The sequence below is a fragment of the Umezawaea sp. genome (assembly GCF_036375055.1).
Lineage (GTDB): Bacteria > Actinomycetota > Actinomycetes > Mycobacteriales > Pseudonocardiaceae > Umezawaea.
The window spans coordinates 1-56,863 of the sequence record NZ_DASUSQ010000072.1 but is presented as its reverse complement, the minus strand read 5'-3'; the positions used below and the strand labels follow the sequence as shown (position 1 = coordinate 56,863).

At 72.0% G+C, this 56,863-nt stretch carries 56 protein-coding genes (1 of these 56 cut by a window edge); 22 read left to right on the top strand and 34 right to left on the bottom strand.

Features of this window, described 5'->3' with window-relative positions; genetic code table 11:
- The 5 genes in view from VFZ92_RS19925 to VFZ92_RS19905 are tightly spaced (at most 7 nt apart) and all read right to left on the bottom strand, a layout consistent with a single transcriptional unit that may run on beyond the window.
- Positions 1 to 331, bottom strand: the 5' end (the start) of a protein-coding gene (locus VFZ92_RS19925) for an acyl-CoA reductase (RefSeq protein ID WP_330877482.1). Its footprint begins 902 nt before the window's first position; 331 of the gene's 1,233 nt are visible here — the first part of the coding sequence; it begins with the start codon at positions 329 to 331; its stop codon lies off the left edge, out of view.
- Positions 328 to 1,386, bottom strand: a complete 1,059-nt coding sequence (locus VFZ92_RS19920; protein ID WP_330877573.1) for an acyl-protein synthetase — start codon at positions 1,384 to 1,386, stop codon at positions 328 to 330. The genes VFZ92_RS19925 and VFZ92_RS19920 overlap by 4 nt, the downstream gene beginning before the upstream one ends.
- Before the next feature lie 5 nt (positions 1,387 to 1,391).
- On the bottom strand, positions 1,392 to 2,795 hold the full coding sequence (locus tag VFZ92_RS19915; protein WP_330877481.1) for an AMP-binding protein: 1,404 nt from the start codon (positions 2,793 to 2,795) through the stop codon (positions 1,392 to 1,394).
- Positions 2,792 to 3,535 carry an SDR family NAD(P)-dependent oxidoreductase gene (locus VFZ92_RS19910; RefSeq protein ID WP_330877572.1) on the bottom strand — a complete coding sequence of 248 codons (744 nt, stop codon included), beginning with the start codon at positions 3,533 to 3,535 and terminating at the stop codon, positions 2,792 to 2,794. The genes VFZ92_RS19915 and VFZ92_RS19910 overlap by 4 nt, the downstream gene beginning before the upstream one ends.
- 7 nt (positions 3,536 to 3,542) lie before the next feature.
- On the bottom strand, positions 3,543 to 3,782 hold the full coding sequence (locus VFZ92_RS19905) for an acyl carrier protein (protein WP_330877480.1): 240 nt from the start codon (positions 3,780 to 3,782) through the stop codon (positions 3,543 to 3,545).
- A 295-nt stretch (positions 3,783 to 4,077) separates the two neighbouring features.
- On the opposite strand from VFZ92_RS19905, the gene VFZ92_RS19900 reads away from it, so the two are divergent.
- The 3 genes from VFZ92_RS19900 to VFZ92_RS19890 all read left to right on the top strand — a co-directional run bounded on the left by VFZ92_RS19900 (position 4,078) and on the right by VFZ92_RS19890 (position 8,341).
- Complete coding sequence (locus tag VFZ92_RS19900; protein WP_330877479.1) at positions 4,078 to 5,175, top strand: DegT/DnrJ/EryC1/StrS family aminotransferase; 1,098 nt, start codon at positions 4,078 to 4,080, stop codon at positions 5,173 to 5,175.
- Positions 5,172 to 6,152, top strand: coding sequence for a Gfo/Idh/MocA family oxidoreductase (locus VFZ92_RS19895; protein WP_330877478.1), 981 nt, complete (start codon positions 5,172 to 5,174; stop codon positions 6,150 to 6,152). The genes VFZ92_RS19900 and VFZ92_RS19895 overlap by 4 nt, the downstream gene beginning before the upstream one ends.
- 122 nt (positions 6,153 to 6,274) lie before the next feature.
- Entirely contained in the window at positions 6,275 to 8,341 is a 2,067-nt protein-coding gene (locus tag VFZ92_RS19890) for a N,N-dimethylformamidase beta subunit family domain-containing protein (RefSeq protein WP_330877477.1), read from the top strand.
- A 61-nt stretch (positions 8,342 to 8,402) separates the two neighbouring features.
- Here VFZ92_RS19890 and VFZ92_RS19885 read toward each other — a convergent pair whose 3' ends face one another.
- The 4 genes from VFZ92_RS19885 to VFZ92_RS19870 all read right to left on the bottom strand — a co-directional run bounded on the left by VFZ92_RS19885 (position 8,403) and on the right by VFZ92_RS19870 (position 12,424).
- A complete protein-coding gene (locus VFZ92_RS19885) occupies positions 8,403 to 9,029 on the bottom strand; it encodes an acyltransferase (protein WP_330877476.1) in 627 nt (208 codons plus the stop codon).
- The gene (locus tag VFZ92_RS19880; protein ID WP_330877475.1) at positions 9,029 to 10,228 is read right to left on the bottom strand and encodes a glycosyltransferase family 4 protein; all 1,200 of its coding nucleotides are present in this window, start codon (positions 10,226 to 10,228) and stop codon (positions 9,029 to 9,031) included. Before VFZ92_RS19880 ends, VFZ92_RS19885 begins: the two co-directional genes overlap by 1 nt.
- A 70-nt stretch (positions 10,229 to 10,298) precedes the next feature.
- A complete protein-coding gene (locus tag VFZ92_RS19875) occupies positions 10,299 to 11,240 on the bottom strand; it encodes an NAD-dependent epimerase/dehydratase family protein (protein ID WP_330877474.1) in 942 nt (313 codons plus the stop codon).
- Positions 11,241 to 11,293: 53 nt separating this feature from the next.
- Positions 11,294 to 12,424, bottom strand: coding sequence for a DegT/DnrJ/EryC1/StrS family aminotransferase (locus VFZ92_RS19870; RefSeq protein ID WP_330877473.1), 1,131 nt, complete (start codon positions 12,422 to 12,424; stop codon positions 11,294 to 11,296).
- Positions 12,425 to 12,524: 100 nt separating this feature from the next.
- On the opposite strand from VFZ92_RS19870, the gene lhgO reads away from it, so the two are divergent.
- Positions 12,525 to 13,718: an L-2-hydroxyglutarate oxidase gene (gene lhgO / locus VFZ92_RS19865; protein ID WP_330877472.1), complete on the top strand. Its 1,194-nt coding sequence runs from the start codon at positions 12,525 to 12,527 to the stop codon at positions 13,716 to 13,718.
- A gap of 51 nt (positions 13,719 to 13,769) precedes the next feature.
- On the opposite strand, the gene serS is transcribed toward lhgO, so the two are convergent.
- The 4 genes from serS to VFZ92_RS19845 are packed head-to-tail and all read right to left on the bottom strand — an operon-like array spanning position 13,770 to position 17,420.
- Positions 13,770 to 15,032 (bottom strand): serine--tRNA ligase, encoded by a 1,263-nt coding sequence (serS, locus tag VFZ92_RS19860; protein WP_330877471.1) that lies wholly within the window; start codon positions 15,030 to 15,032, stop codon positions 13,770 to 13,772.
- Positions 15,033 to 15,081: 49 nt separating this feature from the next.
- On the bottom strand, positions 15,082 to 15,534 hold the full coding sequence (locus VFZ92_RS19855) for a DUF350 domain-containing protein (RefSeq protein ID WP_330877470.1): 453 nt from the start codon (positions 15,532 to 15,534) through the stop codon (positions 15,082 to 15,084).
- A gap of 22 nt (positions 15,535 to 15,556) precedes the next feature.
- The gene (locus VFZ92_RS19850; protein ID WP_330877469.1) at positions 15,557 to 16,720 is read right to left on the bottom strand and encodes a glutathionylspermidine synthase family protein; all 1,164 of its coding nucleotides are present in this window, start codon (positions 16,718 to 16,720) and stop codon (positions 15,557 to 15,559) included.
- Between the two features lies 1 nt (position 16,721).
- On the bottom strand, positions 16,722 to 17,420 hold the full coding sequence (locus VFZ92_RS19845) for a hypothetical protein (protein WP_330877468.1): 699 nt from the start codon (positions 17,418 to 17,420) through the stop codon (positions 16,722 to 16,724).
- A gap of 288 nt (positions 17,421 to 17,708) precedes the next feature.
- Between VFZ92_RS19845 and VFZ92_RS19840 the strand changes: the two genes are divergently transcribed.
- From VFZ92_RS19840 to VFZ92_RS19830, 3 genes are all read left to right on the top strand, one after another.
- Positions 17,709 to 18,635, top strand: a complete 927-nt coding sequence (locus tag VFZ92_RS19840; RefSeq protein WP_330877467.1) for a septum formation family protein — start codon at positions 17,709 to 17,711, stop codon at positions 18,633 to 18,635.
- Positions 18,632 to 18,982, top strand: a complete 351-nt coding sequence (locus VFZ92_RS19835) for a metallopeptidase family protein (protein WP_330877466.1) — start codon at positions 18,632 to 18,634, stop codon at positions 18,980 to 18,982. Before VFZ92_RS19840 ends, VFZ92_RS19835 begins: the two co-directional genes overlap by 4 nt.
- 157 nt (positions 18,983 to 19,139) lie before the next feature.
- The gene (locus VFZ92_RS19830) at positions 19,140 to 20,348 is read left to right on the top strand and encodes a cytochrome P450 (RefSeq protein WP_330877465.1); all 1,209 of its coding nucleotides are present in this window, start codon (positions 19,140 to 19,142) and stop codon (positions 20,346 to 20,348) included.
- A gap of 18 nt (positions 20,349 to 20,366) precedes the next feature.
- Here the strand turns inward: VFZ92_RS19830 and VFZ92_RS19825 are convergent, their stop codons facing one another.
- Positions 20,367 to 20,978, bottom strand: coding sequence for a histidine phosphatase family protein (locus tag VFZ92_RS19825; RefSeq protein WP_330877464.1), 612 nt, complete (start codon positions 20,976 to 20,978; stop codon positions 20,367 to 20,369).
- Positions 20,975 to 21,895 (bottom strand): prephenate dehydratase, encoded by a 921-nt coding sequence (gene pheA, locus VFZ92_RS19820; RefSeq protein ID WP_330877463.1) that lies wholly within the window; start codon positions 21,893 to 21,895, stop codon positions 20,975 to 20,977. The genes VFZ92_RS19825 and pheA overlap by 4 nt, the downstream gene beginning before the upstream one ends.
- A gap of 102 nt (positions 21,896 to 21,997) precedes the next feature.
- Here pheA and VFZ92_RS19815 point away from each other — a divergent pair, with 102 nt between their 5' ends.
- Positions 21,998 to 22,606 carry a macro domain-containing protein gene (locus VFZ92_RS19815; protein WP_330877462.1) on the top strand — a complete coding sequence of 203 codons (609 nt, stop codon included), beginning with the start codon at positions 21,998 to 22,000 and terminating at the stop codon, positions 22,604 to 22,606.
- Between the two features lie 51 nt (positions 22,607 to 22,657).
- Here the strand turns inward: VFZ92_RS19815 and VFZ92_RS19810 are convergent, their stop codons facing one another.
- Positions 22,658 to 23,140, bottom strand: coding sequence for a GNAT family N-acetyltransferase (locus tag VFZ92_RS19810; protein ID WP_330877461.1), 483 nt, complete (start codon positions 23,138 to 23,140; stop codon positions 22,658 to 22,660).
- A 60-nt stretch (positions 23,141 to 23,200) separates the two neighbouring features.
- On the opposite strand from VFZ92_RS19810, the gene VFZ92_RS19805 reads away from it, so the two are divergent.
- Positions 23,201 to 23,830 carry a response regulator transcription factor gene (locus VFZ92_RS19805; protein ID WP_330877460.1) on the top strand — a complete coding sequence of 210 codons (630 nt, stop codon included), beginning with the start codon at positions 23,201 to 23,203 and terminating at the stop codon, positions 23,828 to 23,830.
- Positions 23,831 to 23,911: 81 nt separating this feature from the next.
- On the opposite strand, the gene VFZ92_RS19800 is transcribed toward VFZ92_RS19805, so the two are convergent.
- From VFZ92_RS19800 to VFZ92_RS19785, 4 genes are read right to left on the bottom strand one after another with little or no spacing between them, the layout of a single operon-like run.
- On the bottom strand, positions 23,912 to 25,042 hold the full coding sequence (locus VFZ92_RS19800) for a GAF domain-containing sensor histidine kinase (RefSeq protein ID WP_330877459.1): 1,131 nt from the start codon (positions 25,040 to 25,042) through the stop codon (positions 23,912 to 23,914).
- Positions 25,039 to 28,239 (bottom strand): thiol reductant ABC exporter subunit CydD, encoded by a 3,201-nt coding sequence (cydD, locus tag VFZ92_RS19795; RefSeq protein WP_330877458.1) that lies wholly within the window; start codon positions 28,237 to 28,239, stop codon positions 25,039 to 25,041. The genes VFZ92_RS19800 and cydD overlap by 4 nt, the downstream gene beginning before the upstream one ends.
- Positions 28,236 to 29,243, bottom strand: coding sequence for a cytochrome d ubiquinol oxidase subunit II (gene cydB, locus VFZ92_RS19790; protein WP_330877457.1), 1,008 nt, complete (start codon positions 29,241 to 29,243; stop codon positions 28,236 to 28,238). The genes cydD and cydB overlap by 4 nt, the downstream gene beginning before the upstream one ends.
- Before the next feature lie 14 nt (positions 29,244 to 29,257).
- Complete coding sequence (locus VFZ92_RS19785; RefSeq protein WP_330877456.1) at positions 29,258 to 30,727, bottom strand: cytochrome ubiquinol oxidase subunit I; 1,470 nt, start codon at positions 30,725 to 30,727, stop codon at positions 29,258 to 29,260.
- Positions 30,728 to 31,071: 344 nt separating this feature from the next.
- Between VFZ92_RS19785 and VFZ92_RS19780 the strand changes: the two genes are divergently transcribed.
- Positions 31,072 to 31,674 (top strand): TMEM165/GDT1 family protein, encoded by a 603-nt coding sequence (locus VFZ92_RS19780; RefSeq protein ID WP_330877455.1) that lies wholly within the window; start codon positions 31,072 to 31,074, stop codon positions 31,672 to 31,674.
- Between the two features lie 2 nt (positions 31,675 to 31,676).
- On the opposite strand, the gene VFZ92_RS19775 is transcribed toward VFZ92_RS19780, so the two are convergent.
- The 3 genes from VFZ92_RS19775 to VFZ92_RS19765 are packed head-to-tail and all read right to left on the bottom strand — an operon-like array spanning position 31,677 to position 34,408.
- Positions 31,677 to 32,357, bottom strand: a complete 681-nt coding sequence (locus tag VFZ92_RS19775) for an IclR family transcriptional regulator (RefSeq protein ID WP_330877454.1) — start codon at positions 32,355 to 32,357, stop codon at positions 31,677 to 31,679.
- Between the two features lie 6 nt (positions 32,358 to 32,363).
- On the bottom strand, positions 32,364 to 33,545 hold the full coding sequence (locus VFZ92_RS19770; protein ID WP_330877453.1) for a fumarylacetoacetate hydrolase family protein: 1,182 nt from the start codon (positions 33,543 to 33,545) through the stop codon (positions 32,364 to 32,366).
- Positions 33,542 to 34,408 (bottom strand): hypothetical protein, encoded by an 867-nt coding sequence (locus VFZ92_RS19765; protein ID WP_330877452.1) that lies wholly within the window; start codon positions 34,406 to 34,408, stop codon positions 33,542 to 33,544. The genes VFZ92_RS19770 and VFZ92_RS19765 overlap by 4 nt, the downstream gene beginning before the upstream one ends.
- A 68-nt stretch (positions 34,409 to 34,476) precedes the next feature.
- Between VFZ92_RS19765 and VFZ92_RS19760 the strand changes: the two genes are divergently transcribed.
- The 7 genes from VFZ92_RS19760 to VFZ92_RS19730 all read left to right on the top strand — a co-directional run bounded on the left by VFZ92_RS19760 (position 34,477) and on the right by VFZ92_RS19730 (position 43,465).
- A complete protein-coding gene (locus tag VFZ92_RS19760) occupies positions 34,477 to 35,652 on the top strand; it encodes a homogentisate 1,2-dioxygenase (RefSeq protein WP_330877571.1) in 1,176 nt (391 codons plus the stop codon).
- Positions 35,653 to 35,689: 37 nt separating this feature from the next.
- Positions 35,690 to 36,982: an SWIM zinc finger family protein gene (locus VFZ92_RS19755; protein WP_330877451.1), complete on the top strand. Its 1,293-nt coding sequence runs from the start codon at positions 35,690 to 35,692 to the stop codon at positions 36,980 to 36,982.
- Positions 36,983 to 37,014: 32 nt separating this feature from the next.
- On the top strand, positions 37,015 to 37,167 hold the full coding sequence (locus VFZ92_RS19750) for a hypothetical protein (protein WP_330877450.1): 153 nt from the start codon (positions 37,015 to 37,017) through the stop codon (positions 37,165 to 37,167).
- A 2-nt stretch (positions 37,168 to 37,169) separates the two neighbouring features.
- Complete coding sequence (locus VFZ92_RS19745) at positions 37,170 to 38,594, top strand: DUF5691 domain-containing protein (RefSeq protein ID WP_330877449.1); 1,425 nt, start codon at positions 37,170 to 37,172, stop codon at positions 38,592 to 38,594.
- The gene (locus VFZ92_RS19740; RefSeq protein WP_330877448.1) at positions 38,591 to 39,703 is read left to right on the top strand and encodes an AAA family ATPase; all 1,113 of its coding nucleotides are present in this window, start codon (positions 38,591 to 38,593) and stop codon (positions 39,701 to 39,703) included. The genes VFZ92_RS19745 and VFZ92_RS19740 overlap by 4 nt, the downstream gene beginning before the upstream one ends.
- On the top strand, positions 39,703 to 41,910 hold the full coding sequence (locus VFZ92_RS19735) for a DUF5682 family protein (protein ID WP_330877447.1): 2,208 nt from the start codon (positions 39,703 to 39,705) through the stop codon (positions 41,908 to 41,910). Before VFZ92_RS19740 ends, VFZ92_RS19735 begins: the two co-directional genes overlap by 1 nt.
- A gap of 364 nt (positions 41,911 to 42,274) precedes the next feature.
- Positions 42,275 to 43,465 carry a VWA domain-containing protein gene (locus VFZ92_RS19730; RefSeq protein WP_330877446.1) on the top strand — a complete coding sequence of 397 codons (1,191 nt, stop codon included), beginning with the start codon at positions 42,275 to 42,277 and terminating at the stop codon, positions 43,463 to 43,465.
- Positions 43,466 to 44,032: 567 nt separating this feature from the next.
- On the opposite strand, the gene VFZ92_RS19725 is transcribed toward VFZ92_RS19730, so the two are convergent.
- Genes VFZ92_RS19725 through VFZ92_RS19715 form a run of 3 tightly spaced genes read right to left on the bottom strand, consistent with a single transcriptional unit; the run spans position 44,033 to position 45,413 of the window.
- Positions 44,033 to 44,395: a hypothetical protein gene (locus tag VFZ92_RS19725; RefSeq protein ID WP_330877445.1), complete on the bottom strand. Its 363-nt coding sequence runs from the start codon at positions 44,393 to 44,395 to the stop codon at positions 44,033 to 44,035.
- A gap of 27 nt (positions 44,396 to 44,422) precedes the next feature.
- On the bottom strand, positions 44,423 to 44,905 hold the full coding sequence (locus tag VFZ92_RS19720; protein WP_330877444.1) for a hypothetical protein: 483 nt from the start codon (positions 44,903 to 44,905) through the stop codon (positions 44,423 to 44,425).
- A 28-nt stretch (positions 44,906 to 44,933) separates the two neighbouring features.
- A complete protein-coding gene (locus VFZ92_RS19715) occupies positions 44,934 to 45,413 on the bottom strand; it encodes a hypothetical protein (RefSeq protein WP_330877443.1) in 480 nt (159 codons plus the stop codon).
- 105 nt (positions 45,414 to 45,518) lie between these two features.
- On the opposite strand from VFZ92_RS19715, the gene VFZ92_RS19710 reads away from it, so the two are divergent.
- From VFZ92_RS19710 to VFZ92_RS19695, 4 genes are all read left to right on the top strand, one after another.
- Positions 45,519 to 46,301, top strand: coding sequence for a DUF2470 domain-containing protein (locus tag VFZ92_RS19710; RefSeq protein WP_330877442.1), 783 nt, complete (start codon positions 45,519 to 45,521; stop codon positions 46,299 to 46,301).
- 45 nt (positions 46,302 to 46,346) lie between these two features.
- Positions 46,347 to 47,141: a CPBP family intramembrane glutamic endopeptidase gene (locus VFZ92_RS19705; RefSeq protein ID WP_330877441.1), complete on the top strand. Its 795-nt coding sequence runs from the start codon at positions 46,347 to 46,349 to the stop codon at positions 47,139 to 47,141.
- 138 nt (positions 47,142 to 47,279) lie between these two features.
- A complete protein-coding gene (locus tag VFZ92_RS19700; RefSeq protein WP_330877440.1) occupies positions 47,280 to 48,527 on the top strand; it encodes an arginine deiminase in 1,248 nt (415 codons plus the stop codon).
- A 176-nt stretch (positions 48,528 to 48,703) separates the two neighbouring features.
- The gene (locus VFZ92_RS19695; protein WP_330877439.1) at positions 48,704 to 49,261 is read left to right on the top strand and encodes a ferritin; all 558 of its coding nucleotides are present in this window, start codon (positions 48,704 to 48,706) and stop codon (positions 49,259 to 49,261) included.
- Between the two features lie 110 nt (positions 49,262 to 49,371).
- Here the strand turns inward: VFZ92_RS19695 and VFZ92_RS19690 are convergent, their stop codons facing one another.
- The 5 genes from VFZ92_RS19690 to VFZ92_RS19670 all read right to left on the bottom strand — a co-directional run bounded on the left by VFZ92_RS19690 (position 49,372) and on the right by VFZ92_RS19670 (position 52,991).
- On the bottom strand, positions 49,372 to 50,067 hold the full coding sequence (locus VFZ92_RS19690; protein ID WP_330877438.1) for a hypothetical protein: 696 nt from the start codon (positions 50,065 to 50,067) through the stop codon (positions 49,372 to 49,374).
- A 2-nt stretch (positions 50,068 to 50,069) separates the two neighbouring features.
- Complete coding sequence (locus VFZ92_RS19685) at positions 50,070 to 50,558, bottom strand: SigE family RNA polymerase sigma factor (RefSeq protein ID WP_330877570.1); 489 nt, start codon at positions 50,556 to 50,558, stop codon at positions 50,070 to 50,072.
- 238 nt (positions 50,559 to 50,796) lie between these two features.
- Complete coding sequence (locus VFZ92_RS19680) at positions 50,797 to 51,135, bottom strand: DUF952 domain-containing protein (RefSeq protein ID WP_330877437.1); 339 nt, start codon at positions 51,133 to 51,135, stop codon at positions 50,797 to 50,799.
- Positions 51,136 to 51,204: 69 nt separating this feature from the next.
- Complete coding sequence (locus tag VFZ92_RS19675; protein WP_330877436.1) at positions 51,205 to 52,155, bottom strand: DUF5926 family protein; 951 nt, start codon at positions 52,153 to 52,155, stop codon at positions 51,205 to 51,207.
- 56 nt (positions 52,156 to 52,211) lie between these two features.
- Positions 52,212 to 52,991, bottom strand: coding sequence for a glycerophosphodiester phosphodiesterase (locus tag VFZ92_RS19670; RefSeq protein ID WP_330877435.1), 780 nt, complete (start codon positions 52,989 to 52,991; stop codon positions 52,212 to 52,214).
- Between the two features lie 126 nt (positions 52,992 to 53,117).
- Here VFZ92_RS19670 and VFZ92_RS19665 point away from each other — a divergent pair, with 126 nt between their 5' ends.
- Positions 53,118 to 54,329 (top strand): cytochrome P450, encoded by a 1,212-nt coding sequence (locus VFZ92_RS19665; RefSeq protein ID WP_330877434.1) that lies wholly within the window; start codon positions 53,118 to 53,120, stop codon positions 54,327 to 54,329.
- Here the strand turns inward: VFZ92_RS19665 and VFZ92_RS19660 are convergent.
- From VFZ92_RS19660 to VFZ92_RS19650, 3 genes are all read right to left on the bottom strand, one after another.
- The gene (locus VFZ92_RS19660; protein WP_330877433.1) at positions 54,304 to 55,308 is read right to left on the bottom strand and encodes a glycerophosphodiester phosphodiesterase family protein; all 1,005 of its coding nucleotides are present in this window, start codon (positions 55,306 to 55,308) and stop codon (positions 54,304 to 54,306) included. The two genes, VFZ92_RS19665 and VFZ92_RS19660, sit on opposite strands and share 26 nt — an antisense overlap.
- Positions 55,309 to 55,385: 77 nt before the next feature.
- The gene (locus VFZ92_RS19655) at positions 55,386 to 56,288 is read right to left on the bottom strand and encodes a DUF4328 domain-containing protein (RefSeq protein ID WP_330877432.1); all 903 of its coding nucleotides are present in this window, start codon (positions 56,286 to 56,288) and stop codon (positions 55,386 to 55,388) included.
- A 2-nt stretch (positions 56,289 to 56,290) separates the two neighbouring features.
- The gene (locus VFZ92_RS19650) at positions 56,291 to 56,638 is read right to left on the bottom strand and encodes a rhodanese-like domain-containing protein (RefSeq protein WP_414719957.1); all 348 of its coding nucleotides are present in this window, start codon (positions 56,636 to 56,638) and stop codon (positions 56,291 to 56,293) included.
- Positions 56,639 to 56,863 lie beyond the last annotated feature (225 nt).

Here is a 56,863-nt window from a genome sequence, read left to right as displayed (position 1 = left end):
ACGAGTAGACGAAGATGGTGTCCACGTTGGCCGGTGGCACGTGGAACACGAGGCCGCGCGGGAACCTCAGCGCGTCGGCCCCGGTGTCCATCGTGGACAGTGCCTTGGCGATCTCGCCCCGGCGCAGGAAGAACCCGAGCGAGGCGAGCTCCGGGTAGCGCCGGGCGGTCGCGGGCGCGAGCAGCTTGCGCGCGAACTTCACCAGGAAGTCGACGACCCGCTCGTCACCGACCTTCAGCCTGCCGTTCGCCGGCTCGCCGGACAGCTCGGCCACGAGGCTGTCGACCTCGACGTCCGGCCCGGCCGGGAAACGCTGCTGGACCTTGCTCACGCCGCTCCTCCGCTGAACGTGTCCGAACAACCGCGGGCCTCGGCGCGCGGCAGCCTGCCGAGCACGGAGAAGCGCTTGCCCGGCCAGTCGCCGTCGTCGATCCCGTGCACCACGCCGAGGTCCTCGGTGAGCAGCACGTGGCCGGGGTACGAGCGCGGCACGGTGCTGACCACCTCGATCACGCCCGGCACGCCGACCGGCTGCTCGGCCCACGTCTCCGGGTCCCGGACCACCACGTCGGCGAAGTCGGGGCAGTACAGGGAGTTCCCCGACGGGCCCTCGACGAACACGGTGCCGAGCTGCTCGACCATGCCGTAGTAGTTGTGGATCCGGGTCAGCCCGGTGTCGTTCGCGAACGCGCGGCGGAACTCGGCGTTGTCGACCGAGCGGTCGATCAGCTTCTTCCAGCCGCCGGAGTGGACCAGGATCCCGTTGGACAGGTCGAGCCGGTGCTCGCGCGCGACCTCGTAGAGGTACTGCCACACCATGAAGGTGAAGCCGAAGATGAGGAACGGCTCGTCGCCGTGCGCCGCGAGGAAGCCCTTGACGGCCTCGACGTCCGGCTGGTCGTCCTCGTCCAGCGCGTAGACGTGCTTGCGGCCGAAGTTCGCCATGCCCAGCACGCCCGCGCCGCGCGCGGAGAACGAGCGGCGGTTCTTGATGATGCCGATGGTGTCCACCATGAGCATCGGCAGCCGCTTGTCGCCCAGCACGGCCTGGAGCGTGCGGCCGAGGTAGCGGGGCTGGTCGGCCGCGGCTTCCTTGTCCAGGTAGATCCGGGACACCTCGGCGCCGGTCGTGCCCGACGACGTCAGGACCTTGAAGACCTCGTCGTCCGGCACGCTCTTGAGCACGTGGTGCTTGAACATGCGCACGGGCAGCCACGGCACCTGCTCGACGGAGTCGAACCCGGCACCGCGGGCGTGGCCCAGCGAGCCGAGGATCCGGTCGTACGGCTCGCAGTGCGCCCGGTGGTGCTCGGTCAGCTCCGTCAGCGCGGGCAGCAGGGCCGCCTCGCGCTCGGCCTGGCCCAGCCCGAAAACACCCTCAACGATCGCTGTCACGCCCGTCCCTCCAGGGAGCGGTAGTCGACCTTGCCGCTGGCCAGCAGGGGCAGGGCGTCGACCTCCCGCACGTCGAATCCTGACACGTGCATGTGCAGCTTCTCCGCGAGTTCGCGGGCGACCGCCTTGCGCGTGTCGGCACCGCGGTCCTCCAGCCAGACGACCACCTTGTCGCCCGCGGGCACCGCGGCCACCGCACCCGTGTCCAACCCCGCCCCCCGCACGATCTGTTCCAGGTCGTCGAGGTTGACGCGGTTGCCGAACACCTTGCCGATGCGCTTGAGCCTGCCGGTGATGAAGAGGTAGCCGTCCTCGTCGAGCCTGCCGAGGTCCCCGGTCTCCAGCACGCCGCCGCGCGAGTCGCCGTCGGCCAGCTCGGCCTCCGACTCCGCGTAGCCCATCATCACGTTCGGCCCGCGGTAGAGCACCTCGCCCACGACGCCGGGTTCGGTCGTCTCCGCCCCGGCCCCGGTGCGGATCGTGAACGCGCCACCGGGGAGCGCGGGGCCCGCGGAGCCGAGCTTCTCGGCCAGCTTCTCGGCGGGCACGGTGGCCATCCTGGGCGCGGCCTCGGTCTGGCCGTACATGACGAACATCCGCCCACCCGCCGCGACCATCTTGTCGTTGAACTCGGTGACGAGGTCGTCGCGCAGCTTGCCGCCCGCCTGCGTGATCGTGCGCAGGCTGGGGTACTTGGCGGGGTCGAAGCGCAGGCGCTTGAGCATCTCGTAGTGGTACGGGACGCCGGCCAGCGACGTGATCTTGTGGTCGGCGACGGCCTGCCAGAACGGCCTGCCCATCACGCCGGTGGCCTCGACGACCACGGTCGCGCCGCGCAGCAGGTGGCTGTTCAGGACGGACAGGCCGTAGCTGTAGTGCAGCGGCAGGCTCGTCGGCGCGACCTCGTCGGCACCGATGCCGAGCACCTCGGCGATGGCCTCGGCGTTGCTCAGCACGGCCGTCCTGGACAGCCGGACGAACTTCGGGTTGCCGGTGGAGCCGCTCGTGGGCAGCAGCACGGCGAGGTCCGGGTGCGGCACGACGCCGTCCGCGGCCTCGCGCACCCAGGCCGGTCCGCCCACCTCGGCGGGCCGGTAGCCGTCGGGTGCGACCCCGTCGGCGCCGAGCACGGCGGCCGGGCGGAAGGCCGCGACCAGCGCCAGCAGCACGTCCCGGTCCTGGCCCGCGTCCAGCAGCGCGACGGGCCGGTCCGAGGTGAACGCGGCGAGGTAGCGCAGCACGCTCGGCACGTCGACGGCCGTGCGCGCGAACACCACGCCGACGGGCAGCGCCGCCAGCTCGGCGGCCAGCGCGTCGACCCGTGACCGCAGGTCAGCGCCCGCCAGCTCCGTGCCGTCCGCCGCGTCGACCAGCCGAGCGCCGTCGCCGAGCAGGCTCACAGCACGAGCCCCCCGTCGACGCCGAGCACCTGACCGGTCACGAACGACGCGTCGTCGCTGACCAGGAAGCGGATCACCCGCGCGACCTCGTCGGCCTCGCCGAGCCTGCTCAGCGCGGTGTCCCTGGTGATCCGTTCGAGCACGTCGTCGGACTGGCCCGCGGTGAGGTCGGTCTTGATCACGCCGGGAGCGACCGCGTTGACCCTGATGCCGTAGCGGCCCAGCTCCTTCGCCGACGACCGGGCGATGCTCGCGACAGCGGCCTTGGTGGCCGCGTAGACCAGCTGCCCGGCGTTGCCGCGCTCGCCCACGATCGACGCGAGCAGCACGATCGACCCGGTCTTCTTGCGCATCATGGCGCGCGCCGCGGCCTGCACGGTCGCGATGGTGCCGCTGACGTTCGTGCTGAGCATGCGGTCGACGTGGTCGTCGCCGATCATCCCGATCAGCGCGCCCTCCAGCACCCCCGCGCTGGCGACGAGCGCGTCGATCCGGCCGTGCTCCTTCGCGACGCCCCGGAACAGGTCCTTGACCGCTGCCGGGTCCGTGACGTCCAGCGCCAGGCCGCTGACCGCGGCCCCGTGCCGTTCGGCCAGCTCGCCCGCCCGCTGCTTCGCCGCGGTGTCGTCCCGACCGGTCAGCACGACGGTCGCGCCGGACGCGGCGAGCGCGTCCGCGGTGGCCAGCCCGATGCCCCTGGTGCCCCCGGTGACGACCGCCACCCGACCGGACAGGTCGATCCGCACGTCAGTCACCGGCACCCAGTACCCGCAGCATGTCGAGCGCGACCTTGAAGCTGCTCATGTCGATGACCTGGTCGGTGTCGAACTGGACGTCGAACTCGTCCTCGATCGCCGCGACGAGCGCCATGTGGCCGACCGAGTCCCACTCCTCGATCTCGCGGTACTTCAGGTTCTCGACGTCGACGTCCTCACCGAGCGCGAGCGCTTCGACGAAGGTGCTGCGCAGCCGTTGCTGCAAGTCCATCTGAGTTCTCCCGTGTCCTGGCCTGCGACGTCCAGCGCGGGTGCTGGCGCCCGCGAGTCGGCGGCCCAGAGTACGAGGGTAGCCGGTGGTCGGCAGCCTCCGAGCCACGGTGGGGAGGGGGCGGGCGGGATGAGACCGGTTACAGCTGCCCACCCCAGGGCATTTCCTGCGGGTGAACGCGGGTAGCCTGCCACGGTGCTCGCTGCGCTCATGTGCTAGCAGCTCCCTGACCTGCTGCTGAGCCAGACCGGACCGGTCTGTCTCGACGCGGCCCCGCCCGATGGGAAGACGGAGAATGATCCCAATCACCGTTGTCGACGTGCGCGACGCGGAGCCGTACGTGCTCGAAGTGCTCCGCTCGGGAGTCATCGCCCAGGGCCCGATGGTGAAGCGGTTCGAGGACACCTTCGCCGAGATCGCGGGCGTGAAGCACGCGGTCGCCGTGAACAACGGCACCACGGCGCTGGTGGCCGCGATCCAGGCCCTGGACCTGCGACCGGGTGATGAGGTCGTGACCTCGCCGTTCACCTTCATCGCGACCCTCAACGCGATCCTGGAGGCGGGTGCCACCGCGCGCTTCGCGGACATCCGCGAGGACGACTTCTGCGTGGACCCGGACGCGATGGCGGAGGCCGTCGGGCCCCGGACCAAGGTCCTCATGCCGGTCCACCTCTACGGGCAGACCGCCGACATGGGCAAGATCGCGCCGATCGCCGAGGAGCGCGGTCTCGCGCTGGTCGAGGACGCGGCGCAGGCGCACGGCGCGAAGTTCGACGGGCGTCCGGCGGGCAGCTTCGGGCTCGGCTGCTTCTCGTTCTACGCGACGAAGAACATCACCACCGGTGAGGGCGGCATCATCACGACCGATGACGACGCCGTCAACGAGAAGCTGCGGATCCTGCGCAACCAGGGCATGCGGCAGCGCTACGAGTACGTGATGGCGGGCCACAACTACCGCCTCACCGACCTCCAGGCGGCGGTCGCCATCCCGCAGCTCGCGAAGATCGACCAGATCACCGCGAAGCGCAAGGAGAACGCCGCGACCCTCTCCGAGGGCCTCGCGGGCGTGCCCGGCCTGGTCACGCCGACCGAGCTGCCCGGTCGTTCGCACGTGTGGCACCAGTACACCGTGCTGCTCACCGAGGACGCGGCGCTCACCCGCGACGAGTTCTCGGCCAAGCTGACCGAGCGCGGCATCGGCAACGGGATCTACTACCCGAAGCTCGTCACCGACTACGCCTGCTACCAGGACAACCCGAACGTCATCGCGTCCGAGACGCCGGTGGCCAAGCGCGTCACGGAGCAGTGCCTGTCGATCCCCGTGCACGCGGGTCTGACCGACGACGAGCTCGCCACCGTCGTCGGCACCGTCCGGGAGGTGTTGGGCGCGTGACCGCACGTCCTCGGATCCTGCTCGTCGGCACCGGCACGATGGGCTCGCTGCACGCCCGCGTGCTGTCCCAGTCCGACCGCTGCGACCTGGTCCGCGTGGCCGAGCCGCGCGAGGAGGTCGGGCGTTCGGTGGCCGACCGCTTCGACGCGACCTGGTCGCCGGAGATCGGCGACCTGTCCGACGTCGACGCGGTCGTGCTCGCCTCGGCCACCGAGTTCCACCACGGCCTGGCGCTCGAGGTGCTGGCGCAGGACAAGCCGCTGCTGGTCGAGAAGCCGGTGTGCGACGGCCTGGCCGCGAGCGAGGAGGTCGTGCGGATCTCCGCCGAGCGCGGCATCCCCCTGATGTGCGGCCTGCTGGAGCGCTACAACCCGGCCGTGCTGACCGCGTTGTCGCTGGTCGACAGCCCGGTGCACGTGGCGGCCACGCGGCACTCGCCGTACGCCCCCCGCATCCGCACCGGTGTCTCGTGGGACCTGCTGGTGCACGACGTCGACCTGGCGATCCGCACGTTCGGCGGGATCGACCCGGTCAGCGTGCAGGGCAGCTTCGGCTACTTCCACCCGACGTCGGTCGACGACGCCGAGGACATCGCCGAGACCGTGCTGCGGTTCGACGGCGGCGGCCTGGCGACGGTGTCCGCGAGCCGGATCGGCCAGCGCAAGGTCCGCTCGCTGGTGATCACCGAGCTGGACCGGCTGATCGAGGCCGACCTGCTGCGCCGCGACGTGACCATCTACCGGCACGTGTCGAACGACGCCGCGACGCCGGACGGCAGGGGCTACCGCCAGCAGTCGATCATCGAGATCCCCGAGCTGGTGTCGGCGCGCGAGCCGCTCGCCGCCCAGCTCGACCGGTTCCTCGACATCCTGGCCGGGACGGTCGACGCCGACGAGGAGCGCAACGCGATCCTGCCGTCCCACCGCGTGGTGGCACAGGTGTTCGAGAACCGGAAGGCCGTCCCCGCGGGGGTCTGACCTGCGAGTTCCACAGGGGGTGTGCTCCGGGGGCGGAGCACACCCCCTTCGTCCATCTCGGTGATCCATGTCACATGGAACCTCCTTGGCGCGATGAACCAAGCGCACAGGGGAGGTGCGAAGTGACCTATGACCAGAACCAACGCTTCATCCGGTTGGTGCCGGGGGGCAACGGCGTCGTCTACGCGATCCAGGCGGACGGAGTCCTGCTGTGGTACCGCCACGCGGGCTGGCAGACCGGCGCCGCGTCGTGGAGCAACGGCGCGGGACTCGCGATCGGGACCGGCTGGCAGCAGTTCAAGACCGTGCTCGCCGCCGACGACGGCCAGCTCTTCGCGATCGGCGAGGACGGCTCCATGCGCTGGTACAAGTACCAGCTGACCGACCCGAACACCGGTTCCGGGACCTGGCACCCGGCGAGCGGGTCGGTGATCCGCACCGGGCTCCAGGCGTACCCGCGGATCTTCGGCGGGTGGAACGGCGTCCTCTACGCCATCGACACCAGCGGGGACCTGCACTGGTTCCGCTACCTGGCGGGCAACGGCACCAACGGGGCGGGTGCCTGGCACGGCAACTGCGGCTCGGTGATCAGCACCGGGTGGAAGCTGTTCTACGCGGTGTTCGCCGACCCGAACGGCGTGATCTACGGCATCGCGCGGGGTGGGAACCTCCTGCACTGGTGGCGCTACCTGGCGGGTGACGGCACCAACGCCGCGGGCGCGTGGACCAACGGCGGCAAGCCGTGGGTGATCGGCAGCGGGTTCTCCGACGACGCCAACAAGTCCTGGTTCGCCAACACCACGGGCACGGTCTACCTGGTGTGGATGGACACGGCGACCACTCCGGGCTACGACGACAAGCTGAACTGGTTCCGGCTGCTCAACTCGGAGACCATCAGCGGCGACTGGACGGGAGCCTGGGTCAACGGGGGCGCCCCCCTCCAGGTCGGTGCCGGGTTCTCCGTCGAGCCGACGGCCGCGCTCCAGGGGTACGCGAACGACCTGAGCCCGCGCCCCGGCTACCCGCAGGGCTTCCCGGTCTCCAGCACGTTCACCACGGTCCAGGCGACCGTCGAGCGGCTGGCCGTGAGCGGGCAGCCGCCGGGCAGCGTCGTGTGGGGACCGGTCAGCCAACCCGGCCGCCTCCAACCGCTCCCCGGCGGCTACCGGGCGACCGGCTGCGGCTGGACCCCGGACTTCTCGCTCACCATCCCGGCGTCCTGGCCGTCCGGGGTGTACGTGTGCAGGCTGCGCGGGCTGCTGAACGGCGTGCCGCACCTCCGGTACGACATCCCGTTCGCGGTCAAGCCCACCGCGCCGTCGTCGCCGATCGCGGTCCTGCTGCCGACCAACACCTACAACGCCTACAACACCTGGGCGGGCCACAACACGTACACCACCGTGGGCCAGGTCGGGGTGCAGCGGACGTTCGCCTCGCTGCGGCCGAACGACAGCGTGTGGACCGACGACCGGGCGAGCCTCTGCCACACGTTCTACTCGGACCTGCTGCTGCTGCGCTGGCTGGTCGCCAACGGGTTCTCGTTCGACTGCTACCAGGACGGCGACCTGGACGCCGACGGCACCTGGCTCGGGCACTACGACGCGCTGGTGCTCGGCAGCCACGCGGAGTACTGGTCGCAGACGATGAAGGACCGGGTGAACGCCTACCTCGGCAGCGGCGGGCACGTGATCGCCACCGGCGGGAACACGATGTTCGAGAAGGTCTCCTGGTCCGCGGACGGCGACTCGGTGGTCTTCCGCTCGACGAACGGGCTGCGCGAGCCGATGTGGTTCGCCAACCTGGGGCAGCCGACCTCGGCCGTGCTCGGGCTCGACTGGGACGGATCGGAGTTCATGACCTTCGGCCCGTACCGGGTGGTGGACGCCGCGCACCCGTTCCTCGCGGGCTGCGGGCTGACCGTGGGCGGCACCTTCGGCGCGCAGTCGTACAACATCGCGGCCAGCGGGTGGGAGGTCGACCGCAGGCCGGTGCCACCCCGCCCCGGCACCCAGCTCATCGCGGTCGGGCAGAACAGCGGTGGGGACAACGGCGCCGAGATGGTCAAGCTGGACCGGCCGGGCGGTGGCTGGGTGTTCAACACCGGCTCCATCGCGTTCAACGGGTCGCTGGCGCTGGACGCCACGTGCTCGCTCGTCCTGAAGAACGCGCTCAACGCCGCGATCACGTAGCGCGGTGACCACGCGGGTGCCCTCCGGTGCGCGTCGCGCCGGAGGGCACCCGCGTGACGGGTCAGGGCTTGTCGAACTCGCCCGCGGGCGCTCCCCAGACGACGGTCTCGCCGCGCTCCTCGGCCAGCTCGCGGCGGCGCTTGTTCTCCGCGCGCACCCGCTCGGCCTCGCCGCGGATGTACTCGTCGTCGTAGCGCTGGAACACCCTGGCCGGGTTGCCCGCGACCAGGCTGCGCTCCGGCACGTCCTTCGCCACGACCGACAGCGGCTGCACGGTGGCGAAGTCGCCGATCGTCACGCCGGGCATGATCACGCTGTTGCCGCCGATGAAGCAGCCCTTGCCGATGCGGACCGGCTTGCGCTCGATCAGGTCGGTGCCCGAGTGGTTCTCCAGCATCATGTTCGCGAGCCAGCTGGAGTGCGTGAAGACCAGGCAGTTGAGCCCGATGCTGGTGTGCTCGCCGATCTCCATGCCGCCGCTGGCGTCGAGCACGGCGCCCTCGCCGATCCAGCAGTGGTCGCCGATCTTCAGCCGGTCGGGGCTGATCACCTTGGCCCGCTCGCGGATGCGGGTCGTCTCGGGCAGGCCGAACAGCTTCGCCCGCTCCTGGTCGTTCATGTACTGACCGACCAGCTCGGTCAGGATGTGCGGCCGGAGCCGGTTGCTGCGCTCGTCGTCGAAGAACATCAGTGCTTTCCTGCCGGGGTCGAAGCGGACATCAACTCGAACACGTCGAGGTGCTTGCGGGTCACCTTCTCCAGCGTGAACCCGTCGAGCACCACGGCGCGCTGCCTGGACGCGATCCGCCTCCGCTCCTCGGGATCGGCGAGCAACCGGTTCACCGCGCTGACGAGGTCGTCGGTGTGATCCGGCCGAACCAGCACCGCGTTGTCCCAGTTGCGCAGCTCGACACCGGGGAAGTTGGTCTCGCGCACGGCGCAGACGGTCGCCCTGCCCGCGGCCATCGCCTCCAGACTCGCTGTGCCACACCCTATGCCCTGGAGGTCGTGGGCGACGACGTCGGCGGCGGCCAGGTAGGAGGGCACGTCCGCCCTGGGCACGGCGCCCGTGCTGAGGAACGCGTGCGCGACCCCGAGCCGTTCCGCCCGGCGCAGGTACGCGTCGTAGTACTGGTGGCCGACGACCAGGACCTTGGTGTCGGGGTGTTCGGCGAGCACGCCCGGCATCGCGTCGACCAGGGCCGTCCGGTCGCGCAGCGGGATCACGTGCCCGAGCGAGACGACCAGCGGCCCGGTCCCGATGCCCAGCTCGGCCCGCACGTCCCTGGTCGGCGGCTGCGAGCACCAGTCGGGGTCGACCGCGACCGGGATGTGCTCGAAACGGTCCTCGTCGGCGCCGTACCGCGCCGCGCAGTAGGTGGCCGCGAGTTCGTCCATGATCACGAAGCGGGGGTTGGACAACCGGAGCACGGGTCGCACGAGGAACCGGTCGAGCGCGCGGAACAGCAGCGAGTAGAACCGGTTCCGGCTCTCCAGCCTCGTGTGGACCGACAGCAGCACCGGCACCCCGCGCCTGCGGGCGTACCAGCCGGTCAGCCAGCTCAGGTCGAGGAACTGGCCGTGCTGGTGGATGACGTCCGGCTCGAACTCGTCGAGGATGCGGAACACCCGGCGCAGGTTGCCCGGCCTCGCGGTGAAGGTGATGTCGAAGTCGATCGACAGGCCGAGCTGGGGCATCCCGAACGCGGGCAGCCGGTGCACCCGGTAGCCGCGCACGTCCTCTTCGGCGGGTGCGTCGTGGTACGCGGCGGTGAGCACCACCACCTCGTGCCCGAGCCGGACGAACCTCTCGGCGAGCGCTGAAGCCAGGTGCGCGCTGCCCCCGACCCTCGGCGGGAAGAAGTTGTTCACTACCGCGATGCGCACCCGACGACCCCCTCGGCCGTTCGCGGACGACGCGGCCCCGGATCGGGGCCGCGTCCGCAGGTCCGGTGGATCAGCTGGTGGCGCTGAGCTTGACGAGCTCGTTCATGCCGTCCTCGACCGAGATGGTGGGCTCCCAGCCGAGCACCTCCTTGGCACGGGTGATGTCCGCCGCGCGGCGGGACACGAGCACGTCGCGCGGGTTGAACGTCGGCTCGACGTCCACGCCGACGGCGTTGATCAGGATCTTGGCCAGGTCGGCGACCGTGGTGTCGATCCCGGTGCCGATGTTGACCGGCACGTTGGCCTTCTCCGACTCCAGCGCGGCGACGACCGAGCGGGCGATGTCCGTCACGTGGATGAAGTCCATCGACTGCTCGCCCTTGCCGTCGATGACCGGCGGCAGGCCCTGGCGGAGGCGGTTCACGAAGTGGTTGATCACCGAGGTGTAGTACGCGGTGGTCTTCTGGCCGGGGCCGTAGACGTTGAAGAAGCGCAGGCCGACCCAGGACAGGCCCTTCGTGCGCTCGTAGAAGCCCAGCAGGTCCTCACCGGAGCGCTTGGCGATGCAGTACGGCGTGAGCGGCGACAGCTCGTCGTCCTCGTGCATCGGCAGCTTCTTCGGGTCGCCGTAGACCGAGGCGGACGAGGCGTACACCAGCCTGCGCACGCCCTGGTCGGCGGCGGCGGCGAACACGTTGTGGTTGCCGACCATGTTGATGTCGACGCTCTCGTACGGGTCCGAGACGCTCTTGTTGATGGAGACCGCGGCGAGGTGGATGACGCTCTCGCAGCCCTTCATCGCGTTCTGCACCGCGCCGCCGTAGCGGACGTCCTGGTCGATCAGCTCGACGTTGCCGGTCGCGACCAGCTCGGCGACCTTGTCGCGGTCACCGCGGAACATGTTGTCGAAGATGCGGACCTTGTAGTCGCGTTCGAGCAGCATCGGCACGACGTGCATACCGATGAAGCCGGCTCCACCGGTGACGAAGACCGTGCGCTGGGACGAGGACATGCGGGGGGACTCCTGTGTTTCGAGGCTCTCGGGTACGTGCTGGGTGAGGTGGGTCAGCGGACTTCGCCGAGCACCTCGCGGAGCGTCTTGGCGACTCGCTCCACCTGGTCGTCGGTCAGGTTGGCGTGCATCGGGATCGCCAGGTGCCTGCGGAACAGGTCCGCCGACACCGGGCACGGCGTGGTCTGGCCGTAGACCGGCTGGACGTGCGAGGCGTAGGTGCCGAAGTTGCACTGCACCCCGCGCTCGCGCAGCCGGATGGCGACCTCTCCGCGGTCGACGTCCGGGTCGAGGGTCACCACGTAGGACTGCCACGGGTGGACCCGGTCGGGGAGCTCGACCGGCAGGGTCACGCCGTCGACGCCGTCGAGCAGCTCCTGGTAGCCCCTGGCCGCGCGGGCGCGGTTCGCGAGCAGCGTCGGGAGCCGGTCGAGCTGGGCGAGCATGATGCCCGCCATGACGTCCGACATGCGGTAGTTGTAGCCGGCGACGTCGAACGACGGCACGGGCAGCTCGCGCGCGCCCTCACGGCTCAGCGCGGGCTCGATGCCGTAGGTGTGCAGCTTGCGGGCCTTGGCGGCCCACTCCGCGTTGTTCGTGGTCAGGGCACCGCCCTCACCGGCGGTGATGCCCTTGCGGCCGTGGAAGCTGAAGGTGGCCACGTCGGCGAGCCCACCCGCGGGCCTGCCCTTGTAGCTCGCGCCGGACGAGCAGGCGCCGTCCTCGATGAGGAACAGGCCGTGCTTGTCGGCGATGGCGCGCAGCTCGTCGTAGTCGGCGGGCTGGCCGAACACGTCGACGGCGAGGATGCCGACGGTCCTGGGCGTGATGGCCGCTTCGACGGCGGCCGGGTCGACGCTCCAGATGTCCGGGCGGACGTCGGCGAAGACGGGCTTCGCGCCGGTCCACATCACCGAGTGACCGGTGGCCGGGAACGTGTAGTCGCCCACGATGACCTCGTCACCGTGCTTGACCCCGACGACGTCGAGGGCCAGGTGGAGCGCCGCGCCGCAGTTGTTCGTGGCGAGCACGTGCTCGGCCCCGGCAACCTCGGCGAACCGCTCCTCGAACTTGGCGCAGGTCGGTCCGGCGCCGGAGAGCCAGCCCGTCTCGAAGACCGCGGCGACGGCCGCGAGCTCTTCCGCGCCGACAGTGGGTTGACCCAGAGCAATGGTGTCGGACATGCCTCTCCCAGTATTCGACCGCAGGTGAGTCTATAGGTGCCTGACCTGCACCCCCGGTCGCCCCCGTAACCTCGGTGTCACACGAACGAGAGGGCGAGACGTGCAGCACATCGTGGTGATCGGTGGCGGGATCGTCGGACTGGCGACGGCCAACGAGCTCGCCAACCGCGGCAAGCAGGTCACCGTTCTGGAGAAGGAGCCGCACTGGGCGGCCCACCAGACCGGCCACAACAGCAACGTGGTGCACGCGGGGCTCTACTACAAGCCCGGCTCCCTCAAGGCGAGGATGTCGGTGGCGGGCAACGCGTCGATCATCGAGTTCGCCCGCGACAACGGTGTCCCGTACGAGGTGTGCGGCAAGCTCGTCGTGGCCACGAGCGAGGACGAGCTGCCGAGGCTGGCCGCGCTCGCCGAGCGGGCCGAGGCCAACGGCGTGCCCGCCAAGATGATCTCGGCGGAGGAGGCCCGCGAGCACGAGCCCGAGGTCGCCACCGTGGCCGCGCTGCGCGTCGAGAGCACCGGCATCATCGACTTCCCGGCGATCTGCGCCGCGCTGGTCCGGCGGCTCACCGAGCACGGCGCCGACCTGCGGCTCGACAGCCCGGCGCTGGCGATCCGCCGGGCGAGCACCGGCGGCGGCGTCGAGGTCGCGACCCCGCGGGGCGTCGTGCGGGCCGACGCGCTGGTGAACTGCGCGGGCCTGCACAGCGACCGGGTGGCGAAGCTCGCGGGCCTCTCGCCCTCCGCGACGATCGTGCCGTTCCGCGGCGAGTACTTCGAGCTGCGCCCCGAGCGCCGCCACCTGGTCCGCGGCCTGATCTACCCGGTGCCGGACCCCGCGCTGCCGTTCCTCGGCGTGCACCTCACCCGCATGCTCGACGGCAGCGTCCACGCCGGACCGAACGCCGTGCTCGCGCTGCGCCGCGAGGGGTACCGCTGGCGCGACGTCTCCCCGAGCGACCTGCTCGACGTGGCGAGGTTCCCCGGCACCTGGAAGCTGGCGCGCAAGTTCGCCAAGACCGGTCTGGAGGAGGTGCTCCGCTCCTTCTCGCGCAAGCGGTTCGCGGCGAGCCTGGCCAGGCTGGTGCCCGCCGTGGGCGAGGACGACCTGGTGAAGGCCGAGGCGGGCGTCCGCGCGCAGGCCATGCTCCGGGACGGTTCGCTGGTGGACGACTTCCTGGTCGAGACCTCCCCGCGCCAGGTGCACGTGCTCAACGCGCCGTCGCCCGCGGCGACGGGGTCGCTGGAGATCGCCAAGCACGTGAGCGGGCTCGTCGTCGAGCAGCTCGGGTGAGACGCGGAGGGGCCCCGGTCCGCACCGGGGCCCCTCCGTCGTCCGTCGTCGCTAGCGGGGGGTGGCGGGCACCAGGACCTCGCGGCCGCCGAGGTACGGGCGCAGCGCCTCGGGCACCCGCACCGAGCCGTCGGCCTGCTGGTGGTTCTCCAGGATCGCCGCGATCCAGCGGGTGGTGGCGAGGGTGCCGTTCAGCGTCGCGGCGATCTGCGACTTGCCGTTCTCGTCGCGGTACCGGACGTTGAGGCGCCGGGCCTGGAACGTGGTGCAGTTCGAGGTCGACGTCAGCTCGCGGTAGGCCTCCTGCGTGGGCAGCCAGGCCTCGCAGTCGAACTTGCGGGCCGCGCTCGTGCCGAGGTCGCCCGCCGCCGTGTCGATGACCCGGTAGGGGACCTCGATGCGGCCGAGCATCTGCTCCTCCCAGCCCAGCAGGCGCGCGTGCTCGGCCTCGGCGTCCTCGGGACGCACGTAGGAGAACATCTCGACCTTGTTGAACTGGTGCACGCGGATGATGCCGCGGGTGTCCTTGCCGTAGCTGCCCGCTTCGCGGCGGTAGCACGACGACCAGCCCGCGTAGCGGCGCTCGCCGTCGAGGATCTCGTCGGCGTGGTAGCCCGCGAGCGGCACCTCCGACGTGCCGACCAGGTACAGGTCGTCGTCGCGGAGCCGGTACACCTCGCTGGCGTGCTCACCGAGGAAGCCGGTGCCCGCCATGATCTCCGGCCGCACCAGGGTGGGCGTGATCATGAGCGTGAAGCCGTTCTCGGTGGCCAGCGTCGCGGCCATGTTCAGCAGCGCCAGTTCGAGCTGGGCGCCGACCCCGGTGAGGAAGTAGAAGCGCGAGCCGGAGACCTTGGCGCCGCGCTCGGTGTCGATCGCGCCGAGCCTCACGCCCAGGTCGAGGTGGTCGAGCGGGGTGAAGTCGAACGCACGGGGCTCGCCGACGTGCTTGAGCACGACGTAGTCGTCCTCGCCGCCCGCGGGGGCGTCGGGGTGCACGACGTTGGGGATGGCGCGGTGCAGCTCGGTCAGCTCGGCCTCGGCGGCGTGCTGCTCGGCTTCCGCGGCCTTGACCTCGGCGGCCATCTCCTTGCCCTTGGCCAGCAGCGCGTCGCGCTCCTCGCCGCGGGCCCTGCCGACCTGCTTGCCGAACAGCTTCTGCTCGGCCCGCAGCGCGTCGGCCCTGGAGATGGCGGCACGGCGGCGCTCGTCCGCGGACAGCAGCGCGTCGACCACGGACTCGTCCTCACCGCGCGCTCGTTGCGACGCACGGACGGCTTCGGGGTTCTCGCGCACTGCCTTCAGGTCGATCACGAGGGGTAAGGGTAGTCCGTCACCCCTCGCGATCGCGCCCGGATATCTCCTAGCTGATGGCGACGGCCACCACGAGACCCAGCGCGACGTGCGCGCTGGCCACGACGACGCTCGCCGGGGCGAACTTCTCGGACTCGATGAGCCTGCCGATGTCCAGGCGCGTGACCCACTCCAGCAGGCGCACGGCGAGGACCTGGACGATGATCCCGACGAAGCCGAAGATCAACGAGTAGAGCAGGCCCTCGGTGAGCTTGCCCTCGGAACTGTAGATCGCGACCACGATGATCAGCGCCATGCTGAACAGGCCCGCGGCGGTCACGATGACCGCGTTCGGCTTGCCCGTGCGGACCAGACCGCTGAGCTGGCCCGGCGTCGTGAAGTCGATGGCGTAGAAACCCACGACCATCAGGAGCAGACCGACGACGGCGTACAGCGCGATCGCGCCGATGCCCCGACCGATCGTCGAACCGAATCCGGGGTCCAACGCGAGTTGGATGATCACTGGCCCTCCATGTGCTGATGCTTCATTCGACAATCCGGTGGGGGACGAAGGCCGCGCCGTCGTCGGTCACGAGACCGACCGTTTCGCGGATGCCCAGACCCGCGGCCTGGTCCCCGACGACCCACGCGCCCAGTGCGGGCCGGTAGCCGTCGAACTCGGGCAGGGGGTCGAACAGCTGGTAGACGAAGCCCTCCTTGCCGTAGACCCCGCCGGTCTGGGTCTCGTAGCCGGGAGCGACGATCTGGATGTTCGACCCCTCGCGACCCAGCCGGGGCTTGCGCACGTACTCCGTGAGCAGCCCGGGGTCGTCGAGGTAGGCGGGCAGCAGGTTCGGGTGGCCGGGGTACATCTCCCACAGCACCGCGAGCAGCGCCTTGTTCGACAGCAGCATCTTCCACAGCGGTTCGACCCACAGCGTGCCGGGCAGGCTCTCCACCGCGAAGCGGCCGAACCGCTCGTCGACCACCCACTCCCACGGGTAGAGCTTCACCACGGTGTTCATCCGCTCCTCCTCGAGGTCGACGAACCTCTTGAGCAGCGTGTCCCAGCCGATGTCCTCGATGGAGAGGCCGACGGTGTTCATGCCCGCCTCGGCCGCGGTCTCCTGGAGGTAGGCCAGCGTGATGTGGTCCTCACCGGACGTGTCCGCCGACGACCAGGTGAAGTGCAGCTCGTTGGACGGCAGTCGCGCCCCGATCTCACCCCAGCGTTCGACGAGCTTCTCGTGGATCGAGTTCCACTGGTCGTCGTCCGGGAACACCTCGGTCTTCCAGTACCACTGGAGCACCGCCGCCTCCAGCAGGGACGTGGGGGTGTCCGCGTTGTACTCCAGCATCTTGGCCGGGCCGGACCCGTCGTAGCGCAGGTCGAACCGCCCGTAGACGTGCGGGTCGCGCCGCTTCCACGACTCCGCGATGGCGGGCCAGATCCACTCCTGGATGCCGAAGTCGCGGTAGCGCTCGGTGAGCACGACGTTGTCCACGGCCTCCAGGCACATGCTGTGCAGCAGTTCCACGTCGGCTTCGAGCGAGAGGATGTCGCTCATCTCGAAGACGTAGTGCGCCGACTCGTCCCAGTAGGGGCGCTCGACGCCGTTCACGCCCCTGGCGGGCGCGCCGAACACGAGGCCCTGTTCCGAGACCGTCCGCTGCCAGTTCGGCCGCGGCGGGGACGTCCCTCGGCGCAACTCAGCTACCCCCGCTCTTGCTGCTGCCGCTGGACACGCCGAACCCGCCGCGCTGCACCGTCGTCCCCGACCGGGTCGAGATGTTCGCCTTCGGGGGCTTGACCGTGGTCCCGCCGGAGATCTTCTGCCCCACCGTGCCCGTGCCGCCGTAGTTGTACCGGTACTGGCTGTAGCCACCGCCGACGATCGGCATGTAGATGAAGCCACCGGACGTGTACCCGCCGTGCGAGCGCGCGTAGTTCTCGTCGCAGTTGTTGTCGTCGGCGACCACGACGTCGTCGCTGGTCACACAGGTGGCGGTCACGTTGTCCGGGCTCAGCGCCGCGTACCCGACCGCGACCAGCGCGACCACGCCGACCGTCACGCCGCCGCCGATGAGCAGCCGCTTGCGGAGCTTCTTCTTGCGCGCGTGCTCCGCCTCGCGGGCCTCGTCCGCCGCGACCAGCTCCTGCTGCGCGCGTTCACGGGCGCGCTGCTCGGCCAGCGACGGCGGACGGGGTTTGGTCGACCCGTCCTGCTGCCTGATCCGGCCGCGCGCGTTGCCCGGTTGCTGCGGCGGTTGCTGGCTCGCGGGCACGTACGGCGGCGGTGCGGAACCGCCCGCGGGCGCGCCGGAAGCCGGCCCGCCGCTCGGCGGTGTCGGTGCGTCGTGTCCGGACTCGGGTGTCCCAGAGGTCCCGGACCTGTCGTTCTCAGTCATCAGCCACTCCCGGCGGGGACGGTACAGAGACCAGCCGCTGAACGGGTGACGAGTGTCCTAATAGCAACACTCGTCACCCGCCTCTACGACTGCTCGGACGGCACAGGCATCATGGAGTAGATGTCGGTGAACGCTCAGCGGTTTCGTCGTGGTGGCCACATTCGCGGTACGCGGGTGGTCATGATCGGCGCGTCCGTGGGGGGTTTCCTCCTCCTCGGGCTGAGCGCTTTCACATCCTGGCCGGTCAGCGGTAGTGGAGTCGTGGGGACGGAGTCCACGAAGCCGACCGTGAACCCAGCTTACGAGTCGGAAGCCGCGGACTGCCTGAACTGGGCGAAACCCGACCTGTCGGACGTCAAGAAGGTCGACTGCGGCAACCAGCACCTGTTCGAGGTCACCGGCAAGGTCGACATCTCCGCCGAGTACGCCAAGGACGCGAAGTACCCGGCGGCGGCCGACTGGCAGAAGATCAGCCTCGACCACTGCACGAAGCCGTCGCTGGACTACCTGTCCGGGAGGTTCGACCCGTTCGGGAAGTACACCGTCGGGCCGCTCAACCCCGGTGAGCAGGAGTGGAACGCCGGTTTCCGCACGCTGCGCTGCGGTCTCCAGGTCGTGGGACCGGCCGGTGGGCTGCTGCCGTCGTTCGGCACGGCGAAGAAGCAGGACCAGTCGGACGTGTACGACCCCGGCGTCTGCCTCGGCCTGAACGGCAAGTCCGTCGGCGACCCCGTCGACTGCGCCCAGCCCCACACGTTCGAGATCATCGGCGTGGTGGACCTCGCCGCGGCGATCGGCCAGGACTTCCCGGCGCCGGAGAAGCAGGACGAGGTGCTGCCCGCCACCTGCGACACGATGGCGGCCGAGTACTCCGGCGGCGCCGACCTCAAGGCCAAGGGCCTGGTCGTGACCTGGGACAACAGGCTGCCGGAGAGCTGGGCGGCCGGGTCGACGCGGGTCAACTGCAAGATCGGCGCCGTGCCCGCGGACGCCTCGGGGCTGACCGCGTTCGCCGGTTCCGTGCGCAACCCGAACGCACCGCCCCTCACCACCTCGAACCCGCCGCAGACCACGGCCGTCAGCCAGGCCGAGGCCACCGGCGCGCCGCTGCACTCGGAGACCGGGTCGGCGTCGAACTCGCCGTCGTCCGGCCAGAACCCGAGCGGGACGCCGAGCAGCTCGACCACGCAGACGACGACGTCCGAGACGTCGTGACGGTCGAGATGACCCGCGACCGGTTCGAGGAGCTGGTCGGGGACGCGCTGGACCTCATCCCGCCCGACTTCGCGGCGGCGATGGACAACGTCGTGGTGCTGATCGAGGACCGGAACCCGGAGGAGCCGACGCTGCTCGGGCTCTACCACGGCGTCGCGCTCACCGAGCGGACGTCGGACTACGGCGGGGTGCTGCCGGACCGGATCTTCATCTACCGCGACGCGCTCCTCGACTTCTGCGAGGACGAGGACGACGTGGTGAACGAGGTGGCCGTCACGGTGGTCCACGAGATCGCCCACCACTTCGGCATCGACGACGCCCGCCTGCACGAACTGGGCTGGGGCTAGGCCCCGACAGGCCTCCGACAGCTATTCCCAGCGGGCCGTTTGGCACGACAACGCCATTTGCTCGCGACTCGCGGGATCACTTGACGGTGATTTTCCACAATGAACGATAATACTGCCCCGTCAGATCACGTACCGATCACACCCGGAGACCGTGACCATGGAGCCGCAGTTTCGTCAGACGACGATCGACCCCTCCGGGCGATTCCTGCACGCGGAGAACGACAGACTCCGGACCAGGGGTCCGGCGACGCGGGTGGTGCTGCCCGGCGGGGTCTCCGCGTGGTCGGTGACGAGGCACGAGGTCGTGAAGCGGCTCTGCGAGGACCCCAGGGTGTCGCGCGACCCGCTGCGCCACTGGCCCGCCTACGCGGGCCTGCCCGCCGACTGGCCGCTGCGCTCGTTCATCTCGACGGTGAACGCGTTCACGACCTACGGCGGCGACCACAAGCGGCTCCGCACGATGATGAGCAGCGCGTTCACCCCGCGCCGCGTCGAGGCCGTGCGGGGGCGCGTGCACGCCACCGTGGGCAGGCTGGTGCGGGAGATGGGGCGCGCCAGGCCGGGTGAGGTGCTGGACCTGCGCCGCGCGTTCACCGACGTCGTGCCCGCCGAGGCCCTGTGCGACCTGATGGGCATGCCCGACTCGTTCCGGGGCCGGGCCGCGCACAGCATCCAGGCGATCAACCGCCCCACCACCGACGACCGGGACTTCATGGACCTCACCACGTGCCTCGGCGCCCTGGTCGCGACGAAGTACATGGTCAAGGGCGACGACCTGACCAGCGACCTCATCACCGCCCGCTACGGTGACGACCAGCTGACCGAGGACGAGGTCAACGCGGCGCTGATCCTGATGATCGGCGCGGGCAGCGGCACCACGGCGAACCTGCTGTGCAAGGCCGTCACCGCGCTGCTCACCCACCCCGACCAGCTCAAACTGGTCAAGGCGGGCGACGCGACCTGGATCGACGTGATCGAGGAGACGCTGCGCGCCGAGGGCCCGGTGCAGCACCTCCCGCTGCGCTTCGCCGTCGAGGACGTCGACCTCGGGTTCGACACCGTGATCAGAGCTGGCGAACCGATCATGCTGGCGTTCGGCGCGGCGGGCCGCGACCCCGTGGCGCACGGCCGCACCGCCGACGAGTTCGACCTGACCCGGACCGACAGGGACCACCTCGCATTCGGCCACGGGGTGCACCACTGCATCGGTGCACCACTAGCCCGAATGGAGGCATCAATCGCCCTGCCCGCACTCTTCGCGCATTTTCCGGACATGGAACTCGCCGTGCCCGCCGCGGAACTCCAACCATTGCCGACGTACATCTACAACGGCCTCGTCGAATTGCCGGTGCGGTTGCGGAAATAGTGAGCCGCGCTAACAGTTCTAGTCGACGACGATGTCCACGCCCGACCACGCGGTGCAGCGCCACCCGGCGCCGTCCCGTTCCAGGACGACTCGACCGGTGTTGGGCAGCAGACCTCCCGCGGCCAGGCTCGCCGTGACGTTCGGCGCGAGCGCCTGCCCCGCCAGCCGGATGGCGCCGCCGTGGCTGACCAGCACGACCGTCCCCCCGGTGACGCCCTCGGTGATCCGCTCGATGGCGGCCAGGCAGCGGTCGACCACCTGACGACCGTTCTCCCCGCCCGGCAGCGTCAGGTCGAGCCGCCCGTCCGCCCACTCCGAGGCGGTCTTGACGAAGACCCCGTAGGCCTCGCGGTCCGACCGGCCCTCGAGGTCGCCGCAGAAGATCTCCTGCACGCCCTCCACGACCCGCACGGCCATCCCGTGCCTCGCGGCGACGGGCGCCGCGGTCTGCTGCGCCCGCACCGCCGTGCTGGCGCAGACGGCCACCACGGGCTCGTCGGCCAGCGCGTCGGCGAGCACGTTCGCCTGCTCGTGACCGAGGTCGGTCAGCGGCGGTCCCGGCGGCAGCGAGTCGAGGACCATCCTCACGTTGGACGCGGTCTCACCGTGCCGCACCAGGACCAGCTTCACGCGCCCGCCCCTCGTCGCACCGCGGCGACCCAGTCGACGGCCGCGGTGAAGTCCTCGTTGGTGGCGGCGACCAGCTCGCCGCTCACCGTCGGCTCGGCCTGCGGGTACGACCCGAGGAACCGGACCTGCCTGCAGTGCCGGTGCAGCGCCGCCAGGGCGTCGCCCACCCTCGGCTCGGCGACGTGGCCGAGCAGGTCGACGTAGAACCGGTACTCACCGAGCCTGCCCTTGGTGGGGCGGGACTCGATCCTGGTCAGGTTGATCCCGCGCAGCGCCAGCTCCACGAGCAGCTCCGACAGCGCGCCCACCCGGTCGGCGGTCGTCACGACCAGGGACGTGCGGTCCGCGCCGGTCGGCTCCGGGACCGCGCCGGGGCGGCGCAGGTACAGGAACCGGGTCTTCGCGTCCGCCACGTCGGCCACACCGGTCGCGAGTTCGCGCAGCGGGTAGTGGTTGACGGCGACCGGGGCGCTCACGGCCGCGTCGAACTCGCCGTGCTGGACGGCGACGGCCGCCGCGGCCGTGGACGTCGTCGACACGACCTTGGCGTCGGGGAGGTTCGCCTCCAGCCAGTGCCGCACCTGCGCGAGCGCGTGCGGGTGGCTCGCGACGGTGCGCACGGCCGCGGGCTCGGTGTCGGGGCGGACCAGGACGCTGAAGCGCACCGGCAGCACCGTCTCGGCCACCGCGACCAGCGGTTCGCCCTCGGCGAGCGCGTCCATCGTCGCGGGCACGGCGCCCTCGACGGAGTTCTCCACCGGTACGCAGGCGGCGTCCACCTCGCCGCTCCGGACGGCGGCGAGCGCCTGCGGCACGGTCTCGAACGGCACGAGCTCGTCCCGTCCGGGTTGGACGAAGCCGATGGCGGCCTGCTCGGTGAACGTCCCTTGTGGCCCGAAATAAGCGATGCGCGGCACGGCTCAACAATACGAGGGTGACCTGCCGCGACCGTCGTTGAGTCGAGGATCACCAGAGCGACCGGTGCCCAACCCGGTTCCGAAGTGGGTGCCGCAACTGGAATGCTTGTCCGCGTGTCCCCCGATGCGGAGGGTGAGATCAACACTCCGGCAGCTCCCCAAATCGTGTTGTGCGCCGTCGACGAGCCCTTGGCCACGGCCTGGCTCGCGGTGGCGGAAGGTCGAGCGGGGATCCGGGTGCACCGGGGCTCCGTGCTCGACATCATCGCCGAGGCTGTGGTCAGCCCGGCCAACTCCTACGGCTGGATGCGCGGCGGCATCGACGCCGTCTACGCGCGGGCGTTCCCCGACGTGGAGGCGCAGGTGCGCAGCGCCGTGCTCGCGCTGCACGGCGGCGAACTGCCCGTCGGCGAGGCGATGCTGGTGTCCACCGGCGAACCCGAGCCGCACTGGCTGATCAGCGCCCCCACCGTCCGCCACCCCGGCGAGCGGCTGCCCGAGGACACGGTGCACCCGTACCTCGCGGCGAGGGCCGTCCTGCGCCTGTGGCAGGAGGGGAGGTTGGAGGACGGCAGGCCGGTGCGCGACGTCGTGCGCACCATCGCCATGCCGGGTCTCGGCACCGGCGTCGGCGGCGTGGCGCCGGAGACGTGCGCGCGGCAGGTCGCCGCAGCCTGGGACGAGGTCTTCAGCCCGTTACCGAGACGTTAGCCACAGGTTGTGCACAACCTGTGGACAACCTTGGGGAAAGGTTGTGCACAACTAGCGGATCGACACCCGTCTTTCCAGGTCGAGCTCGTCGGTGATGGGGATGCCGTAGTCCCCCACAACCGGTATCTCCGGTTTGAGGCGGCGCGATTCGCGCACCGCGTCCGGCCGCAGCGCCGCCAACTTGAACCCGCGCCGCTGGTAGAAGCGCATCGCGTCCAGGTTGTCGTTCGTCGTCGTCAGCCGGATGCGCGTGCACCCGAGTTCCCGCGCGCGCACGACCGCCGCGTCGACCAGGGAGCTGCCCACCCCCCGGCCCCTGCGGAGCGCGTCGATGGTGACGATCTCCATCACCGGGCCGCTGGTCGTGTAGGTCAGCAGGCCGAGCACGCGGTCCTGCTGCTCCACGAGAAAACCGGGAAGGCTGGCGGGGAAGAACACCTCCCCGTGCGCGACCGCCGTGTGGGCGCGTTGAAGTTCCAGCACCAGACGACCGACCACTATCCGGTCGGCTTCCTCGATGGGGCGAACGACCATCCTTGAACTGTGTCAACACGAGGGGCACTCGTGAACCGGCATTCGCCGTACGGTTGTTTCGTGCCGGTGCGCGTGTTGCTAGTGGACGACCACGAGGTGGTGCGCAGGGGACTGCGCGAAATGCTGGACGACGAGGACGACATCCAGGTCGTCGCGGAGGCGGGTGGGGTCGCCGAGGCGGTCGCCAGAGCTTCTTTCGCGATGCCCGACGTGGCCGTGGTCGACGTCCAGCTCCCCGACGGCAACGGCGTGGAGCTGTGCAAGCGCCTGCGCGCCCTCCCCGACGGGCCGCGCTGCCTGGTGCTCACCGCGTTCGACGACGAGGAGGCCCTGGTGGGGGCCATCATGGCGGGCGCGTCCGGCTACCTGCTGAAACAGGTCAGGGGCCAGGACCTGGTGACCGCCGTCCGCGAGGTGGCGGCGGGCCGCTCCCTGCTCGACCCGGTCACCACGGCCCGCGTCCTGGACCGCATGCGCCGCCCGGCCGAGCCCGACGTGCTCGCGTCGTTGACCGACCAGGAGCGGCGCGTGCTGGACCTCATCGGCGAGGGCATGACCAACCGGCAGATCGCCGAGCGGCTGTTCGTGGCGGAGAAGACCGTGAAGAACTACGTCACGTCCGTGCTCGCGAAACTGGGAATGGAACGCCGCACCCAGGCCGCCGCGTGGGTGGCGAGGCGGTCGCGCTAGGTCTGGTCGCCCCGCCGTCGACCTCACCGCTGGAGGCGGTCACCCCGCGGCCGTCGAAGGCGGAGCGCTGTTGACCACCGGTCACAGCGGCACCTGCCACGTGATCGTCGTCCCGGTCCGCGGTGACGACGTCACGTCGGACCGCCCGCCCGCCGCGACCGCCCGCTCCTCCAGGTGCCTCAGCCCGCGCCTGGCGACGCCGCGCGGGATGCCGCAGCCGTCGTCGACGACCCGCAGCAGCAGCCGGTCGGGTTCGCGGTGCAGGTCGACCCGCACCGAGTGCGCGCCGGAGTGCCGGACGACGTTGGACAGGGCTTCGCGCAGGGCCGCGCGGGCGTGGTCGGCGAGCGGGGCGGGCACGTCGCCGGGGTCGCCCCGCACGTCCAGCTCGGGCGCGAAGCCCAGCAGCTCGCCCGCTGTCCGCACCTCGGCGCGCACCGAGTCCACCAGGTCCCTGTCGGCGGCCTTGCCGGGCTCGGTGCTGCGCAGGGCGCGCACGGTGGCCCTGACCTCGGCGATCGTCTCGTCAAGCTGGTCGACGGCCTCGACGAGCCGGGCGGACTCCCGCGCGTCGAGCTGCTTGCCCAGCCGCCGTCCGAGCAGGTCGAGCTGCACACCGGTCGCGTACAGCCGCTGGATGATCACGTCGTGCAGGTCGCGGGCGATCCGCTCCCGCTCCTGGTAGACGGCGACCCGCTGCCGGGCGGTCGACCCCTCCGCGAGCACGACGGCGAGCCCGGCCTGCGCGGCGAACGCGGCCAGCAGGTCCACGGTGCCCGGTTCGAACGGCGGCGCCCCGCGCTTGCGGTACACCGCCAGCGCGCCGATCTCGCGTTCACGGGTGCCGAACGGCGCGACGGCGAACGGGCCGTACCCGCGCAGCGACTTGGGCACGAACGGGGCCGTGCGCGGGTCGGTGGTGACGTCGTCTGCGACCACCGGCACCCCGCCGCGGGCCGCGCGGGCGGCGGCGGACCGCGCGGACAGCACCGAGCCGACGGGGTCGCCGTCGAAGCCGAAGCCGTGGGACGCCTCCACGACCAGCCGCCCGTCCTCCGCGGTCAGCATCGCGAGCCCGAGGTCGGCCTCGGCGAGCGCGGCGGCGGAGCGCACGACGAGCGGCAGCACCGCGTCGGGGTCGTCGCCCTCCAGCGCGGCCGTCGTGATCTCGGTCGACGCGGCGAGCACCTGCCTGGGGTCCACGGGGCTCAACGGTAGGCCCGCTCCCGAACCCGCCCGTCGGCGACGTCCAGCACCAGGTCGGCCCGCGCGGCCTCCTCGGGCCGGTGGGTGATGTGGACGACGGTCCGACCGCGCAGCGCGACCTCCAGCCGGTCGAGCAGCGCTCGCGCGGTCGGCTCGTCCAGGTGCGCGGTGGGTTCGTCGAGCAGCACCAGGTCGGCGTCGTGCAGCAGCGTCCTGGCGAGCGCGACCCGCTGGGCCTCACCGCCGGACAGCGTGCCGTTGCCGATCAGCACGTCGAGCCGGTCCACCCACTCCGGCAGGCCCGCGAGCAGCAGGGCCTCGCGCAGCCGGTCGTCGTCGGCGTGCGGGTCGGCCATCCGCAGGTTCTCGCGCAGCGTCGTGGACACGAGCTGTGGTTCCTGCGGGCACCAGGCGATCCTCGGTGCCGCCGCGGGCGCGCCGAGGAAGCCCAGCAGGAACGCGAACAGCGTCGACTTGCCCGCGCCCGACGGTCCGACGACGGCCGTCCAGCCCACGGGCAGGTCGAGGTCGACGTCGGTGAGCACCGGTTCGGCGCCCGGCCAGCCGATGCCGTCCGGCCGTTCCGGCAGGACGTCGCCGTCGATCACCTCGGCCAGCCGCCGGTGGGCCTGGCGCAGCGCGGCCCGCTGCTGGGCGGCGGCGGGCAGCCCGGCGAGCGTCTCGGCCAGCGCGAGCGGCACGAGACCGAGCACCGGGACCAGCAGCGGGTCGACGGTGCCGAGCGCGAGGGCCGTGCACACCAGCGAGGCGAGACCGGTGGTCAGCTGGAGGACGGCGGTGGCCGCTCCGGCGCCCAGCGCCTGCCTGCGGGTCTGCCGGACGAGTTCGGCGTCGTGGCGCGCCACCTCGGCGCGCTCGCGCTCGTGCGCGCCGAACGCGATGAGGTCGGGTGCCGCGTCGAGCAGGGTGAACACGTCCGCGCCGAGCCGTCGGCGGCCGGTGGCGAGCGCGGTGGTGGCCCGTCGTTCGACCGCGATGGCCACGGCGGGCGCGGCCAGTCCGCCGACGAGCAGCGCGACCGCCAGCGCGAGGCCCGCCGCGGGGAGGATGAGGCTGAACAGCACCACCACGCCCGCGCTGACGCCCACCGCCACGATCGGGGGCAGCAGCACGCGCGGCACGAGGTCGCGGACCGTGTCGGTGTCGTCCACGAGGCGTTGGAGGGTGTCTCGCCGCATCCGCGCGGGGCCGAGCCGGACGAGCGCTTCCCACAGCCGCACCCGCAGGTCGCCCGCGAGCCGGAACGCGGCCTCGTGCGACACGAGCCGTTCGAGGTAGCGCAGCACACCCTTGGCCAGGGCGAACGTCCGCACGCCGACCACGAGGACCGACAGGGTGAGGATCGGCGGCTGTTCGGCGGCGCGGGCGATCAGGTACGCGGCGAACGCGCTCAGCGCCACGCCGCTGCCCAGTGCGGCGATGCCGAGCAGCGCTCCCGCGAACGCCCGCGCGGTCAGCAGCCGACCCGGTGCCCGGCCGCCGTCCGCCCGCTCCTCGTCGGCGGGGGCGGTCGTCCGGGCGCGCGGTTCGTCCGCCGCCTCCACCACCCGGTGCGTCGCGAGCAGCACCGCGACGCCGTCGGCGGCGACCCGCCGCACGGCCGCCATCACCAGGGCGGCCGTCGGCGGGTCCAGGTGGGCGGTCGGTTCGTCGAGCAGCAGCACCCGCGCCCCGGCGCGGACCTTCAGCAGGGCCCTGGCGACGGCCACCCGCTGCCGCTCACCTGTGGACAGGTCGGCAACACGCCGGTCACACAGGTGCTCGGCGGCGACGTCGGCCAGTTCGGCGGGTTCCGGTCGGCGGCCGGTGGCCAGTTCCAGCTCGTCGGCGACCGTGACCCCGGCGAACGCGGGCCGCTGCGGCACCCACGCGACGGCACGCCTCCACGCGGTCTTGTCCACAGTGGACAGCTCTTTTCCGCAGACCAGGACCTGTCCCGAGTCCGGTTCCACGAATCCGAGCAGCACGGCCAGCGTCGTCGACTTGCCCGCGCCGCTGGGCGCGTCGAGCCGGTGGACCTCGCCCGCGCGCACCGTGAAGCCGGCACCGTCGGGCGCGTCCCGGTCGCGTCGGCGAACGCGCAGGTCGCGGACGTCCAGGACGACGTCACCCGTTTGGCCGCAGGTTGTCCACAGGTTGACCGGTTGTCCACAGGCAAGATCCACATCCGCGTCTCGACCGGGTGAGGGCGGTAGGCTGGTGCTGGGACGCCCCCCTGGGACGGGTGGGGGTTGTTCTTGACGTGTGTGCGGGCTTTGAGCTGGGGTTTCGGTGATCTCGGCTACTCGGCGGACGGCTTCCAGGCCGTCTTCGCTGGCGTGGTGGGCCGCCCCCGCCGCCCGCAGCGGCAGGTAGCACTCCGGGGCGAGGATCAGCACCACCAGACCGGTGACCAGCGTCAGTTCGCCCGAGACGAGTCGCAGGCCGATGCCGACGGCGATCAGCGCGACCGAGAGCGACGCGGCGATCTCCAGCACCAGCGCGGACAGGAACGCCACCCGCAGCGTGCCCATCGTGGCCCCGCGGTGGCGGTCACCGACCTCGCGGACCGCCTTCGCCTGAGCCGCGGCCCGCTTGAACGCGGTCAGCACCGGGAGGGCCCGGACGAGTTCGAGCAGGTAGCCGGAGAGGCGTTCGGTGACGTCGGCCGCGTGCGCCACCCGCCGCTGGGTGAACAGCCCGATGAGGATCGCGAAGACCGGGATCAGCGGGATGGTGAGGGCGATCAGCAGCGCCGACGTGGGGTCGGTGATCAGGATCCACGCGCCGACCAGCGGTGGGACGACGACGGTCGTGACCAGCGCGGGCAGGTACTTGGTGAAGTAGGCGTCGAGCGCGTCGAGGCCCTTGGTGGCGAGCACCGCGAGTTCGGCGGGTCCGCGGGCCGCGATCCACGACGGTCCGAGCGCGAGCGAGCGGTCGAGCAGCGCGGCCCGCAGTTCCTCCTTCGCGCCCGCGGCGGCGCGGGCCGCGACCGATTCCGTCACCCACGCCAGGACGGCGCGGGCGACGACCGCGGTCGCCAGCGGGAACCACGTCGAGCCGCCGGTCAGGACGGTCGCGAGCGCCACGGCCTGCACGACCGTGGCGACGGCGGTGGCCACGGCGAGCGCGGCGCACCAGACCAGCGCCCACCTGGCCGAGCGGGACAGCGCGGGCAGCGCGCCGAGCGGCCCCTTCACGACGACGGGACGTGCACGGGCGGGATGTGGCGGGTGCCGATGCGCTTGCGGAACACCCAGTAGGTCCACCCCTGGTAGATCAGCACGGCCGGGGTGCCGAACGCGGCGACCCAGGTGATGACCGTGAGCGTGTAGGGGCTGGAGGCGGCGCCCGCGACGGTCAGGGAGTAGGCCGGGTCCAGCGTGGAGGGCAGGACGTTCGGGTAGAGGGCGCCGAACAGGGCGGTCACGGCGGCGACGATGGTCAGCCCCATCAGCGCGAACGACTGGCCCTCGCGGCCGAGGGCGAGCCTGGCCATCGCCGCGAACGCCGCGAGCGCGACCAGGATCGCGGCGGCCCAGGTCCACACCGAGCCGGAGCGCACCTGCACGACGAGGAGCAGCACCAGCAGCGGCAGGAGGGCGAGCGGCGCGAGCCGCAGGGCGAGGGCGCGGGCTCGCAGCCGGATGTCGCCCTCGGTCTTCAGCGCGGTGAAGACCGCGCCGTGCACCAGGGCGTACCCGGTGATCGCGGCGGCGCCGAGGAGGGTGTCCCAGCGCAGCGACGCGAACGGCGAGCCCACCCGGTTGCCCTCGGCGTCGATCGGCAGGCCGAGCACGGTGGACGCGATCAGCAGGCCGACGGTCAGCGGCGCGAGCCAGGAGCAGACGACGATCACCCCGTCCCACCGGGCGCGCCAGCGGACCGAGTCGACCTTGCCGCGGTACTCGAAGGCGACTCCCCGGCCGATCAGCGCCAGCAGGAACACCAGCACGGGCAGGTACACCGTGCTGATGAGCGACGCGTACCAGCCGGGGAACGCCGCGAACGTGGCACCGATCGCGACGATCAACCACACCTCGTTGCCGTCCCAGACCGGCCCGATGGTGTTGATCATGACGCGGCGTTCCCGCTCGTCGCGTCCCAGGACGGGGAGGAGCATGCCGACGCCGAAGTCGAAGCCCTCCAGGAAGAAGTAGCCCAGCCAGAGCAGGGCGATCACGCAGAACCAGAGCGTTTCCACGGTGGTCCCCTCTCTCAGTAGGCGAAGGCGAGCGCGTCGGTCTTCTCGGCGGCCGGTGGTGGTTCGGGCGGCAGCACGCCCGCCACGCCCGCTCGCACGTAGCGCCTGATCAGGAAGACCTCGACGCACGCCAGGACGCCGTAGACCAGCGTGAGCGTGATCAGCGAGGTGAGGACCTCGCCCACCGTGGACGACGAGACCGCTCGGGCGGTGAACATCCAGACCCCGTCCACACCGGACGGGTTGGGCACGACCACGAACGGCTGGCGGCCCATCTCCGTGAAGATCCAGCCCGCGCTGTTGGCGAGGAACGGGGTGGCGGTGCTCGCCAGCGCGGCGATCGGGAACCACCGGCCGCTCGGCACGCGGCCCCGGCGGGTGAGCCACAGCGCGAGCAGGCCCGCGCCGGTCGAGATCGCGCCGAAGCCGATCATCAGGCGGAAGCCCCAGTACGTCACGGGCAGCACCGGCACGTAGTCGATCGGCTTGCCGGACAGCTCGCCGAGCTGCGGGTCGACCGGGTAGTTCGTGCCGTACTTCTCCTGGTACATCGGGACGAGCTCGTCGAGTCCCTTGACCTCGCTGGTGAAGTCGTTGTGCGCCAGGAAGGACAGCAGTGCGGGGACGGTGATGTTCTTGACGCTCTCGCAGTCCGCGCGGGTCACGTCGCCGATCGCGAACACCGAGAAGCTCGCGGGTCGTTCGGTGTGGCACAGGGCTTCGGCGGCGGCCATCTTCATCGGCTGCTGCTCGAACATCAGCTTGCCCTGGAGGTCGCCGCTGATGGCGACGCCCGCGAACGCGACGACGCCGACCCACGTGCCGAGCTTCAACGACGAGCGCCACACCGGTTCCTCGGCCGACTTCCGCCACAGGTGCCATGCGGAGATGCCGACCAGGAACGTGGCGGCGACCATGAAGGCGCCGAAGATCGTGTGCGGGAACGCGGCGAGCACGGTGTTGTTGGTCAGCACCGCCCAGATCGAGGTGAGCCGGGCGCGGCCGTCGACGAGTTCGACGCCGACGGGGTGCTGCATCCACGAGTTGGCGGCGAGGATGAAGTAGGCGGACGCGATGGTGGCCAGCGAGAACGCCCACACGCACGCGAGGTGGACCTTCTTGGGCAGCCGGTCCCAGCCGAAGATCCACAGGCCGAGGAAGGTCGACTCGACGAAGAACGCGACCAGGCCCTCCATCGCCAGCGGGGCGCCGAACACGTCGCCGACGAACCGCGAGTACGCGCTCCACGTGAGACCGAACTGGAACTCCTGCACGATGCCGGTCACCACGCCCATGGCGAAGTTGATCAGCAGCAGCTTCCCCCAGAACTTGGTCATCGCGTAGTAGCGCCGGTCGCCCGTGCGCACCCAGGCGGTCTGCACGCAGGCCACCAGCAGCGACAGGCCGATCGTCAGCGGCACCATCAAGAAGTGGTAGACGGTGGTGATGCCGAACTGCCACCGCGCGAGATCCAGTACTTCCACGCTTCGAACGTAGGTCCGCCGCACCACGTCTGAGCAGGTGCGACGGTCCCTCGTTCGGGTAGGACCTAGGTCCCGCCGGGGCCGGGACTGTGCCGCGGTCGACACTGCCGCAGACACGTGCGGGCTGTAGCATGGGTGGTGCCAGAGGGGAGTAGTTCCCGCTGCCACCAGCGCCAGTCAACGGCTGTGGCGCGGCGAGGTGATCGACATACTGATCCGCCAGTGCGGGGATCCGGTCCCTCACCCACCGCGTGTGGGCGAACGAGACCTCCGGCCGGGTAGTGCAACACACCCGGTCGGGGTCTGTCGCGCCTCCGTCCGGGTCCAATGCGGACTGGAGTCTCGTGGCCACCTCATTCATCGCCCTGGCGACCACCTTCGCCATCATCTTCCTGGCAGAACTGCCGGACAAGACGATGGTGGCGACCCTCGTGCTGACGACGCGCTACCGCGCCTGGCCGGTGTTCGTCGGCGTGGTCTCCGCGTTCGCCGTGCAGTGCGTCGTGGCGGTCGCGTTCGGCAGCGCCATCACCCTGCTGCCGGACCAGGTCGTCGCCGCCGTCGTCGCGGTCCTGTTCGGTGTCGGCGCGTTCATGCTGCTCCGCGAGGGCTTCTCCACGGCGGACGACGACGAGTCCGACGCCGCGCGCTCCGGCGCCACCGCCACCCCGTTCCTGCGGTCCGCGCTCACGTCGTTCGGCGTGCTGTTCGCGGCCGAGTGGGGTGACGCCTCGCAGTTGGCGACCGCGGGCCTGACCGCCCGCTACGGCACGCCGGTCGCCGTGGGCATCGGCGCGTGGCTGGCGCTGACGGCCGTGGCCGGGATCGCGGTGCTCGTGGGCCGGAAGATCGCGGGCCGCATCCCCACCCACCTGATCCAGCGAGTGGCGGGATTCGTGTTCGCCGCCTTCACCCTCGTCGCACTGTGGGCGGCGATCTTCGGGTAGGCCTACTTCAGCGCCGCCGCGACGTCCTGCGCGGCCTGGAGCACCCTGGGCCCGATCGACTCCCCGTCCAGCTTCTCCAGGGCCACCACGCCCACGCTGGCCCGCAGTCCGGGCACGCCCCGCACCGGTGACGCGACCCCGTACGCGCCGGGCTGGAGTTCGCCGGTCGACTGCACCCACTGCTTCACGTCCGGGGGCAGGCCGATGGCCTTGCCCGCGGCACCGCGGTGCACCGGGTGCCTGCTGCCGACCCGGTAGGCGACGTGGAACGCCGTCCACGACGGTTCGACCACGGCGACCGCCTGGGCCTCGCTGCCGTCGGCGACGGTGAGGTGTGCCGTCGCGCCGACCTGGTCGGCCAGTTCCCGCAGGGCGGGCTGCGCCGCCATCCGCAGCTGCGGCAGCACGTTCGCGGCCAGCCTCAGCACGCCGAGCCCCAACCGCACCTTCGACCCCTCGCGCCGGACCAGGCCCCTGGCCTGGAGCGGGACGAGCAGCCGGTAGACCGCCGCCCGGCTCGCGCCGATCGCGGCGGCCAGCTCGCTGATGCTCGGCGCGTCGGTCTCCGCGTCGGCGACCGCCTGGAGCAGGGCGAGACCCCGTTCCAGGGTCAGCGAGCTCTCCTTCGACGCCGCCACGGGCACGGGGAGCCGTCCGCGCGGGTCGGAGTGCGGTCGGACCAAGGTGCCCTACTTCCCGTCGGCGGGCTCGATCGTGCCGACCACTTCGGCCAGGCCGACGAGCGAGCCGTCCTCACCGGGGGCGGTGGCGGTGATGCGCACCGTGTCGCCGTCCTCCAGGAAGGTCCGCTCGACGCCGTCGGACAGCGCCACCGGGTGCTTGCCGCCCCAGCTGAGTTCGAGGAACGAGCCGCGCTCGTCGCGTTCGGGCCCGGAGACCGTGCCGGACGCGATGAGGTCGCCCGGTCGCACCGTAGCGCCGTTCACCGACAGGTGCGCGAGCTGCTGCGCGAACGTCCACGACTGCTCGCGGAACGGCGGCCTGGACACGACGGTGCCGTTCCACTCGACCTCGATGCTCAGGTCGAGCCCCCACGGCTGGTCCTCGACGAGGTAGTCGTGGATCGGGTTGGGCAGCGGCGGCGGGGTGATCCGGGCGACCGCGAACGCCTCCAGCGGGGTGATCCACGCGGAGACGGAGGTGGCGAACGACTTGCCGAGGAACGGTCCGAGCGGCTGGTACTCCCACGCCTGCACGTCGCGGGCGGACCAGTCGTTGAGCAGCACCACGCCGAACACGTGCTCGACCGCCCGCGACGTGGACAGCCGGGACGCGACCGGGCCGCCGCAGACGAAGCCGACCTCGGCCTCGACGTCGAGCCGCCCGCTGGGCCCGAACTCGGGGTGCGGCTTGCCGTGGCGCTGGCCGTGCGGGCGCACGACGTTCGTGCCGGACACGACGACCGTGCCCGCGCGGCCGTGGTAGCCGATCGGCAGGTGCGTCCAGTTCGGCGGCAGCGCGGCGTTGTCCGGTCGGAAGATCTTGCCGACGTTCTCCGCGTGGTGCCGCGACGAGTAGAAGTCGACGTAGTCGGCGACGGTGAAGGGCAGGACGGCGCCCTCGACCGGCACGAGCGACGCGCCGCGCGGGGCGGCGGTCAGGGCCACCGCCTCCACGAGCCGGGCGCGCAGTTCGCTCCACGCGGGCCGTCCGGCCCGCAGCAGCGGGTCGAGCGTGTCGGCGGAGACCAGGTCGGCCAGGCGGTCGCCGAGGTAGCCCGCGAGCGGGCGCAGCGGCAGGGCGTGGTCGCCCACGCGCACCGCGACGCCCGCGTCGACGACGCCGTAGGGCAGCGTCTGCGGGCCGAACGGCTCGTCGGCGGTGAACGCCGGGTCGTCGATCCAGGTCACAGCAGGTCCAGCGCGTCGAGGTCGGCGATCGGGTCGGCGAGGGAGCACGACCCGTAGGACGCGAAGACGCCGCGGACGGCGTGCGCCGCCGGGTCGGCCAGCTTGCTCGCCTCGGCCGCGAGCGCCGCACCGTCGGTGCTGGCCAGCGCGCCCCGGACGTCGCCGCCCGAGAGCGACCGCGCGGTCGCGACGAGCAGGTTGAGGAACCCGTGGTGGGTGACGCCGGTGACCTCGTCGGTCTGCCGCACGGCGTGGTGCAGACCGGCGGTGGCCTTGAAGGCGACCCCGCTGTGGGTGACCACGGCGAGGAAGTCGGCGACCTCGTCGACGCTGGGGAAGTTCTCCTTGCTGACGCCGCCGCAGCGCAGCTTGGGCCAGCTCCCGTGCTCGATGACGCGGCGCACGCCGTCGAGCCACTCGGCGCCCCCGCGCCTCGGCTCGACCACGCGGATCACGTCCTCGGGCACGAACTCCGACACGCGTTCGAGCCACACCTCGTCCACGTCGGACGGCGCGGGCATCTCGACCATGCGCAGGGCGAGCAGTTCGCTGCGGGATTCGACGATCGACACGGCCTTGGGGACACCGCCGAGGCCGGTGTCGATGACCAACGAGAGGGCGATCGGCTTGACCGGCTTGACCTTGATCAACTCAGTGATCAACTCGGCCAATCGTGACGCTGGACACAGGAACAGGCCGATCGCACCTGCCCACTCCCCGACGCGCGCGTCGAGGTGCCCGCGCACCGCGTCGGGCATCGACGCGTTGCCCGGGGGGAACAACGCGGCATCGTCGACAAGCCTTGCCAGCAGGGGCGGAGTACCGCGTGGACCTGGCGCACGGAGTTCGAAGGCGCTTGACACGGCTGACACGCTAGTGGCGTATCGGTCAATGAACAAAGATGTCCGACTATCGAACGCCCGGAGTGATCATGGCGTACTACCGCCAAGTCGGTGAGATCCCCCGAAAGCGCCACACCCAGTTCCGCGATCCGGAGGGTGGTCTCTACGCGGAGGAGCTCATGGGCGTGGAGGGTTTCTCGTCCGACTCCGCACTGCTCTACCACCGTTTCCTGCCGACCGCGATCGTGGACGCGCAGACCGTGGCGGAGACCCGAGGGGCGACCACGCCGAACCTGCCGCTGAAGCCGCGCCACTTCAGGACGCAGGACCTGTCCTGGCCGGAGGGCGCGGACGCCGTGACCGGCAGGCGCACGCTGTTCGGCAACCCCGACGTGGTGATCTCGTTCGTGGTCGCGTCCGCGCCGAGCCCGCTCTACCGCAACGCCGCGGGTGACGAGCTGCTCTACGTGCGCAGCGGCAGCGGCACGGTCGAGACCGTCTACGGCGCGATCACCGTCGGTGACGGCGACTACGTCGTGATCCCCACGTCGTGCACCTACCGGGTGGTCCCGGACGAGCCGATGGACGTCCTGGTCCTGGAGGCCACCGGGCACGTCGGCCCCCCGAAGCGGTACCTGTCGGGCAAGGGCCAGTTCCTGGAGCACTCGCCGTACTGCGAGCGCGACCTGCGCGGCCCGGTGGAGCCGCTGCTGGTCGACGGCGAGGACGTGGACGTGCTGGTGCGGCACCGCGCGGGCCTGACCCGGTTCACCTACGCCAACCACCCGTTCGACGTCGTCGGCTGGGACGGCTGCCTGTACCCGTGGGCGTTCAACGTCCGCGACTTCGAGCCGATCACCGGCCGCGTGCACCAGCCGCCGCCCGTGCACCAGACGTTCGAGGGGCCGAACTTCGTGGTCTGCTCGTTCGTGCCGCGCAAGGTCGACTACCACCCGCTGTCCGTGCCGGTGCCCTACAACCACGCCAACGTGGACTCCGACGAGCTGATGTTCTACGTCGGCGGGAACTACGAGGCCCGCAAGGGTTCCGGCATCGGGATCGGGTCGCTGTCGCTGCACCCGTCGGGCTGCTCGCACGGCCCGCAGCCGGGCGCGGTGGAGGCGTCGCTGGGCGTCGACCACTTCGACGAGACCGCGGTCATGGTCGACACGTTCCGCCCGCTGGAACTGGGCGAGGCGGCGCTGGGGACCGAGGACCCGAAGTACGCGTGGTCGTGGGCTCGCAGGGGTCCTGACCTGGACTGACCAGTTTTTGTCGGTGGTCGCCGATAGCTTCTTGACCATGGACGCACAGGCAGTGCTGGAGCTGGCACCGGACGGCCAGGTGGCGAGCGGCGCCACCCGGCTGGCCGGGGTCGCGGGGTGGACGGGCCTCGGCCGCACCCCCGCGGTGCTGTGGGGGTTGTGCCCCGGCAGCGGCAAGAACCCGTACCGCGTGTGCGTCGACCTCGGCGACCGGGCGAGCAGGTGCTCGTGCCCGTCGCGGAAGTTCCCCTGCAAGCACGCGGTGGCCGTGCAGCTGCTGCACGCCCGCGGCGAGGTGGCGGTCGCGGCCGAGGAGGCCGTGCCGGACTGGGTGTCCGACTGGGTGTCGAAGCGGCACGCGGTCGCGGCGCCCGTCGACGCGTCGCCGGAGGCGGAGGAGCGCCGGGCCCGCGCCAAGGAGAAGACGGCGCTCAAGCGCGAGGAGGCGGTGCGCGGCGGTGTCGCGGCGCTGCGCGACTGGCTGAGCGACCTCGCGGGTTCCGGCATCGCCGGTCTGCCGGGCCGGGACGCGGCCTGGTGGCACTCGATCACCGCCCGGATGGTCGACGCGAAGGCCCCCGGTCTGGCGGCGGCGGTCGGCGAGCTGCGCGAGGTCGTGGCCGCGGGAGGCCCGCAGTGGGCCGTGGACGCCGCGGATCGCCTCGGGGGTCTGCACCTGCTGGCGCGGCTCTCCGAGACCGCTGAGGGGCCGCTGGGCGACGTCGTGCGGGCCCGGCTGGGCTTCACCGTCCCCGAGGAGCAGGTGCGCGCCGCGCCGGGCTGGTCGGACCGCTGGGTCGCGCTGCTGCGGCTGGAGACGGACGACGGGCCGTTCCGCACGGTCCGCCAGTGGGTCTGGGGGCGCGACCGGGCCGAGTGGGTCGTCGGCGTCAAGCACCTCGGCGGCGGTGGGAAGCCGGTGCCGCCGCTGCCCCACGGCGCCGAGGTGACGGGCACGCTGCACCCGTACCCCGGTGTCCCCCCGCACCGCGTGGTCGTCGGCGAGCTGGTCGGCGAGCGGCGGGCTCAGGCGATCCCGGTGGCGTCGACGTGGCGGGAGGCCGTGGCGGGCCTGGAACCCGCGCTCCGCGCCGACCCGTGGCAGCGCCTGCACCCGCTCGGCTGCGGTGCCGTGCGCGCGAGCGGCGACCTCCGCTTCCTGGTCGACGCGGGCCGCCGCGGGTTGCCCGTGCGAGGCGACGCGGCGCTCGACCGCGCGCTGGCCGTCACCGGCGGCGAACCCTTCGACGCCTGGGGCCTCTGGGACGGCCACGGCCTGCGGCTCGGCGCGGTCGCCGAGCCGGGCGGGGCTCCCGAGGTCGTCGCGTGACCACCCCTTCCACTCCCGCCGGAGGCACCCCCGTGAACGACCTGCCCTTGCTGGCCGCGGCCCTGCGCGAGCTGCTCGCCGCCCAGTCCCGTCCGCGCTGCGTGCCCGTTCGCGCCACGGGCCGCACGCTGGTCGGCCGCAGGCGCCGGGTGGTGCCGGTGACCGCGCTGGGGCGTGCGGTGTGAGCGTGCGGGTCGAGTGGGAGGACGCGGTGCGGCGGCTGCTGGTCGGTGCGCACCGCGGCGGTGGCGGTCCGGAGGCGCTGCTGGACGACTGCGCGGCGGGTGGGCCCGCCGCGTTCGGAGCGGCGCTGCCGGTGGCCGTGGAGGTGGCCGAGCTGGAGGCCGCGCCGAGCACGGCCGAGCGGATCGTCGGTGAGGCGGCGCGGGAGGTGTTCACCCACATCGCGGCGGTGGACGACCAGGTGCTGCTGACCGAGTGGTGCGGCAAGGCCCGTGCGGCGGGTGAGGTGGCCGAGCACCGGTCGCTGCCGGAGCTGCTGGTGCTGGGCACGACGCATCCGGGCTTGCGGGCGGCGGTGGCCGCGGTGCTGGGGTCGCGCGGCCGGTGGCTGGCGGGGACGCGGCCTGGGTGGGCGTGGGCGACCGGTTCCGGGGTGTCGGCCGAGCTGGTCCCCCTGGGCGAGGTGCTCGACCTGCCGGGCGCGCGGCGGCTGGCCGCGCTGCGTCGGGCGCGGCGGGTCGACCCGGTGGGCACGCGGGCGTTCCTGGTCGAGCAGTTCGCGGCGCAGCGGCGGGCGGTGGACCGGCAGGCGCTGGTGACCGCGGTGGAGACGGGGCTCGGCCCCGAGGACGAGGAGCTGCTGGAAGCGGCGCTGGACGACCGGGCGATCGGCGTGCACGACGAGGCGGTGCGGCTGCTGCGGATGCTGCCGGGATCGGCGTTGGCGGCGCGGGCAGCCGAACGGCTGGACCGCGGCCTGCACCTGGTGGAGGACGGCTTCGACGTGCGGGCCGACGAGCTGTGGGCCGAGGCGCTGCCGGGCCGGGACGAGGCGCGCGACCTCCAGCGCGACGGGTCCGAGGTCGGCGTCGCGGGCAGGTTGCGGGCCGCGGCGGCGAGCGTGCCCGCGGCGTACTGGACGGCTCGGCTCGCGACGGACGACGAGGGTGCGGCGGAGGTGCTGAGCGGTGGCCCGTGGGCCGCGGCGCTGCTGCGCGGGGTGGCGCAGCGGCTGGCGGTGGCGGTCGACGCGAGCCCGTGGGCGGTGGCGGCGACGCGGACGCTGACGGGCATGGAGCAGTTGGAGATGCTGGCGTCGCTGCCCGCGGAGCTGTCCGCCCGCACGGTGATCGCGGTGTCGCACCAGTGGAACTACGACCTGCTGGACCACGCGTGCTCGCAGCTGCCCGCGCCGTGGTCGGCGGAGTCGACGGCGGCGCTGCTCGGCCGGTACGCCGCGATGCGCGACCCGAGGTGGCGGGCCGGGCGCCCGCCCGCCGTGCTGCTGGCCCGCGGCGACGCGGAGGTGCTCGGCGCGAACTGGGCGCTCATCACCCAGCGGTGGCCGGAGCACTCGGTCGAACTCGAGGTGCTGCGGCTCCGCATGAAACTCAGCCAGGCTTTCGACCGGAAGGAACCCGTCCAGTGACGACCGAAACCGTGCTGCGGCCCGCCGCGGAACAGCAGTACGCCGCCGAGCTGGCGGCGTTGGCCGCGGCGGACGACCGGCCCCGCCCGCCGCGCTGGCTCATGTCGCCGCAGGCCGTGGTGACGTACGTGCTGGGCGGCACGCTGCCCGACGGCACGGTGATCACGCCGAAGTACGTGGGCAGCAGGCGGCTGGTGGAGGTGGCCGTCGGCACGCTCGTGACGGACCGGGCGCTGCTGCTGGTCGGTGTGCCCGGCACGGCGAAGTCGTGGCTGTCCGAGCACCTGGCGGCCGCGGTGAGCGGCGACTCGACGCTCGTCGTGCAGGGCACGGCGGGCACCAGCGAGGAGTCCGTCCGGTACGGCTGGAACTACGCGCGGCTGATCTCCGAGGGGCCGAGCGAGGCCGCGCTGGTGCCGAGTCCGGTGCTGCGGGCGATGCGGACCGGCGCGGTGGCGCGGGTCGAGGAGCTGAGCCGGATGCCCGCCGAGGTGCAGGACTCGTTCATCACGATCCTGTCCGAGAAGGCGCTGCCGGTGCCGGAGCTGAACCTGCACGTGCAGGCCGTGCCGGGCTTCACCGTGATCGCGACGGCCAACGACCGCGACCGCGGCGTGAACCAGATGTCGTCGGCGCTGGCCCGCCGGTTCAACACCGTCGTGCTGCCGCCGCCCGCGACCGAGGACGACGAGGTGCGGATCGTGACGGCTCGGGCTGCCCAGCTCGGCCGGTCGCTGCAACTGCCCGCCGAGCCGCCCGCGCTGGACGAGGTGCGCCGCGTGGTGCGGATCTTCCGCGAGCTGCGCAACGGGTCCACCGTGGATGGTCGGACGCAGTTGAAGAAGCCGAGCGGCAGCCTGTCGACGGCCGAGGCGATCTCGGTGATCGCGGGTGGGATGGCCCAGGCCGGGCACTTCGGCGACGGCTCGCTGGGCGCGGACGAGCTGGCGTCGGGCCTGCTCGGCGCGGTGGTCAAGGACAGGGTGTCCGACAGCGCGGTGTGGCAGGAGTACCTGGAGGCCGTGATCAAGGAGCGCGTCGAGTGGCGCGACCTGTACCGGGCCTGCCAGGACCTGGACACGTCCGGCTACACGGTGAGCGGCGCCTGATGGCTCCGCGCGACCAGGTGCTGCCGGATCGGGTGGTGCTGCTCGGCATCCGGCACCACGGCCCCGGTTCGGCCCGCATGGTCGAGGCCGCGCTGGCGGCCGTGCGGCCCGCGGTCGTGCTGATCGAGGGGCCGCCGGAGGGCGACGCGCTGCTGGAGCACCTGCCGTCGCTGGTCCCGCCGGTGGCGCTGCTGCTGCACGACGAGGCGGAGCCGTCGTCGGCCGCGTTCTGGCCGTTCGCGGAGTTCTCGCCGGAGTGGCGGGCGCTGACGTGGGCGCACGGCAACGGCGTGCCCGCGCGGTTCTTCGACCTGCCCGCCGCCGCGTCGCTGGGTGAGGAGCCGTCCGAGCCGAGGGCCGTGGTCGACCCGCTGGGCGTGCTGGCGGAGGCGGCCGGGTTCGACGATCCGGAGCGCTGGTGGGAGGACGTGGTCGAGCACTCGGCCACCGCCGATCCGCGCGACCTGGCGGGCGCCGTCGCGGAGGCGATGACGGCGCTGCGCGAGGAGTTCGCCGACGAGGTGGACGACCGGACGCTGCGCCGCGAGGCGTCGATGCGGCAGTCGCTGCGCAGGGCGTTGAAGGAGACCGAGGGGCCGATCGCGGTGGTGTGCGGGGCGTGGCACGTGCCCGCCCTGCGGGTGCTGCCGCCCGCGACGGCCGACGCGGCGCTGCTGAAGGGCCTGCCGAAGCGCAGGGTGTCGGGCACGTGGGTGCCGTGGAGCCACGGGCGGCTCGCGGCGTCGTCGGGCTACGGCGCGGGCATCGACTCCCCCGGCTGGTACGCGCACCTGTGGGAGTGCGCCGACCGGGGCGACGCGGTGCCGCGCTGGTTCGCGCGGGCGGCGTCGGTGCTGCGGGCGGACGACCTGCCCGCGTCGACGGCGAGCGCGGTCGAGGCGGTGCGGCTGGCCGACACGCTCGCCGCGCTGCGCGGCAGGCCGTCGCCGGGGCTGTCGGAGGTGAGCGAGGCCGCGTTGGCCGTGCTGTGCGGCGGCGACGAGGTCCCGCTGAGGCTGGTGCACGAGAAGCTGGTGATCGGCGAGCGGCTGGGTGAGGTCGGCGCGGGCGTGCCGACCTCACCGCTGGCCGCGGACGTGGCCCGGTTGCAGCGGAAGCTGAGGTTCCCGCCGAGCCTGGAGGGCAGGGAGGTCCGGCTCGACCTGCGCAAGGACACCGACCGGGAGCGGTCGAAGCTGTTGCGCAGGCTGGAGGTCCTCGGTGTGCCGTGGGGCCGTCCGGACGCGGCGCGCGGGCTGGGCACGTTCACCGAGGTGTGGCGGGTCCGCTGGGACCCCGGCTTCGCCGTGGCGCTCGGCAGCGCCGCGCGGCACGGCACGACGGTGGAGGCCGCGGCGGAACGCGTGCTGTGCGGGCGGGCGCGTGCCGCGGACCGGGTGGCGCCCGCCGCCGAGGTGCTGTCGGTCGCGGTGGGGTGCGAACTGCCGATCGCGGTCCTCGCGGCGAGGTCGGCGCTGGACCGCTGCGCGGCGGCGGCGACGGACGCCGTGGAACTGCTGGGCGCGCTGCCGGACCTGGCGACGACCGTCCGGTACGGCTCGGTCCGCGGCACGGACCCCGAACTGCTGCGGGTCGCGCTGCACGGCCTGCTGGCCCGCGGCGCGGTCGGTCTTCCGCTGGCGTGCAAGGGCGTGGACGACGAGACCGCCGAGCGCGCGCTGGTCGCGGTGAACGGCGCGGACGACGCGACCCGGCTGGCGGCGGACGAGGAGCACCGGGCGACGTGGCGGCGAGCGCTGCGGTCGCTGGTGGGGATGCCGGACGCGCACGGCCTGCCGACCGGGCGGGCGACGCGCCTGCTGTGGGAGGCGGGCGAGCTGGACACCGCGGCCGTGGCGACCAGGCTGCACCGCGCGACGTCGTGGAACGGCGGCACAGCGAGCGGCGCGACCGCGTTCGTCTCGGGCTTCCTGCGCGGTTCGGCATCGCTGCTGGCTGCGGACGCACGACTGTTCGACCTGGTGGACGAGTGGCTGTCCGGCCTGGCACCCGCGGACTTCGACGACGCGCTCCCGTTGCTGCGCAAGGCGATCACCGACTTCAGCCCGGCCGAACGCAGGCTGCTGGGCGAACGCGTACTGGGCTCGTCGACGTCGTCGGGCCCGACCCGGGACGAGTGGGACGAGGCCGCGGCACAACGACTCTCGGACCACGTCCGAGCGCTGCTGGCGGGAGCGCGCACATGACGGCGCACCGACCGGCGCACGGTGGGCGAGCGGGACCGGACGACCGGGACGACGAGCGCGCGACGACGGCGACAGGGCCCACCGGCCGCCTCCTCCGCCGCCGTGCCGGACGAACGGGCCGACGCCGTGCCGGAACGACCGCGGGATCACCTGCCGGTGGCCGTGGCGGTGGTGCTGGTCGCGGCACGTCGGAGGGGTGGAGCCCGATGACCGGAGCGACGACGGCTGTCGGGCTCACCGACATCCTCCGGCGCCGCGCCGAACGGATGGGACCAAGCCGTAGCGGAACGGTTGTCGGGTCACGTGCGGGCGGGAACGCGAACGTGACGGCGGGACCGGCCGGAGCACGTCGAAGGGGTGCCGAATGAGCGGGACGACGGACGTGGAACGGGTGCGGCGGTGGCGGTTGCTGCTGGGCTCGGCCGCCGAGGGCATGGGTGAGCTGGGTGAGGACGACCAGCGGCGGGACTCGGCGTTGACCGGTCTGTACGGCGGTGGCGCGGGGGCGCGGACCGTTGGTGACGCGCCGGACGGCGGCAAGCGCGGCGCGGGGCTCGGTTCCAGTGCGCCGGTGCTGCACCGTTGGCTGGGTGATGTTCGCAAGTACTTCCCCGCGTCCGTGGTGCAGGTGATGCAGAAGGACGCGGTGGAGAAGCTGGGGCTGCGTCAACTGCTGCTGGAGCCGGAACTGCTGTCCAGCGTGGAGCCGGACGTCAGTCTCGTCGGCACGCTGGTGTCGCTGTCGTCCGCGATCCCCGCCCGCACCCGCGAGACCGCGAGAGCGGTGGTGCGCAAGGTGGTCGAGGACATCGAGCGCAGGCTGGCCGACCGGTTGACGGCCGCGGTGCACGGCGCCGTCGACCACTCGCAGCGCACCCGCAGGCCCCGGCCCGCCGACGTGGACTGGCCGACCACGATCAGGGCGAACCTCCGGCACTACCAACCGGATCAGCGCACGCTCGTCGTCGAGACCCTGTCCGGCCGCAAGCGCCGCAGCCGGTCGGCCGCGCTGCGGGACGTGATCCTGCTAGTGGACCAGTCGGGCTCGATGGCCGACTCGGTCGTCTACTCGGCGGTCATGGGCGCGTCGCTGGCGTCGTTGAAGTCGATCGACACGAAGCTGGTCGTCTTCGACACCGAGGTCGTCGACCTGACCGAAGCCCTCGACGACCCGGTGGACCTGCTGTTCTCCACGCAACTGGGCGGTGGCACGGACATCAACCGCGCCGTGGCCTACGGGCAGTCGCTCGTGCGCAGGCCGACCGACACCGTCATGGTGCTGATCAGCGACCTGTACGAGGGCGGCGTGGCCCGCGAACTCCAGCGCAGGGTGCGGGAACTGGTGGCCAGCGGCGTCACCGTCGTCGTCCTGCTCGCCCTGGCCGACAGCGGCACCCCGGCCTACGACCACGAACTGGCGGCACAGCTCTCCGAACTGGGCGCGCCTGCCTTCGCCTGCACCCCGGACCGCTTCCCCGACCTCCTGGCCACCGCGCTCCGGAGGGAGGACGTCGCCACCTGGGCCGAACAGTCGGGCATCCCGGTCGGCCGCTAGCCCGCCGCGGCGGGACGGACGGCGGCGAGACGGGCACCAGCGCGGTCACGCCGACGCGGTGCACGACCGACCCGCCGCACAGGCAGGCAACGGCACGGGTCAGCGCGCGAACGCACCGAGAAGCCCAGCCCTGCCACGGCGAACCGGGCGACCAGCGGCTCGGGTCAGCGGTCGCCCCGAGCCGACCAGCAACCCGATCAACCCCACCGCGCCACACAGGCATCGGCGATCACACCGCGCGGACCAGCAACCCGATCGGCCACGCCACAAGCATCGGCGATCACACCGCGCGGACGTATCAGCCTAATCGGCTCTGCCGCGCCGCACAGGCATCGGCGATCACACCGCGCCGACGAGCAGCCCGACCGGCCCTGCCACGCCGCACAGGCCACGCATTGGTGCGGGTCGGCGCTCGCGTCACGTCAGCGAGATGCCCGACGAACCCCGCCGCCCCGCGCGGGGGGCGGGCCACGCAGGTGGCGTGGGTCAGCGTGCGGGCACCCTTGGCGTGAATCGGTAAGCGCACACCTGAGGCGTGAGCCGGTAGGCGGGTACCTGGGGCGTGGGTCAGCGGGCGGACACGCCCACGAGGTGCTCGACCAGGCGGTCCTGCTGCACCGCGGTGGTCGCGTCCAGCCTGAGCGCGGTCTTGCCGACCTCGATCACGAGCTGCTTCACGCCGGTGCGGGTGAGCCAGGCCTGGACGCGTTCGGCCAGCGCCTTGGCCACGTCCGGCTCGGTGATGGCCTGCGAGACGACCTTCGCCTCCTCCAGGGAGGGGCCGTGGCCGCTGACCGGCGGTTGGCCGGTGCGCAGGCGGGTCGCGTCGACGTGGAGTTCGAGCAGGTCGTCGAGGAGCGCGTGCAGGGCTTCGTCGAGCTGGGTGTCGTTCAGCGAATCGTCGACGACGCGAAAAACGATCTCGTTCACTACTGGCCCTTCGCCGGTGCTTGCGGTCTACCGGATCACGATACGGCCGAGGATCAGGTACAGGTGCTTCTCGGTGATCACGGCGGTGCGACCTCGGTCGTCCGGACCCGCCATCCACAGGCGGCCGGTGGCGCGCACGTGCTCGCGGACGCGCTCGGGCATCTCGGAGACGCGCAGGTAGCTGCGGTCGGAGCCCGCGAGTTCGAGGTAGGCCTGGCGGCCGATGCGGGCGCGGCCGGGGACGAAGCGGGCGTCGACGGCGCGCCACGGGTAGTCGCGGACCAGGCGCCTGACCTTGGGGCGGTCGACGAGGTGGCGCAGGCCGGGGACGGCCAGTTCGACGCACAGGGGGAAGAGGATCAGGACCCACGTGGAGTCGAGCGCCATCCACAGCGCGACGACGAGGAGAGCCGTGCCGAACGCCATGGAGAGGTAGCCCGCGGCCCGGTGGTCCGCGCGCGCCAGGCAGCGGTTGGTCCACTCGTCGCTGATCGCTTCCGCCGTGCTCATCACCTCTACAGATACCCCATGGAGATGATCAGCCAAACACCCGCGTCAGCACCTCGGCGTGGAAGAGCTTCGGAACCCCGCGGAACGCGACCACCGTGCGGCCCTCCTGGTCGGGGTCGACGAGCCACGCCCGGCGGTGCCTGCGGACCCGGCCGCGCAGCAGCGGACCGATCCCGTGGACGGCGAGGACGACGGGAGGGGAGCCCGCGACGACGAGGTGGCGGCCCTCCCAGCGGACCTGGACCTGGTTCCACGGCTCGTCCCCGAGGATCATCCCAACGGGTGGACGTCTGCGGAGGGTGAAGCCGAAGACGGCGGTGGACACGACCAGCAGCAACACCGGCAGGACGGACGCCGTGCCCACCCGGTGGACCAGCAGCAGCTGCCCGACGAACGCCAGCACGCCGATGAACGTCCAGGTCAGCGCTCGTCGACTTGCGCGCTCCAGGCAACGCCGGGTCCACTTGTCGTATCGGGCCGCACCTTCGGTGGACGGCTTGTTCGGCACACCCACAGGCCACCTCCGCCTGACGACGAAGAGGTTACGACGGGTGAAGGGCTTCCGTCTCCAGGCAACTCCAAGTTAGGCTCACCTAACCTAAGGAGGTGAACGGTGACCGAGCACCGACGTCCACCTGCCCCGCACGCGGCTGAGCGCGCCCGCACGATCGCCGCCCGCGGCGGCCGTGCCGCCGTGCTGCCCTCCGCCGGAGACGCGGGCGACGGCGTGCGGATCAGCCCGCTGCTGCACCACGTGCACCCGAACGGCACCGCGATGCTGCTGGTGCCCGACGACCACCCGCTGGTCGCGTCGACGTGGCAGGCCCCGCGCGCCGAGGTGACCGCGATGCTGGAGGTCGCCGACCACGCGCCCGTCCAGCTGCGCGAACCGGTCCGCGGCCTGCTGTGGATCACCGGCTGGCTCAGGGCGCTGGACGGCCGGGAGGCGCGCGACGAGGTGCTCGCGGTCGCCGACCAGAAGGCCGATCCCCGGCTGCTGGACGCCGGTCACGGTGCCACGGTGCTGCGGCTGAGCCCGGCGTCGATGGTGATCGCCGACGCCGAGGGCACGAGTTCGCTGCGGCCCGAGCAGTTCGCCGCGGCGGAGCCGGACCCGTTCTGCGCCCACGAGGACCACTGGCTGCGGCACCTCGAACTGTCGCACCGGGACGTGGTCTCGATGCTCGCGAAGCACCTGCCGGAGGAGCTGCGCGGCGGGCACGTCCGCCCGCTGGGCCTCGACCGGTTCGGCCTGCGGCTGCGGGTCGAGGCGGCGGACACCGACCACGACGTGCGGATCGCGTTCTCCCGCCCGGTCGCGTCGTCCAAGGAGCTGTCGGTGGAGCTGCGCCGCCTCGTCGGCTGCCCGTTCCTCGCCCAAACCGGGACGGCCTGACCAGCGACGACAGCAAGAAAACGCGGACACGGCTAGCTTGCACAGGTGAACTGGCTGTCACCCCAACGCCCCGCGTTCCCCGAAGTGCTCCCGAAGGAGCAGCACCGCGGCTACCAGATCGAACTGCTGGTCGTCTTCAGCGTCACCCTCGGCCTGTCCGGGCTGCGGAGCCTGGTCCGGCTGCTGGACAGCCTGCTGCAACCCGTGCCGCTGAACCAGCAGTCGGTCGCGCTCAACGTGCCGCAGGCCCGGTTCGACCTGCTGGACCTCGTCGCGCAGCTGCTCAGCGTCCTCCAGCTGGCCGCGTGGGGCGGGCTCGGCCTCTACCTGCTGTGGCGGGGCGGCATCAAGCTCGGCATGATCGGACTGGACCGCACCCGGATCGGTCCGGACGCGCTCGGCAGCCTCGGGCTCGCCGCGGTCATCGGCATCCCCGGTCTGGCGTTCTACCTGCTCGCCTACAACCTGGGCCTCAACCTCGCCGTGCAGCCGTCGGTGCTGGACGAGGCGTGGTGGCGGACCCTCGTGCTGATCCTCGCCGCCGCGGGCAACGCGTGGGCCGAGGAGGCGCTGGTCGTCGGCTACCTGCTGACCCGGTTCCGGCAGTTCGGCTGGTCGGAGAACAAGGCGCTGCTGGTGAGTTCGGTGCTGCGCGGCTCGTACCACCTCTACCAGGGGTTCGGCGGCTTCATCGGCAACGTGGTCATGGGGCTGGTGTTCGGCCGCGTGTGGCAGCGGACGAACAGGCTGTGGGTCCTGGTCCTGGCGCACACGATCCTCGACGTGGTGGCCTTCGTCGGCTACACGGCGCTGCGCGGCCACGTGTCCTGGCTGCCGTGACCGTCCGCAACGATTCGGCTGTCCAAACCTCATATTGCTGAATGTTTCACTGCATAGAGGCGTTCTTACGATCGACTTCACGCGGTACAGCCCACTCGAAGCAGATTATTTCGCCGTCCAGGCGCTACTCTCGGATTCGTGACTGCGCACATCGCTGAGACGGAAGCCGTCGACGGTGCCCCGCACCCCGCCCCCAGGGTGGAGAGCGAGGTCGGGCCGTTGCGCACGGTGCTGCTGCACCGACCGGGGAACGAGCTCAAGAGGCTCACGCCGCGCAACAACGACCAACTGCTGTTCGACGGCGTGCCGTGGCTGGCCCGCGCGCAGGAGGAGCACGACGCGTTCGCCGAGGTGCTGACCTCGCGCGGCGCCGAGGTGCTGCTGCTGTCGGACCTGCTGGAGGAGGCGCTGACCGACCAGCGCGCGCGGATCGCGGGCATCCACAGCGCGGTCAACGAGCGGCGCCTGGGCATCGACCTGGCGGACGCGCTGCGCTCGCACCTGTCGACGCTGGCCCCGGAGCCGCTGGCGCAGGCGCTGATGACCGGCATGACGTTCGAGGAGCTGCCCGCCGCCGAGGGCGCGTCGCTGGTGCGCAAGATGCACCACCCGATCGACTTCGCGGTCGACCCGCTGCCGAACCTGCTGTTCACCCGCGACTCGTCGGTGTGGGTGGGCGACCGGGTCGCGATCACGTCGCTGGCGCTGCCCGCGCGCGACCGCGAGACGGCGCTGACGGACCTGATCTACGCCTACCACTCGCGCTTCCGCAGGACCGGCCGCGCGTACGGCGCGCACTCGGCGCCCGTCGAGGGCGGCGACGTGCTGCTGCTGGCGCCCGGCGTGCTCGCGATCGGCGTCGGCGAGCGCACCACCCCGGCGGGCGCGGAGTCGTTCGCCCGCTCGGCGCTGGCCGACGGCCTGGCGCACACCGTGCTGGCGGTGCCGATCGTCCAGGAGCGCGCCACCATGCACCTCGACACCGTGTGCACCATGGTCGACCGCGACGCCGTGGTCATGTACCCGGCGGTGCGCAACACCCTGTCCGCCTACCCGGTCCGCTCCGACGGCAGCGGTGGCGTGGTCGTGGACGGCCCGGTGCCGTTCCTGGAGGCCGCGGCCGAGGCGATGGGCATCGACCGGCTGCGGGTGATCGACACCGGTCTCGACCCCGTGACCGCGGAACGCGAGCAGTGGGACGACGGCAACAACACGCTCGCCGTCGCGCCCGGACTGGTCGTCGCCTACGAGCGGAACGTGGAGACCAACGCCCGGCTGGAGGACGCCGGCGTCGAGGTGCTGCGGATCAGCGGGTCCGAACTCGGGTCCGGCCGCGGCGGCCCGCGCTGCATGTCGTGCCCGATCGACCGGGCGGCCCTGGTCTGAGATCGTCGCCACAGCGCACGGCGTGGATCACCGGCCGACACCTGGTCCACGCCGTGCGCAAGCGTTTGTCAGCGGCGATCCGTAGGTTTGCCTAAGCTTTGTTTGGATTACCTCTCCAAACACATATTAGCCTTACCTGCAATGCATTCTACCCCTCATTGGGCTACCGTCGCGGCATGGCTCTCAACGTGAAGAAAATCGGCAGCAAGTCCAACAGGTTCCACGACCTGCTCCAGGCGCAGATCGGCAACGAGTTCACCGCGTCGCAGCAGTACATCGCCGTCGCGGTCTGGTTCGACAACGCGGACCTGCCGCGCCTCGCGTCGCACTTCTACAAGCAGGCGCTCGAAGAGCGCAACCACGCCATGATGATCGTGCAGTACCTGATGGACAACGGCCTCCCGGTGAGCATCCCCGGCGTGGGCGACGTCCGCAACGACTTCTCCGCCGCCCGCGAGCCCGTCGCGCTCGCGCTCCAGCAGGAGAAGGACGTCACCGAGCAGATCGTGGTGCTGGCGAAGACCGCCCGCGACGAGGGCGACTACATCGGCGAGCAGTTCCTCCAGTGGTTCCTCAAGGAGCAGGTCGAGGAGGTCGCGTCGATGAGCACGCTGCTCACCGTCATCGACCGCGCCGACGGCAACCTGTTCCACGTGGAGAACTTCCTGGTGCGCGAGACCGTCGGCGAGGAGTCCGACTCCGGTGCTCCCCGCGCCGCCGGTGGCGCCGTCTGACGTCCTGCCTGCTCACCTGAGCGCCTGCGAACGGCGTCCGACCCGACACCGGGACGGGCGCCGTTCGGGCATCGGCACCACGGCGACCGCACTGTCGGAAAATAGCCGACTCAATTTTCGAGAAAGCATTCCGCGGTGTCGAGCTGCATTCGAATCATCGTGACCCGGTCGGCGTCCTGGAATGACCCGCCAGTTCCCTGGACGTGGAACACGTAGTTCCACGCGAGCGCTCCCCCGGTGTGGACGACGAATCCCGCGAGCACCGCGGTGGCCGACGGGTACCGCGCTTTCACCTCCGCCACGGTCGAGCCCACGCCGATGCCCATCGAGGTCTTGGCGGTGCTGGGGATGGTGATCCGCACGACGCCCGCCGAGGGGCTGACGACCACCGCTCCCACCATGTCCGGGTGGCCCTGGCTGGAGTACTGGTGGCACCCGAGGGAGTCGTCCCCGGTCCTGGTGATGAAGCCGGTCGCGACCGCGTCCGCCTCCGCCATGCCGAGCTTGAGCACCCCGAAGCCGACCGAGCCGGACGAGGGGGGCTGCTCCACGGTGACGGTCTTCGTCACCTCGGACGTGGGGGGACCCGCGGGTGGCATGGACGCCGGGCCCCCGAGGCCCGCCAGCGCGATGCCGCCCGCCACCAGCGCGGCCACCGCGAACGCGCTGCCCGCGCTCGCGAGCGCCACGCGCCTGCGCCGCACCCGGCGCGCGCCGGTCACCACGGCGTGGTCCGCACCCGGTTTGACCGGGATCTCCAACCTCTGGTCCTGGAACAGCCTGCGCAGTTCGTCGTCGAGGTCCACGGTCAGTCCCTCCCTTCCACGAGCCAACCGAGTTTCGTCCGCAACGCAGCCATCGCCTTGCTGTTCTGGCTCTTCACCGTGCCCTTCGTGACGCCGAGCGAGTCGGCGATCTCCGCCTCGGACAGACCCTCGTAGAACCGCAGCACGACGACGGCGCGCTGCCTCGGCGGCAGTTCGCGCATGGCCTGCCACAGCGGCTCGTGCTCCAGCCGGTCGCTCTCGGCCCGCGCGGGCGAGTCGGGGAAGTCGGCGACGAGGTTCTCCCTGCGGAGCCGACGCCACCGGCTGACGTGCCCGTTGGCCATCGCGCGCCGCACGTAGGCGAGCGGGTCGGGGCCCTTGCCGAGCACGGAGTGCCAGCGCGAGCCGACCTTCTCCAGCACCGACTGGACGAGGTCGGCCGCGTCGTGCGGGTTGCCGGTCAGCGCGTGGCCGTACCGGAGCAGACCTGGCAACGACATCCGGACGAACTCGGCGAAGTCCTCCACCACGGCCCTCTCCCCGCCGAGTTCGGCCGTCCCTCCGACGCCGTTCCCCGCTGCACCGACGTGCACTGGTGCGAACACCGCACGCCCCCCTCCTCGACAGCCCCCACGACTGCCGCTGGGAGGCACACGTCCGGAGCACCGCACCGGTTGCCGGTACCGGGGTGGGGCGGAGATCACGCTCGGGTTCGCGGGTGGCACGCAACCTGCACGCCCGTCGAACGTCGTCGGTTGCCCCGGAGCGTCAGATCGTCGTGGGCGGCCGGAACCGGCCGTCGTCCCCCGGCGCGTAGTCGAGGACGCGGACGACCGAGCCCACCGGGATCGGGGCGTACACGTGGGGGAACCACACGCCGGTCGGGTGCTCGGGCTCGCCGGGCTCCCACTTCACCGGCAACCCGGTCGGGTCGACGACGAGCAGCAGCAGGTCCGTGCGGCCCGAGCAGAGGAGGTTCGCGGGCAGGTGGACGCTGCCGGGGTCGGCGCAGTGCACGAAGCCGACGGTGGCGAGCGAGTCCGGTCGGACCTCGCCGCGCTCGCGGTCGGCGGCCCACTCGTCGGTGCCGCTGATGCGCAGGATCACTTATCCACACCCCCTGTGGACAACGTTGTGGACAACCTCGGGGAGCGCCGGGCGCTCCCCGAGGTGCCGCTAGCGAAGGGTGATCTGACGGCCGCGCAGACCCTCGCGGGCCCGCCGCTCGGCGTCGGTGATCGGCTCGTCCTCGACGCTGGCCAGCGCTTCCAGCAACCGCTTGCCCAACGCCTCGGCGGGACCGGCCCACTCGGAGGCGTGCAGCTCGCGGTCCAGGTCCCACACCGGCACGACCAGGCCGTGCGCGCGGAACGAGCCCGCGTAGCGGGAGCCCTCACCCAGGTCCAGCTCGCCGCGCACGTGCAGGCGCGCCATGGCGTTGAGCAGCTTCTCCTCGGCCTCCGGGCGGACCCAGCGCAGGTGCGCCTTGTCGCCCGCGTCGACCCAGTAGGCCGCCTTCACGCCGGGGGCGTCCACGCGCGCGGTCGGCAGGATCGCCGAGTTCGCCCGCTCCAGCGACAGCGCCACCTCGCCGGTGGGCTGGTTGTCCGGCGGCATCCACCACGCGAAGTCGTCGTGCAGCTCGGGGCTCAGCTCGGCGTCGACGTCCAGGACGTCCTGGAGCCTGCCGGGGTTCTCGCCGTTGTCGGGGCCGACGACGGACAGCGCCTCGCCGGTCTCCGCCTTCTCGGCCCACTGGACGGCGCGGGCCAGGTCGCGGCTGATGTCGCCGGACCTGATCTGCACCTGGAGGCCGACGAACGCCGTGCCGTCGCCGCGGACCAGACCGGCCGCGGCCATCGGCAGCACCGTGGCGAGGGTGATCTCGCGGTCGCCCTTGGCGAGCGGCAGCTTCACCGTCGCCGAGGGCACGAACTCGCGCAGCGCGATGAGTTCGCACTCCGAGGCCAGTCCCTCGAACGGACGGGACACCATCACGTCGCCGGGGCCGCCTTCGGAGCCGTGGCAGGCCTTGTACCTCTTGCCGGAGCCGCACGGGCACGGCTGGCGGGGGTTGATCCCGTCAGCTGGCTTCGCAGCGTTCTTCACGGCCGTCCGCTTGGCCACCTGTGGCCCTCCTCGCGCTCGCAGTCAGTGCGCAAAGTTATCCGACCGCGACCCGCTCATCCGAGTTGGGCAGCGGTTGCACGCGCCCCGGACAGGTGTTCACGAGTCCTGATCGGGGAGTTCGTGGCCAGGAACCGCACCCCGAGGTCGCGGCAGAACTCGACGTCCTCCGCGGAGTCGACCGTCCAGACGTACGTGTCGTGCCCCTGCTCCCGGCTGCGCTCGACGTAACCGGGGTCCAGGCGCAGCAGCTCCACGTCCGGGCCGGTGTGGTCGGCCCACGGCGGCAGCCAGCCGTCGCGGCCCTGCTCCCCCATCTTCTCGATGAGCTGCACGGTGGGCAGGCGCGGCGCCTGTTCGCGCAGCTTGCGCACGGCCAGCGTGGAGAACGACATCAGCACCACGCGCGCCTCGTCCTTCGTCTCGGGCTTGGACAGCCCGAACCGGCGCAGGGCCGCGCCCACCGCGGCCTCGATCCGACCGGGGAAGCGAGCGGGGTGCTTGGACTCGACGAACAGCGTCAGGTCCGGCCGCGAGGCGACGAGGAGTTCGAGCAGCGCGTCGAACGTGAGCACGGGCTGGTGCTCGCCGTCCCGCCAACTGCCGAAGTCCAGCTCGGACAGCTCGGCCAACGTCATCCTGCTGACCAGGCCGGTGCCCGAGGAGGTGCGGTCGACGGCGTCGTCGTGGACGCAGACCAGGTGTCCGTCGGCGGTGAGCCGGACGTCGCACTCCAGGCCGTCAGCCCCCTGGGTGATCGCTAGTTCGAAGGCCGCGAACGTCAGTTCGGCCCGGTGGGCTGAAGCGCCGCGGTGCGCGACGACGAGAGGTGGCACGAGCGAAAACTGTCCGTGACCTGCGGCTCCCGGTCAACTCGCCCCAGGTGAACCACTGGATAACTATTTGAGCCGACAAGCACACCTCGTGGACTTGGACAGGTGCCACGACATAGCGTTCCGGGCGTGACCAGTGTCGTATTCGACCAGCGGGACCCGGCGTTCATCGCCGACCCCTACCCCGTCTTCGCCGCTCTGCGCGAACGGGGCGAGGTGCACTGGCACGACGACCTCGGCATCGCGGTCACCGCGTCGCACTCCGCCGCGTCGGCCGTGCTGCGCCACCGCTCGCTGGGGCGGGTGTGGTCGGACGTGAAGCCGGTCGAGGCGTTCACCTCGTTCAACCTCCTGCACCGCAACTCGCTGCTGGAGAACGAGCCGCCGACCCACGGCAGGCTGCGGCGGCTGGTCGCCGCCGCGTTCGGGCGCGGTCACGTCGAACGGCTGAGACCGTGGATCGCCGACCTGGCGGACCGGTTGGTCGACGAGCTGTGCGCGAAGATCGCCGACCAGGGTTCGGCGGACCTGCTGGCCCACGTGGCCGCCCCGCTGCCGGTCGAGGTGATCGCCGAACTGCTCGGCGTGCCCGGCTCGGAGCGTGCGCTGCTCCAGCCGTGGTCCAACGCGATCGTGAAGATGTACGAGTTCGACCTGCCGCGGGAGCAGAGGGCCGCCGCCGAGCGCGCCTCCACCGAGTTCGTCGCCTACCTGCGCGACCTGGTCGCCCTGCGCCGCGAGAACCCCGGTGCCGACCTGGTGAGCGACCTGGTCGCGGTGACCGACACCGACGGCGGCAAGCTCACCGAGGACGAGCTGGTCGCCACCGCCGTCCTGCTGCTCATGGCGGGCCACGAGGCCACGGTGAACGTCATCGGCAACGGCGTCCTGGCGCTGATGCGCCACCCCGACCAGTGGCGGCGGCTGCTCGCCGATCCCGCGCTGCTGCCGACCGCGACCGAGGAGCTGATCCGCTTCGACTCGCCGTTGCAGCTCTTCGAGCGCACGGCGACCGCCGACGTGGAGATCGCCGGGTACGAGTTGCGGGCGGGCGACAAGATCGCCGCGCTGCTCGGTGCCGCGGCCCGCGACCCGCTGGTGTTCAGCGCGCCCGACACCCTCGACATCGGCCGCTTCCCCAACCAGCACCTGGGTTTCGGCGCGGGCATCCACTACTGCCTCGGCGCGCCCCTGGCCCGCATCGAGGTCGAGGCCGCGCTGGGCGCGCTGGCGCGCAAGCTGCCCGGCGCCGAGTTGGCGGCGCAGCCGCGCAGGCGCGCGGAGTTCGTCATCCGCGGCCTGCACGAACTGCCTCTCACGGGTACCGGCGCGGGAGCTTGAGGCCCCTGTCGGCGAGCACGGCGCGGAGGCGGTCCGGGTAGTCGGTGATCAGCCCGTCCACGCCGTCGTCGATCAGCTTGTTCATGGTCGCCGGGTCGTTGACGGTCCACGGGACCACCCTGAGGTGCGCGCGGTGGGCTTCGTCGACGAGCGCCCTCGTGGTGAACGGGACGTAGTCCGGGTCGCCGACACCGCCGCCCTGCGGGTTGCCGTGGACCGGTGACAGGGCGACGGCGCCGAAGCTCTTCACCGCTCGGACGGGGCTGCCGCCGAAGTCGGCCAGGTCCAGCCCGCCGAGCCACGGGGAACCGGGGCGCAGGAACTCCGGCTGGGTGAGGGCGACCAGCCCGATGCGGGGTTCCACCTGGCGCATCCGCATCAGCGCGCCCCAGTCGAAGCTCTGCACGGTGGTGTTGCGCAGGAAGCCGGACCGGCGGATCTCGCGGGCGGCGACCTGGACGAACTGCTCGCGCGGCGCGGTCTCGTGCGGCGCGGCGGCCTCGACCTTGGTCTCGACGTTGAACCGGATGCCGTGGGCGTGGTGCCTGCGGGCGAGGTCGAACACCTCCCGCAGCGTCGGCATCCTGGCTCCCGGCGACAGCTCCTGGTCCGGGTACTGCTCCCAGCGCCGCGACCCGCAGTCGAGGGTGCGGACCTGGGCGAACGTCAGGTCCTTCACGTACTTGCCCGCGTACGGGAACGCCGGGTCGCCCGGTGTGGCCGGGGCGGTGTCGACGCACTTGGCCGGGTTGGTCCTCCGGTCGTGCGTCACGACCTCGCGGCCGTCGGAGGTGATCTGGATGTCCAGTTCGAGCGTGGTCACCCCGACTCGCAAGGCCTTCTCGAACGCGGCCAGGGTGCTCTCGACGGTGAGCCCGATCCCGCCCCGGTGGGCTTGGAGGTCGAACTCGCGTCCGTGGGCGTCAGCGACGCCGGGGACCAGCACACCGATCACGACAGCCACCACGAGTGCCCGCATGGCTCCACCGTGGCAGATCGAGGTGGCCGCCCGGTATCCGCGAGTTGGACGCTGGACGTGCTCCCTGGTACCCGCGGCTAGCGGGCGGAACCGGCGTAGCGCTGGGCGCGCAGCGGCGGTTCCGGGGCGTCCTTGACGCCGACCACGCGCATGAACCGCACCGCCGACGGGTCGACCGGGAGCAGCAGGGTGGTGATGCGGCGGACGACCAGGGTGGTCGTGATCGCCACGGCGGCGGCGAGCAGGTCGGCGAACGCGTGCAGCAGCACGCCGTCGGCCAGCGCCTGCACGCTGGAGCGGAAGGTCCAGGCCAGGGTGAACGCGACGAACAGGCCGGTGGCTGCCCACAGGCCCCACCAGACCCTGAGCAGCCTGGACGGGGTGGGGCGGCGGTCGGCGGGCTCGCGCAGGGCGGCGTGCTCCAGTTCCGCCGCGACCGATCCGGGGACCACGAGGTTCACGCCGGGCACGACCAGGCCGATGAGGACCTGGAGGTCGGAGCGGGACGGGGCGTACCCCGCGGCGTCCGCGGCGGCGTCGCGCGCGCGGCGCAGCCACAGCAGGGTGAGCACGAGGGCCAGGGCCGACGCGACCCACGAGATCACGGCCGACGAGACGACCATGGCGTCGGACAGGCCGACGGTGGTCGGCGACAGTGCCCCGTACCGGCTGAGCGCGAGCAGCACGTACCGCCACACCTCGCTGCCCGCCGCCCAGATCGCCGTCACGGCCGCGAGGCCGAGCGCGTTCGTGGCCGCGCGGGCGCGGGTGCGGACCTGGTCGACGGAGACCGGGACCGACGCGTCGCCCATGACCGACGTCGGCCAGCGCCACGCGAGCAGCGGGAAACCCCACCTCGGCGGCACCGGGTAGGACGGCGGCCCCTGGTAGCGCGGGGTGAACCGCCGCGACCGACGCTGGTAGGCGCCGGGCGGCGGGGTCGCCACCCAGTCCACGCGCATCGGCTGCAACGGCTGCATGATCAGATGACCTCGGGCTCCGCGCCCGCGACGCCGCCCACGAGCGGACGGCCCTGGGCGGACCAGTGCTGCATGCCGCCGTCGACGTTCACCGCGTCCCAGCCGTTCGCGTTCAGGTACTGGGTGACGCGGGCGGACCGGCCGCCCGAACGGCAGATCACGTACAGCTCGCTGTCGGCGGGCAGCTCTTCGAGCCTGCTCGCCAGCTCGCTCATCGGGATGTGCAGCGCGTCGGGCGCGTGCCCGGCTTCCCACTCGTCGGCTTCGCGCACGTCGAGCAGCACCTTGCCCTCGGGCAGCTCGACGGGGACCTCGGACACTTCGACGTTCGGCACGGTCACGTCCGCAATGGTGCCACGTCGTCAGGTCGGACGAGCGTGAGGAACCGCCTCGGCGCACCGGGGGCGGGCGGTTCGGGCGGGTTCGACCGGCCGTGCCGCGACGGCTTTTGAGTTTTCTTGAAGGTCGGCGGTCCACTGTTGCGTCCGGGGGGAGGGCACGGGCGCCGGAGGGGAGCGCCGGTGCCCGAGGTCGCGAAAACCCCCACCCGACGGGGTGTCGGGTGGGGGTTTTCG

Bases quoted from the DNA above. Each gene is read 5' to 3' on its own strand.
- VFZ92_RS19830 (WP_330877465.1), top strand. From the start codon at position 19,140: ATGGAGCCGCAGTTTCGTCAGACGACGATCGACCCCTCCGGGCGATTC.
- VFZ92_RS19885 (WP_330877476.1), bottom strand. From the start codon at position 9,029: ATGTTCTTCGACGACGAGCGCAGCAACCGGCTCCGGCCGCACATCCTG.
- VFZ92_RS19730 (WP_330877446.1), top strand. From the start codon at position 42,275: ATGAGCGGGACGACGGACGTGGAACGGGTGCGGCGGTGGCGGTTGCTG.
- VFZ92_RS19695 (WP_330877439.1), top strand. From the start codon at position 48,704: ATGGCTCTCAACGTGAAGAAAATCGGCAGCAAGTCCAACAGGTTCCAC.
- VFZ92_RS19875 (WP_330877474.1), bottom strand. From the start codon at position 11,240: ATGTCCTCGTCCCAGCGCACGGTCTTCGTCACCGGTGGAGCCGGCTTC.
- VFZ92_RS19755 (WP_330877451.1), top strand. From the start codon at position 35,690: ATGGACGCACAGGCAGTGCTGGAGCTGGCACCGGACGGCCAGGTGGCG.
- VFZ92_RS19810 (WP_330877461.1), bottom strand. From the start codon at position 23,140: ATGGTCGTTCGCCCCATCGAGGAAGCCGACCGGATAGTGGTCGGTCGT.
- VFZ92_RS19660 (WP_330877433.1), bottom strand. From the start codon at position 55,308: ATGCGGGCACTCGTGGTGGCTGTCGTGATCGGTGTGCTGGTCCCCGGC.
- VFZ92_RS19900 (WP_330877479.1), top strand. From the start codon at position 4,078: ATGATCCCAATCACCGTTGTCGACGTGCGCGACGCGGAGCCGTACGTG.
- VFZ92_RS19905 (WP_330877480.1), bottom strand. From the start codon at position 3,782: ATGGACTTGCAGCAACGGCTGCGCAGCACCTTCGTCGAAGCGCTCGCG.
- VFZ92_RS19655 (WP_330877432.1), bottom strand. From the start codon at position 56,288: ATGCAGCCGTTGCAGCCGATGCGCGTGGACTGGGTGGCGACCCCGCCG.
- VFZ92_RS19760 (WP_330877571.1), top strand. From the start codon at position 34,477: ATGGCGTACTACCGCCAAGTCGGTGAGATCCCCCGAAAGCGCCACACC.
- VFZ92_RS19735 (WP_330877447.1), top strand. From the start codon at position 39,703: ATGGCTCCGCGCGACCAGGTGCTGCCGGATCGGGTGGTGCTGCTCGGC.
- VFZ92_RS19720 (WP_330877444.1), bottom strand. From the start codon at position 44,905: ATGAGCACGGCGGAAGCGATCAGCGACGAGTGGACCAACCGCTGCCTG.
- VFZ92_RS19845 (WP_330877468.1), bottom strand. From the start codon at position 17,420: ATGACTGAGAACGACAGGTCCGGGACCTCTGGGACACCCGAGTCCGGA.
- VFZ92_RS19870 (WP_330877473.1), bottom strand. From the start codon at position 12,424: ATGTCCGACACCATTGCTCTGGGTCAACCCACTGTCGGCGCGGAAGAG.
- VFZ92_RS19815 (WP_330877462.1), top strand. From the start codon at position 21,998: ATGCTTGTCCGCGTGTCCCCCGATGCGGAGGGTGAGATCAACACTCCG.